The sequence below is a fragment of the Pseudoprevotella muciniphila genome, assembly GCF_003265305.2.
GTDB classification, from domain to species: Bacteria; Bacteroidota; Bacteroidia; order Bacteroidales; family Bacteroidaceae; genus Alloprevotella; species Alloprevotella muciniphila.
In genome coordinates, this window is the sequence record NZ_CP033459.1 from 2,190,659 (window position 1) to 2,248,329 (window position 57,671).

Below are 57,671 nucleotides of genomic sequence, written 5' to 3' on the forward strand. Positions count from 1 at the left end.
AATTTAGCACCTTGAATAAAAGTGCGGGTACAGTGATGACGACTCGAAAGTGATAATATCTTGGTTTTCAGTCGTTATTAAGTTTCCGATAACATATCAATTTTTATATGAAGAAGATTTTATTTTCCCTTTTGGTGATGTGCAGCATGCTCTGCAGCGCACAGAACACCATCCCCCAGCCCAAGCGCGACTTCCGCGGTGCTTGGATACAGTGTGTCAACGGACAGTTTCAGGGTATGTCCACATCAGCCATGCAAGCAGAGTTGACACGACATCTCGATGCCTTGCAGGCATGTAATTGTAACGTAGTGATATTCCAGGTGCGTCCTGAAGCAGATGCGCTCTACAATAGCCCATACGAGCCGTGGAGTCGTTTCCTGACGGGCAAACAGGGCACGCCGCCCAGCCCCTATTGGGACCCATTGGCATGGATGGTGAAGGAATGCCACAAGCGCGGCATGGAACTGCACGCATGGATTAACCCCTTCCGTGCCAAGACAAAAGGCACGAAGGAAATTTCTGTGATACATCCTTACCTCAAGAACAGGAACAACTTCTTCCGCTACGACGGACTGATACTCTTCGACCCCGGATTGCCTGAGAACCGTACGTACATCTGCAAGGTGGCAGGCGATATCGTGCGCCGCTATAATGTTGACGGTCTTCACATCGACGACTATTTCTACCCCTATCCCGTGGCAGGAGAAGAAATCCTCGACCACTATACCTATGAGAGTTTCAAGCGTGGCATCAACAACATTGCCGACTGGCGCCGCAACAACGTGAACCTCTTCATCAAGGAACTGCACGACACCCTGCGTGCCGTCAAGCCATGGGTGAAGTTCGGTGTGTCGCCCTTCGGCATCTACCATAATGATAAGGCGGGCTCCAACGTGCCAGGCAGCCAGACCGGTGGCTTGCAGAACTACGACGACCTCTATGCCGATGTGCTGAAATGGGTAGATGAAGGATGGGTGGACTACGTCGTACCGCAACTCTACTGGCAGATAGGGCACAAGACAGCCGACTACAAAACCCTCGTGGAATGGTGGGCACGCTATTGTGCGCAACGTCCGCTCATCATTGGTCAGGACATCGAACGCACGATGAACTTCCCGGATGTGGACAACCCCACACGCAACCAGATGCGCGCCAAATACACCCTGCAGCGCGAGACGTCGAACATATCAGGAAACTGCCTGTGGTATTCCAAGAACATAGCCGACAACTATAAAAACTACGCAACGGGGCTTGCGCGCAATTACCAGCGCTATCCCGCCCTTCAGCCAGAGATGAAGTTCATGGACGACAAGAACCCGGGCAAGGTGCGCCGGCTGAAAACCTTGAGTAAGGACGATGGACTGTACCTCTGCTGGGACGCACCAACAGCGCGCGACATCATGCAGGAAGCCGTAAAATACGTGGTTTATCGCTTCGACAGCAGAAAGGACATGAACCTCGATGACCCGTCGAAGATTGTTGCAATTACAACGGAGAAGACCCTGAAACTGCCCTACAGCAACGGCATGACACCCTACTACTATGTAGTTACTGCGCTTGACCGTGTTCAGAACGAGTCGCTACCTAAGGGAAAAGTCATCAAACTATAATTAAACTCAACTTTCTGAAGTTATCGCTACGCTCGAATCTATCGGAGTTAACGAAGTTAATGACGATACGTTAGACCGATAAATATCAAAAGAAGATAAAAGAAAGAAATCAGCATTGGTAGCATCGTTAACTTCGAGCGAAGCGATAACTTCAATAACTTCGCTAACTTCAAGCAAATAGAACTTGCGAAACTTGAATAAATAAAGATACACAAGGTTAACATACTTTTATTCAACAGATGAAAGTACTCAAATTTGGTGGCAGTTCAGTAGGTACTGCCGATAGCATACTAAATGTAAAGAAAATCATAGAATCCACACCGCGCCCCGTGATTGTTGTGGTTTCTGCCCTGCGTGGCATAACCGACCAACTCATCAAGACTTCAAACCTTGCAGCGGCAGGAAACGAGGCATATCGCCAGGAAGTGGAGGAGATGAAACAACGGCACTATCAATTCATTGCCGACGTCATCCCTGCCGAAAAGCAAGCACCTCTTAAGGAGAGAATAGCGCGTAAGTTCCAGGATCTGGAGAGCATACTTCAGGGCATTTTCCTCATTCAGGATTTTACGCAGAAGAGCGCAGATGCAGTGGTGTCGTATGGCGAGCGGTTCTCATCGATGATTTGTGAGGCACTCATTTCTGGCGCCAGACTCTATGATGCCAGAAAACTCATCAAGACAGAGCGAAACAACGAAAACCTTGTCAACTTCGAAGCGACAAACCAACTCATTCGCGAGGCTTTCAAAGAGATGCCGGAAGTAGCCGTCATGGGTGGATTCATAGCCAGCGACATCAGCAGCGGAGTAACGACAAACCTCGGACGCGGAGGGTCGGACTATACCGCTTCCATCCTTGCTGCAGCACTCGATGCAGAGGCGTTGGAAATATGGACAGACGTGGACGGTTTCATGACAGCCGACCCGCATGTCATACCTTCTGCCTACACCATAGACGAACTGAGTTACAAGGAGGCGACAGAACTGTGCAACTTTGGTGCAAAGGTGGTGTACCCGCCAACCATCTTCCCCGTCTGTGTGAAGAACATCCCTATCTACGTCAAAAACACCTTCCAGCCCGAAGGGAAAGGTAGTGTCATACGTGAAGACGCTGCACCTTCGCAAAATCCCATCCGTGGTATGTCGAGTGTGAACGAAACGAGCATGGTAACCGTTTCCGGTATGTCGATGGTGGGTGTCGTAGGTGTTAACCAGCGCATATTCACCACGATGACCAATGCCGGAGTCAGCGTGTTCATGGTGGCTCAGACGAGTTCCGAAACCAGCATTTCCCTCTGTGTCAGTCCGGAGGATGGTCCACGCGCCTGCGAGGCACTCGATGCCGAATTTGCCAGTGAGATAGCAGATGGTGCGATGAACCACACCACATTGAAGGAGGACCTCGCCACAGTGGCTGTTGTGGGCGAATACATGCGACACATACCCGGCATCATGGGAAAACTGTTTAGCACACTTGGTCGCAACGGTATCAATGTGTGTGCCTCTGCCTGCGGTGCGCTCGAACTGAACATATCGTTCGTCGTGGCACGCAAGCAGTTGAAAAAGGCGATGAACGTCATACACGACAGTTTTTTTCTCTCTGCCCACCAAGACCTTAACGTCTTCATCTGTGGAGTGGGCACTGTAGGAGGAAGCCTATTGCAGCAAATCACATCACAGCAGGAACGACTGTTGCAGGAGCGCGCATTGAGAATCAACGTTGTAGGAATCACTAACCGCCACGGCGCAGCATACGATGCCGAGGGAATAAGTCTCGAACACTACGAAGAACTGCTCAGTCCAGAGAATGGTACGGGCATAGAACCCATGGTGGAACATATCATAGAGATGAACCTCTATAACAGCGTGTTCGTGGACTGCACGGCAAGTGCAGATGTGGCGAAAAACTATCAGCATCTGCTCGAACACAACGTGTCGGTAGTGGCAGCCAACAAAGTGGCTGCATCAAGCAATTATGACAACTACCACCAGTTGAAACAGACAGCCATGGAGAGGGGAGTGAAGTTTCTCTTCGAAACGAACGTGGGAGCCGGACTGCCTGTCATCAATACCATCAACGACCTTATCAATAGCGGCGACAGCATTCTGTGTATCGAAGCCGTGCTTAGCGGCACACTGAACTATGTTTTTAATACCATTTCTGAAAACATCACGCTCAGTCAGGCTGTAAAGAAAGCGCAGGAAGAAGGCTACAGTGAGCCCGACCCACGTATAGACCTTAGCGGCACCGATGTTATCCGCAAGATTACCATTCTGGCGCGCGAAAGCGGTTATAGGGTGGAGACAGATGACATCAGGAAAGAACTGTTCCTGCCAACAGAACTCTTCGAGGGTGACCTCGACACATTCTGGAAACGCCTGCCCGAACTTGATGCCAAGTTTGAGAAAGAACGCCTGCGTCTTGAGCAGGAGCACAAACATTGGCGCTTTGTGGCTCGCTGGCAGGAGGGCAAAGGCAGTGTGGGGCTGGCAGAAATCAGTGCCAACCACCCGTTCTATAACATAGAAGGCTCAAACAACATCGTGCTGCTCACCACAGAGCGCTACCGCGAATACCCCATGCTCATACAGGGTTATGGCGCAGGAGCGGAAGTAACGGCGGCTGGTGTGTTTGCCGACATTATGCGTGTTGCCAATATCTAATTATAAATATATATATCATAAAAAAGACGTACTCGTGAAAGTTTTTCTAAAAAAGATGAAGAATTTCAAGAAATCAATAGTATTGGTCGTTCCCATGTTTCTTTTTGCGCTTGAGTTGTCTGCACAGGATGTGCCGCAACTATCACAACGTACCGATAGTCTGATTCGTTCGCACCTCACACCACGTCAAGACAGCATTTACAACAAGCGCAAAGAACAGATTCATCAGCAACACATCAAATTGGAAAAACACTATAGAGCACCCAACGTTGACACAACATACATACAGCGCCCAAAGGAGCGGCTTGTGCTTCGCGTCATTGACAATATGTCCGTTGCTGCCATCAGTGCAAGGATGACGACACAAGACGGGCTGAAAGGAAAGTTTGAGACAGAAGGCGACTTCCGAAATACCATCACCTTTGGTGCCAACTATCTCGGCATTGGTCTTGCCGTAGCCCTGAACCCGGCAAAGATTTTCGGTAAACGCACGAGTACAGAATTCAATATCAATAAATATGGAAACACCTTCGGGTTCGACGTCGTTTACCTGAACAACAAATCGTATAGCGGCGAGATGAAATATGGTGGAGAGAAGTACGACATCGAGCGCGGTATGCTGTCGAACAAATCGCTGACAGTTGACGGCTACTATGTGTTCAACGGCAAGAAGTTCTCCTTCCCCGCAGCATTTTCTCAGACCTACAAGCAGGTCAAGTCTGCCGGTAGCCTTATGCTGGGAGTTTCCTACAACAGGAGCAACCTGACGAACCATACCGTTTCAGACGATACAGAAGAAGAAATTCGCAAGATTTCTACACACCAGTTTGCCGTGGGTGTGGGCTATGGCTACAACTGGGTGCCCACCCGCCGCTGGCTCATACACGGCAGTGCCATGCCTTTCTTCGGAGTGTTCCGCCATAACCGCCTGTACATTCAGGACAGAAAGGAAAAGATGCCTTACCGCTTCCCCGAAATGCAGTGGGTGGGACGCGTTGCTGTGATTTATAACGTAAAAAGATACTTCTTTGGAGTTAATGCCGTGTTCAACTATTTCAATTCAGGAGACGAAAAACAGTTGTTGATTGAAAACTTTAAGTCGCGCACAAGACTGATTTTTGGCATCAGACTCTGATGTGCTTTTTCCTAAAAAAACTTAACAACAGAGCATTTTAAGAATTTTTAAATACATTTTTTCTGCAAATTGGTGCGCCATATCTACTTTTGGCGCACCAAATCAATATGCAATATCAGAAAAAATGAAAAAACGTACATCATTCATCATGCAGTCGGTGCTGTGGGTAGTCATGGCTGCATTCACTTTTGGAGTAACTTCTTGTGGCGGGGATAATGAAAAAAAGTCATCGGGAAAAGATGATGACCTGTCTTCAATGATTCCCGACGCGAAAGATGTGGAATCGGCTGTCAACGACATCTTCGAAGAAGCCAAACCGCTGGTGGATTCCGTGGCAAAAGGCTTTGGAGGTGCGGTCAGTGATGAAGACTACGAGAAAACAAAAGAAGCTGCAAAGGAAACTGCCGGGAAAATCAGTAAGGAAGCAATAGACAGTGCCGCCGGAAAGATAAACATCATCACGGAAGAGGCTGCGAAGAAACTTGATGAAGCGAAAGAACAGTTAGGGTTGTCGGACAAAGAAAAAGAGGACAATTCAGCCAAGGCCGATGCAGAAAAGGAAACAAAGACCGAGCCTGCAGAGCCTGAGCAGAAAGCAGAGAAGAAGGAAGAACCTAAGCCCGAAGCGCGTGCGCAAGAGCCGGAAAAACCTTCTACAGAGCGCACCACTGTGGCAAAAGTACCACCCGCACCAAAAACCTCTGCAAAACCCGAATATGAGCCACGGCAAGCACCGGTGCAGCGAACAGAGCCCCGGCCGCTCCCCGAAAGAAGAAACAGCGAAACCGCTCAGCAAGATGAAGAAATCGAAGGCGATGTGGTTCTCCAATCTCCTGAAGAGGGACCAACCGCAAGCCGCTGTCGCTGTCCGCGCAAGAATGGTGCAGATGAGAGCACCTGCAACTGTTCAGAGGCACAAAACGGCTGCACATGCGGCACAGGCTATTGCGAAGGCTGCGACTGCAACGGCACTATGGCAGGAAACGACAAAAATGCCGAATCAGAAGGTCCTTCAGCGTTGGCAATCATCGGCATCGTGCTCCTCGCACTGCTCCTCATTGCCGTCATCACGCTGATAGTAGTCCTCACCAGAAAGAACAAAACCGATGCGCAAAACACACCGCCATACGGTCCTAGTAACGGCTATAACCAACCTTACAACGGCTACACCCAGCCAGGAAATAACTACGGAAACCCCAACAACGGGTATCAACAGCCTTACAACGGTTACCAACAACCGGGCGCAGGGTATCAACAGCCCGGCAACGGCTACGGTCAGTCCAATAACTATTACGAAGACCGCGCAAATCCTTACGATAATCCACAGGGTAGTACAGACGAACAGCAACCACCCTCAACGCCCGAAGAGTAATTAGAATCAGAAAAAACGCGATGAGCAGCAACCTGCACATCGCGTTTTTTATATCTATGTGTTAACCATTACAAATTAGTCAGTTCTATGGCTTTGTCCACGGCGGCTTGGAGGCCGTTGATGTCCTTACCGCCCGCTGTGGCAAAGTGAGGCGCGCCACCGCCACCGCCCTTGATGAGTTTGGCTGCCTCGCGAACGATGTTGCCGGCATGCAAACCACGTTCTTCCACGAGGTTCTTGCTGATCATCATTGTCAAGAGCGGCTTGTCCTCGTTGTGCGTGCCTATAGCAATAATGACATTTTCGGGCAACTGGGCTGCAATCTGGAAAGCGAGGTCTTTGGCAACTCCGGGTTCAGTCATGCCTGGGATAACAGTTCTTACCACTTTGATACCATTGACTTCTACGGCATCCTTTATGAGACTGTCGCGCATACGCAAAATGTGTTCCTTCATAAAGTTTTCAACTTGTTTCTGCAGACCGCTATTCTCCTCAATAGTCTTCTGGATGGATGCCGTGAGGTCCTTGGAGTTGTTGAAGAGTCCTTGCAGGTTTTCGAGTAAATCGGTTTGCATATAGTAGTGTTCCTCTGCCACTTCTCCTGTGATGGCCTCGATGCGACGTACACCTGCTGCTATGCTCGCTTCACTGAGGATGCAGAAAAAGCCGATGTTACCTGTGCTTTTTACGTGGCAGCCACCGCAGAATTCCACACTCTTGTCAAACTTCACCACGCGCACCTTGTCGCCGTATTTCTCACCAAAGAGTGCAATGGCACCAAGTTTCTCTGCCTCTTCGATGGGTAGGTCGCGATATTCCTGCAAAGGTATGTTCTGACGGATTCGGCTGTTGACGATGCGCTCCACCTGACGCAGTTCTTCAGGAGTCGTCTTTTGGAAGTGTGAAAAGTCGAAACGCAGGTAGTTGGGTGTTACGAGCGAACCTTTCTGCTCCACGTGTGTGCCAAGCACCTCGCGAAGTGCCTGGTCGAGCAGGTGAGTGGCGCTATGATTTGCCTCGCATGCACGACGGGCTTTCTCGTTAACTATAGCCTCGAATTCTGCAGAGAGATCCGTAGGAAGCTTCTTTGTAAAATGAACGATGACGCCATTTTCCTGTTTTGTGTCAAAAATTTCTATGCTTTCATCGCCACAGCGCAGGATGCCCTGGTCGCCTACCTGACCACCCATTTCAGCATAGAATGGTGTGCGGTCGAGCACAATCTGATAGTACGACTTCTTTTTTTCTTCCACCTTGCGGTAGCGCAGGATGTGCGATGTCTCGCGCGTTACGTCCCAACCTTCGAAAGTGGTTTCTCCGCCTTCGCGAACAACCACCCAGTCGCCTGTCTCTACGCTGGCTGCATTGCGGGCGCGATCCTTCTGCTTCTGCATCTCCTCATTAAACTTCGCTTCGTCCACCTTCAGGCCATTCTCCTCGCAGATGAGTTGTGTAAGGTCGAGTGGGAAACCGAAAGTGTCGAACAGCGTGAAAGCCTTGCTGCCATCTACTGTATCAGAGCCGGCAGCCTTAGTCTCTGCCATCACGTTTTCGAGCAGCGATATACCTGTGGCGAGTGTGCGAAGGAAGGAATCTTCCTCTTCCTTCATTACCTTAGTGATGAGCACTTCCTGTGCTTTGAGTTCGGGATAGGCTCCTCCCATTTCATCGACGAGTGTTGGCACGAGTTTGTACATGAAGGCTTCTGTCTGTTCAAGGTAGGTATAGGCATAGCGCACGGCACGTCGCAGGATGCGGCGGATAACGTAGCCTGCCTTGGCATTGGAAGGCAACTGCCCGTCGGCTATGCTGAACGAGATGGCGCGCAGATGGTCGGCTATCACGCGCATAGCAATATCGGTGGGGTTCGTCAGGCTGTCTTCTTCCGTGGCATTGCCCACATTGTAGCGCTTACCGCTGAGTTCCTCTATCTTGCGAATGATGGGTTGGAACACGTCGGTGTCGTAGTTCGACTTCTTGCCTTGCAGGGTACGCACGAGGCGTTCGAAGCCCATGCCAGTGTCAATAACCTTTTTGGGAAGCGGTTCGAGAGAACCGTCAGCCTTGCGGTTATACTGCATGAAGACGAGGTTCCATATTTCGATGACTTGCGGGTCGTCCTTGTTCACGAGTTCTCTGCCGGGCACTTTGGCTTTCAGTTCTTCGGAACGGGAGTCGATATGAATTTCCGAACAGGGTCCGCAAGGTCCTGTGTCGCCCATTTCCCAGAAATTATCGTGCTTGTTGCCGTTGATGATATGGTCGGTTGGGAAGTATTTTTCCCAGTAGCCGGCAGCCTCGTCGTCGCGCTCAAGCCCTTCTTCCTCAGAACCTTCGAAAACTGTAACATACAGGTCTTTTGGATCTATTTTAAGTACATCAACGAGGAACTCGTAGGCATACTTGATGGCATCTTCCTTGAAATAGTCGCCAAAACTCCAGTTGCCGAGCATTTCGAACATCGTATGGTGGTAGGTGTCGCGTCCCACTTCCTCGAGGTCGTTGTGCTTTCCGCTCACACGGAGACACTTCTGAGAGTCGGTCTGACGTGGGCATTTGGGTTCGGCGTTTCCCAGAATGATGTCCTTGAACTGGTTCATACCGGCGTTGGTAAACATCAGGGTGGGGTCGTTCTTGATTACCATCGGTGCGCTGGGCACTACGAGATGGTCATGGTCTTCAAAATACTTCTTGAAGGCCTCGCGTATTTCATTGGCTGTCATCATTTAGTCTTGTTTTTTTATTTTCGGACGCAAAGTTACTGCAAACCGCCCACTTATAAAAAACTTACTTGTTGTTTTTAAGAAATAAAAGCGCAAAAATGGATTAAATGGATTAAATGGATTAAATGGATTAGAAAGGAATGATCTGTTATGTTCTTTTTTTTTTAATTTTGTTGCAGAAACAAACCAGATAAAAATAAATCATCATGAAAGTAAAAGAAGTTTTCAAAAGCAATCACATCATCCCTGCCTGCGTCATTGCATTGGGCATCTTCTGTATGGGATGGTTCATCTACGCCGGCATCTCCAAACTGGCAAACAAGGACCGCACGGTAAGTGTCCGCGGACTTGCCGAGCGTCAGGTCAAGGCAGACCGTGTAACATGGCCCCTCTCATTTAAGGTGTCGGGCAACGACTTACAAGCGCTTTACAGCGAAATCAATACCAAGAACAAGATCATTACCGACTATCTGAGGAAGAATGGTTTCACTGACGGCGAAATTTCAACCAGCGCACCAAGTGTAAGTGATACGGACACAGAAGAGTATAGCAGCGATAACAAGAAGGCAAGATATTTCATCGGTTCTTCGATTACTGTTATGACAAATAAAGTGGACCTCGTGAATGATTTGACCAATAAAACGGGTGAACTCATCGAACAGGGTGTAACGCTTGAGTCAAGTACCCCTTCTTTCGATTATACCGGACTGAACACCATCAAGCCCGCCATGATTGAAGAAGCCACGAAGAATGCACGCGAAGCGGCTGAGAAGTTTGCCAAAGACAGCGAAAGTTCGCTCGGCAAGATTATGACTGCAAGACAGGGTGTGTTCGAGATAGAAGACCTGGATGAATACACGCCTATCTATAAGACCGTGCGCGTAGTAACTGCCATCGATTACTTCCTCGACAACTAAGGAAACTACCTCGCAGATTTTCAGAAAAGCAGAGGGCACTCATTCACCCATAACGGGTAAGAGTGCCCTCTTGTTATATGTCTGCCCGCTCACCGCGTAACGACGATTTTTCGGCTTGTTTTCCCTTGTCGTCTGATATAAATGCCGGTAGCGGTCGGCGCAGCCACTTGTCTGCCCTCTATGGTGTACCACCTGACGGGCAAATCGCTTTCTGTCTCGCTGGAAACATCGTCTATCCCTTCCACAACGGGCATCGTGAACGTCGTTTCATAGATGACGGGCCAATTCTGGCGGATGCGTATGATGTAAGTCTGTCCCGGCACAAGATTATTGAACGTAACCTCTCCGTTTGTGGCGTCGCCGGCAGCCACATAAACGTCCTCATATTCGCTGCGTATGTCGCGTGACGGTGCGGCAGGGTCGGCAAGCGAGTAAATCATCATTTCTCCGAAACGGGCAGAGGTGGATTTGTTAGAAAACGATACGGAAAAAGTTGCGGAGAACGGGTCGGGGAAAGTAATGGTTGGGTTAACCACGGTAACTTCCGGTTGTTCCTGTTCTGCAACGTCTATGATGCACTCGTAGGGAATGTGTTCATCATCCGGACTCATGCGGAACATGCGCACACCACAGGTGTCGAATTTCACCTGAATGCTGATTTTGCCTGTTGCTTTAGGTGGCAGCGATATGCCTGAGAGTTTATAGTAGTGCGCCTGTTTGAAAAAAGCCGTATCTGCCAGTTCATTGGTAAAGAATTCGTATGGCGTTGTAAGGTAATTGTCTGTTGTATTTCTCAAATAGACAGTGATAGGCGTGAGAGCATTTGTTACAGGCGGTTGGCTAAATACTACCGAATCCACCACAATGTCCAAGGAATCGCGGGCAAGGGTGTCGGGTAGGGCAGTGTCTACCGAGTCGGGACAAAGCAGAATCGCTTGCTGATTGCAGAAATAGCCTTTTGAAATGGCAAGTTCCCCAACATCGTTTCCCTGAAACAGATAATTGAGTGCGTCGAGCCGGAAATAACCATCAAAGTTGCCGCCATAGCCCCAGTTTACATGGAAGAGCCCGTCGGCGTCAAGTCCGTCGATGACAAAAGCATGACCGTTGATGTCTGTGGTGTAACCGGCATAGAAAACGGGCCGTCCTGCCTTTAGTTCGGATTCAATGATGCGGTACCAGTCGCGTGTGTCGTACTGATAACTGTCCATGTAGTGAACGTATTTCATGCCGAAGGCACGCTTCAGTGGTTCTTCGAGCCGCCACACCGATGCTCCGCTTTCGGTCACGCCAAAATTCATACGCGCTGCCACAGCGCAGATATAGCCCAGTTGTGCCACGGGGTGAACGTCCTCGTCAGTATCGGCTGTGGTATAAATATCGCGTATGTTTTTCGTTCCCACGGTAGTGCCGGGCAGAATGTCGTCGATGGTATAGTGTCGTGTAGTCCAGCCGTGGAGGGTGTCCAGTAGTACCACATCGCGTCGATAATAAGTCAGGATCTGTTCCAATGCAGTAGCCACGCATCCCACACGACAACGCACTTCGCTCATCGTGCTGTCATCGTCCATGTAATAAGGGCAGTAGGCATTGTAAGGCTCGTTGTAACTGTGTTTGGTGGTAAGCATCGGACTAACAATGGCCGTGGTAAATGCTTTCGATGATGGAACAGTCTGTCGCATCATCGCCTTAATTACAGTCGGTACTTCTGTGGCAGAATTATCGCCATATCCAAGTACGGTCTTTCCATCGTTGCTCACCAGCACGAAGCGCCCTTCACTGTCATTGAAAAGCGTGGCATTTGTGCTCTTCATCCTGCAGTCCAGTCTGGGCAGGCTGTTGCCGCGTTTTTTCTGCATGAAACGCTGTGCCGAAGTCAGTGCAGGCTGCGCAGAACAAAAGGTGCAGAATATCAGAAACAAAGTGTATATGGTCAGTCTTTTCATTTTTTTAAGCGTTCCGGCGATTGGAAGTGTTCAGGTTGGTAAATAGTGTCAGAACAATGGTGAGAAGAGTCGCGTCAGCGATTCTTGTATCTTGCGACGCATCGGGCGCTTGTTCCATTCCTCCAACTCTATTTCTTTGCAACGCTTCATATCGTTCTCGAAAACTTCGCGCACTTTTTTTGCGCAGTCGTCATCATATATTAACGCGTTCGATTCGAAATTGTTGTTGAATGATCGAAAATCCATATTGGCAGATCCTACAGAACACCAATCGTCGTCAATGACCAATGCCTTTGTATGAAGGAATCCATCTGTCATCATATATACTTTCACACCTGCTCTGAGAAGGTCTTCTACATAACTATCGTTAGCCCATCTGAGCATGATGCCATCGGGCTTCATCGGAATCATCACTCTCACATCAATGCCTGCGAGGGCTGCAATTTGAAGTGCTTGCATTACGGGTTCCGTCGGCATGAAGTAGGGTGTCTGCACATAGACGTAGCGCGTGGCTTGACTAATGGCATGACATAGCGCAAACATAATTTCAGGATAGGCAGATACTGGGTAAGACGAAACGATTTGCATCAGCGCACTGTTCTGCGACACAAGTTGCGGACTGGCGAAAAGTTCCTCCATCGCTATTTCCTTTTCTTCTTCCCTTAAGAACTGCCAATCGACGAGGAAAATGCGTTGCAAGCGTCCTACAGCATTTCCGCGCACCAACAATTGCATGTCGCGCCATTCATTTATTCGCGTGCTGACATAGCGCAAGGCGAGATTCATGCCGCCTATGAAACCCACACTGCCATCGATGACAATAATTTTTCTGTGGTTACGATAGTTGATTTTGTGCGATAGCGAAGGGAAGCGCACAGGCATGAATGGCACCACTTCTATACCTGCATCTGTCATTGTGCGGAAAAAGCGGTCGGACACGTTCCAACACCCCACATCGTCGTAAATCAACCTAACACTAATGCCTTCTTTCGCTTTGTCGATAAGCGCATCGCGCACCAAACGTCCCACTGCGTCATCTTCAATAATGTAAGTCTCGATATGGATGTGGTGTTGAGCCCCATAGATGGATCGTAAGAGCGCTTGCAGAAAGTCTTTGCCGTTAGTGAGCAGTTCCACCTGATTGTTGTCGGCAAGGAAAGCCCATGAATCATTTTCGTTGAGTTCGATGAGTTGGGCATATTTCTTTGGCAGTTTCAGTTGTTTATTCCTGAGGTCGCGCTGGAGCATACTCGCATTGATTTGGATGTATCGGTGGCGGTTGATGTAGCGCGTTCGCTTTATGGTCTGCCCGAAGAAAATAAAGGCGATGGGGCCTGCCACTGGCAAGAGGACAATGGCTACTACCCATGCAATGGTCTTTTCGGGCTGCCTATTTTCGAGCAGAACGATGAATACCATACTCGCAACGAGTATGAAGTAAATGGAGGCTCCTATCCAAAAAAGTACTTGTGTCAGCATTCAGGTAGCATCTTTTCTTCGCAAAACTATAAATTATTTTCTGATTGCTGCGAATTATGTAGTCAGTTTCCAAAATTTGTTTGTAGGTTTGCAATGAAAACATAATTATAACACTACTATGAAGATAGGAGATACAGTTAGATTTTTGAATGAAATAGGCGGTGGTGTCATCGTCGGTTTTCAGGACAAGAATATCGTGCTCGTTAAGGGCGACGATGGTTTTGAAATACCCACACTCATAAGCGAAGTCGTGGTCATGGAGTCGAAAGACGAGGAAGGCGAACGCCCTGCCAAGAAACCGTCTGCCAATGCCGACAACCGTTTCCGTACGCGTCAGCCCGACACATACGTTCGTTCTTTCGATGATGACGAAGACGAAAAACCCGTTACTTTCAAACCGCGCCCGATGGAGCGCCGTGGGGCAGATGTGCTGCGTCTCTACCTCGCTTTCCTGCCTTTTGATGAAGATACGGAAGAACCCAAACTGGAAGTCTATCTCATCAACGACAGCAACTATTCCCTCGGCATAGCAATCATCCAGATAGAGAACGCTGCCGGCAAAGTGCGTCACGAAGGCACCTTCGAACCTAACACCAAGCAGTTCCTCGAAGAAATGACTTACAGGCAACTCGGCGAGTGGGAGCGAATCACTATTCAGGGTTATGCCGTAAAATACAACAAACCTTTCCGCATCAAGCCCGCCTTTAGCACAAAACTGCGCATCGACGGCAGTAAGTTCTACAAACCCGGTGCCTTTTCCGATACCGACTTCTTCGATGAGAAAGTGCGGCTTATAGAGGTGAAAATAGAAGGCCAATAAGTAGAAGGAATAACTCCTTGATACCTCTGGCATGGACAGAGAAACTTTTGAAAAGCAAAAGGAATATGGCGGCGAAAAGAAGCCTTCGATGACTCGCCGCATGGTGGAGCATGATTATACCGACCGCCGTATGTACATGCTGACTATGGTTACAGAAGGCAGAAGACCGTTGTTTGGCAAGGTCGTTGGCAAAAGCGATGCACTGCAGGATTCTCCCGATGCTCCACGTTGTGAATTGAGTGAACTCGGCAAAGCCGTAAGCAACGAATGGCAAGGTATCCCAAAGTATTATCCCGAGATAAAAGTCCTGGCACTACAGATGATGCCGGACCATCTGCACGGCATCCTGTTTGTCACCCGGAAAATGGAAGTCCATCTCGGACAGGTCATAAAGGGTTTCAAGACAGGCTGCAACCGCCATTACCGCCGGATGATATTAGGAGCACCTCCCGTTAAGTACGTTGTTCACCCTGTTAAGTACGTTGCGACTGAGTCGCAACATACAGAACAAACTGCACCGCGCCCCAAGCGCGACAGAAGCAAGGACAACCGCTACCACGGCTTGCTCTTTCAGCCCAACTACTGCGACAAAATCCTCCTGCGCAGAGGACAGTTAGACACTTGGCTTAATTATTTAAACGACAACCCCCGTCGTCTGTTGATGAAGCGCGAACACCCCGACTTGTTCCGCGTACAGCGCAATATCGTCATCGCAGGCATCTCGTTTTCAGCCATAGGCAACCTTTTTCTTGCACAGCGCCCCGTCCGCCTGCAAGTACAATGCTCGCGCAGTATGACAGACATAGACATCGAAACCTACAAGACAAAGATGCTTAGCGCTGCACGGAGGGGTGCCGTTCTCGTCTCACCAAGTATCTCAAAAGGCGAGAAAGCAGTTATGCGCGCCGCTTTCGAGGAACACCTGCCAATCATCCTGCTTCAGGAAAACGGCTTCGCAGACCTCGCCAAACCTGGCGGACAACGTATGGAGGCCTGTGCCAAAGGCGTGATCCTCATCCTCGCACCATGGGAGCATCACAACGAGCAAATCGCCATCAAACGCAAGCAATGCCTTGACCTAAATGATATGGCACAGCGGATTTGCAATGAGTTATAGATATTATTAGTCGTTCCAATCCGTTTCTCTTATCTGTTCCCTTTTGCCCTGTTGTGTGTCTTGCAAAGCATCTGGCAGTTGTCGGCGGTAGTAGCACCACCTTTGCTCCATGCAGCCACATGGTCGGCATCCATATCTGACATTTTCCAAATTTTTGTGCGGTTGGCTTCGTGGCCGAGTGCACAGAGCGGGCAATTGCTCTCGCCTTTCAGCTGCGCTTCTTCGGTTTGCAGACGATATACTTTGCGCTTTGTGGCTTCGTCGAACACACGGATGTCCAGCAAGCGTTTGTCCTTCCTGCCACCAAGCACATATTCGAAGATGCCTTTACGATTCTTCACGAAGGGATCGCCATAGAGTTCGCGCACCTGTTGCGCCACTTCTGTGGGGTTGTAAGGCTGCGTGTGGTATTCCTCATAAAGCCTACCCCATTCCAATCCACGCATTTCCGATTCTATGTCTGTAAACACAGAACCTATCCAGTCGATGACCGCCGTGAAATACGTTTTCAGTTCGTCGATGTTCGTGTCGTGTCTATGCTGGCTCATGTAGTCCCTCACTTCTTTCGACTTTCCACGACTCACCCACTGCAGGGCGCGTTCGAGATAGTCCTGACGGTTCACTGCACCGGAGATGAAGTGGCTCCACTTCTGTATGTTGGCATTCTGAGAATTGCTGAACTCCTGCTTGGCAAGTGTAACGAACTCGCCCGAATAGATAGCATTGAGGAGTTCTTGTTCGTTGAGTGGCACACCTGCTATGTTTACCGTCTCAAACCATTTCCTGATTTCGTCCTCTGTGCCTTCACATTCATAGACGAGGAGTTCTGTGCCAAGGATGCATTCCTGCAGTTCCTTTGACAGACTACTGAAATACTGCGGTATGTCGTCTGCGTTGAAGATGCCGAACTTGCCCGTAACGAACCGCCCGAGCGACGTGATGCGCTGCTGTCCGTCGAGCACCTCAAGGCGACCATCGTCTGTTTTGTTGAAATAAAGAACGCCTAAGGGGTAGCCATGTAGTGCCGACTGCACCACTGCCACGTCTTTCTTGCCATCAGCATAGATGTAATTGCGTTGATACTCTGGTTGAATGGTCAGGCGCCCAGAGAGACCATAAAGTCCCTTGCCTTCCAATTCGTTATAGACAAAACCATCGCAGATTTCGCCTACTGTATATTTCTTTAATGTGGTTTCCATTAGTTCTTCTTTTTGCGGATTAGGATTCGAGCGTATTTAGGTTTACCATTTATTGAGCCATCTTTGTCTTTTATTAAACCATGAGATTTAAACGGAACCTTTTCATTCTTTCTATAATCATTGGCACTTAATATCTCAAACTGCTCGGGGCAATACTTATCAAGGAAAGATATAGGTACTCCCATCACGCCGTCGTAGTCTGACGGTATGGCATCGGTATAGGGCACTTCTATGGCATCGTAGTTGTCATAATGGTCATAACCTGCCTTTCCTTTTATTTCTTTGTGCTTGCTGTACTTCAGGTTGTCTGCCATCGTCATCAACTGCAGGGGCTGATGGCGGCGACCGTGGTCGAGGTTGGTAAGCCAAATTGAGGGGATGTTTTTCATATTCACTCCATTGTCTACTCGGTCAACGTCATCTGCATTTTTTGTCTCAAACCACATTCCTCCAGCCCATTCTCTCTTACCTGACCAAATCTTGTTTTCTTTGAAAAAAGGAAAAACTTCTTTATATGTTACGCAATTCTTATTCGCAATCATCACAAAACCTTTGTTGCTATCTATCAACCAAGCAAAGAACTCGCGGAAGAGTGAGAAAGGCGGGTTGGTAACGATGATGTCTGCCTCGTCGCGCAGGCGCGTTACCTCCTTGCTCCGGAAGTCGCCGTCGCCTTCGAGGTATTGCCATTGCAGGTCCTCTATATCTACCCGTCCGTTGCCGTTGGTGTTGTGTGTGAGAACGAAGATTTTGCCGTGTGTCTGTGTTTTTCCGGCATCGAACTGTGGTGCGTCGGTCTCGAAGAGCGTCAGTTGGATAGGTCCCTTGTACTTCTTGCTCTCGTAGGCATAACTGGTAGAGATGAGTTTTTTGAGTCCGAGCCGTTCAAAGTTCTGGGCAAAATAGCGCGTAAAGTTGCTCCATTCGGGGTCGTCGCACGGCAGCAGCACCGTCTTGTCCCTGAACACATCAGGGTTGTACTCCAGATATGCCTCCACCTCGCGCTCGATGTCGTGGTACTGCGTGTAGAACTCATCGTTCTTTGCCACCTTTGCCTTTGATAAAGTTTCGTTTGCCATAAGCGATTGATAGTTTTTCGTTGCGCATCTACTATCAATCGCCAACGCATAAAAAGAGCGTGATGCCTCTTATGCGTTAAGCCGGGGCAGCGTAGGAACCGGAACCCCTCCCTCCAAATAAGAATGCACCACGCCGATTATGGCGGGGCATTGCTATTAAATGGAGGGACGAGGATACAGTAACCTATACCCCATCGTCTCTATTACTTCTGAGCGTTATTTATTCCAACTTGTTTCCTACGCATTTTGGCTTAACGCGAAATAATAGCGAATGCATAATGTTTTTCGGGATTTCTCCCCCGAAACGTCGGTAAAATTACAAAAAAAGCGGAAAATCTTGAATGACTTTCCACTTTTTTATGTTTATTGTTGAGTTTAAGCCTTTATTCTTCCGGTCGTTGTATGTAGGCGATGACATCGCCCTTGCTGACGTGTCCGCCTTGTTTTACGGCGATTTCCACGAGTTGGCCGCCGAGTGCAGCGGGCAGTTCGATGATTTGTCCGTGGTTGTTCTCGATGTAGCAGAAACGGTCGCCGTCGGTGTATTGCTTGCCGATGTAGGGATTGATGGCTGGTGTGGCTTCTCCGTCGCCGCAGATCTCGAAGAGTACGATACCGCTCTCGGGGGCTACGATGGCGTCTGCCTTGGCATGCTTGAAGGCTGTTGCCTCCTCGATGCTAATACCCGAGCCGCCGAGTGCCTTGTCCTTTGCTGCCTGTAGGTCAGCAAGGAAACGCTGTTTGGCGATGCCGCTCTTGTAGTCGCGGTACTGTGTCTCGTGCATCGCAAATTCGTAGAGTTCTTCGTCGTCTTCGCCGAGTTCCCATCCCTTTTCTTCCATTTCCTGGCGGAACTTGTCGAGATTGTCGGGATAGAGCGCCTGCGGGTCGTCGGTATAGAATTCATAGCCTTTCTCCTTCGCCAATGCCACGATTTCTGGATCCACTTCTCCTGGCAGTTTTCCACTCTTGCCGAGAATCATGCCCCAGATGCTGTCGTCCATCATAGAGTAGCGTGGTTTGTCCATCGACTCGCAGAGGAGGTTCATCAGGGCGATGTTCTTGACATATTGTGAGAATGGCGTTACGAGGGGTGGATAACCCACACGCGGCCACACATAACCCACCTCGTCGAAGAGGCGCACGAGCAGTTCGTCTTCGCTGTAAGCCGGTTCGCCCTTCTTTTCGCGGTTGGAATTGATGGCATTCATCACACCGCGCAGGTCAGCCATCATAGAACCCATCATACCACCAGGCAGTCCGCAGCCGAGAAGGAGTGAGGAGCAGATGTGGTTTTGCTTGTTGACGAAATAGCCAAGGAAGTCGTCGAGGAACTCCTGTGTGAGTTTTCGGGCCTCCATGTAGGCATTCATGTCAATCTCCGGCACGTCGTAGCCGGCGTTCTTCAGCATACTCTGTACGGAAATGATGTCGGCGTGGCCCTTGCCCCATGAGAGGGGTTCCATGGCTGTGTCGATAATGTCAACACCATTGCGTGCCAATTCCAGGATACTTGCCATCTGCAGTCCGGGACCGCTGTGCCCGTGGTATTCCACGATGATGTCGGGGTGGTTCTTCTTGATGAGTCCGCATAGTTTGCCGAGTAGCGCGGGTTGCCCTATGCCTGCCATGTCCTTTAGGCAGATTTCCGGTGCACCGGCTGCAATGAGTTGGTCGGCTATGTCGCTGTAGTATTCTGCAGTGTGGATAGGTGAGTTGGTGATGCAGAGTGTGGCTTGCGGTGTCATACCTGCTTCTAAAGCCCACTTGATGGATGGAATGATGTTTCTCACGTCGTTCAGACCGCAGAAGATGCGAGGAATGTCCACACCCTGTGCGTGCTTCACCTTGTACTGCAAACGTCTGAGGTCGGCTGCGCAAGGGAACATGCGGAGAGCGTTCAGACCGCGATCGAGCATGTGGGTTTTGATGCCTGCTTCGTGATAGATTTTCGTTACAGCACGCACAGCGTGGTTGGGGTTTTCGCCATAGAGCAAATTAACCTGCTCGAAGGCACCGCCATTGGTTTCTACTCGGGCAAAACAGCCCATTTTCACTATCACTGGTGCTATGCGCTCCAACTGGTCTTTGCGCGGCTGGAACTTGCCATAACTCTGGAACATGTCTCTATATACGAGACTAAATTGGATTTTTCTTCCCATATTTTCTGTTGAAATTCAGACTGACAGGGCTGAAATATGCCCTTTTTATCAATTTTCGGACGCAAAAATAACAAAAAAAGTAGCGTCAAAAAAGGTTTTTATAAAAATAGTTGCAAATGAACTATCTTGTCCGGCATTAGCAGTATGCTTTTGTCATATACAGATATTTATTGATGCAGTTCAAGTTTCGCAAGTTCCATTTTCTTGAAGTTAACGAAGTTATTGAAGTTATCGCTTCGCTCGAAGTTAACGACGTTACCTGATGCTGATTTTTTTCTTCTTTCTTCTTTTGTTATTTATCGTTCCAACGTATCGTCGATAACTTCGTTAACTCCGATAACTTCGAGCGTAGCGATAACTTCAGAAAGTTTATTGATGCAGTAAAAGCGTTAATCGATAATAAAAGGTAAATTTGCAGAAAAAATGACCTTATGACAAATATAGCCATTTGTTTGCTGATACCTTTTCTGGGCACCGTCCTTGGTTCGGCTTTCGTGTTCTTTATGAAAAGGGAAATGCCGTCGCTGCTCCAGAAGACGTTGCTGGGCTTTGCTTCGGGTGTGATGGTGGCTGCATCGGTGTGGTCGCTGCTTATTCCGAGCATGGAGATGAATGAAGGGAAGGGTAGTTGGGCTGTGCTGCCTGCCGCTGTAGGTTTCTTGCTCGGCATGGCATTCCTCTTGGCAATTGACTATCTCACACCTCACCTGCACATAGGTGACCAATCTCCGGAAGGTCCGAAGTCAAGATTGTCGCGCACGGCAATGATAAACCTCGCCGTAACGATTCACAATTTGCCGGAAGGTATGGCTGTGGGTGTCGTGATAGTTGGTGCGCTGAACTCCGGTTCGGGAATCAGCACTGCTGCAGCATTGGCTATGGCTGTTGGTATTGCCATACAGAACATTCCCGAGGGTGCTATCATCTCTATGCCTATGCGGTCAGAAGGCAACAGTAAATGGCGCTCATTCGCAATGGGTAGCCTGAGTGGTGCAGTCGAGCCATTGGGCGGTTTGGCAGTGGTGCTGTTCGCAGAGGCGCTTTCTGCTACACTCCCCGGCCTGCTGGCTTTTGCAGCAGGTGCCATGCTTTATGTGGTTGTGGAAGAACTCATACCGGAATCTTCGGAAGGCGAACATTCCAATCTCGGCACCATAGGTTTTGCCATAGGCTTTGTGCTGATGATGGTGCTCGATGTGGTACTCGGATAAACAAACTCCTGAATTCTAAATACATCATAGATTATGAAGAAAGTATTGATAGCCATTCTGGCACTTTTCGGGCTTAACTGCAATGTGGCTTGCTGCCAGAAAAAAGCATACGATGATGCTAACGTAAAGGCTTTTGCAAAGTTACTTACAAAGGGCAATGTCGTGCTGCTTGATGTACGGACGGCAGAGGAATTTGCTGAAGGACATTTGGAAGGTGCTCTGAATATAGACATCAATAATGATGATTTTGTCGAAGAGGCAAAAAAGCGGATAGCAAAGGAGAAGAAAGTGGCCGTCTATTGCCGCAGCGGACGGCGTTCCGCAAATGCCGCAGAGAAATTGACAGAATACGGATACAAGGTGGTTAATCTTATAGGTGGCATCATGGAATGGCAGAAACAGAAAATGCCCGTAACAGGAGATATGCACGAAGTAGATGTCTTTACAACCAAAAGCGGTAAGACGCTCCGTTTCTATGCCTTGATGCATGCCAGTATTCGCATCTGCTACGATGGTAAGGAAATAGAGATTGACCCGGTGAGTCAACTCGGACCGCGCACCACCGACTACACTACAATGCCCAAGGCAGACTATATCTTCATCACCCATGAGCATCCCGACCACTTCGACAAGGAAGCCATAAAACTGCTGTCGAAGGACGGCACAAAAATCATTACCAACAGTCGGTGCGCAGAAATGCTTGGTTATGGCGATGTAATGAAAAATGGCGAAAAGAAAGATCTTGAAAGTTTCAGCATTGAGGCTGTACCTGCTTATAACACAACCGACGGGCGTCAGCAATTCCATCCTAAAGGTCGCGACAATGGTTTTATCCTCACTGTCGATGGTTTGCGCATCTATATTGCAGGCGACACAGAAGATATACCCGAAATGGCTGATATCAAGGATATATATATCGCCTTCCTGCCATGCAACCAGCCGTACACGATGACAACTTCACAACTCGTCAGCGCAGCACGCACCATTAAGCCCAAAGTACTTTTCCCTTACCACTACGGGCAGACCGACATAAGCACTGTGCCCGAGCAACTGAAAGACGCTGGCATCGATGTCAGAATACGCCATTACGAATAAGGGTATAAAGTCCAAGCGGAAAAAGAATTATTGCTGTCCGGTAAACTTATTGTTGTCCGCTAAAACGGGCTGAAAGTCCGTAAAGCCCATAGCCCAGGGCAACGCCCTGGGGGATAAGGTCAATGGCAATGGCGCACTGTAAGTGCAAAAGCAGAAACGAGATTAGCATTTATTTAATAATATGGCTTTTGTCCTTTCAGGACGCAAATACTCATACGTCCATATACCCAAGGCGTTGCCTTGGGCTATGAGCAGTAAGGCTTTCAGCCTAATTCAGAGCACTAAAACGGACGCAACAAAGTCAAAGAGTAAGCCCCCATAGATTACACCACCCATAAAACACCCAAACAGAAAGGCTTATGACTATGTCCATAAAACTTTTACCGGACACCAATAAAAAGAATAAAGCATCCTGCCTACTTCCTGTTGAGGAAATAGGGCAGGATGTGTCTTAAGAAAGGTGTTCGTTCTTGAGAGAAATTGTTGTTGTTTCTGACGCTATAACTGATGCAGAGCCGCTTTTTAGCCCTTGATATAGCCACATAGAATTTCCGGGCATCTTCTTTGCGCTCTCTCATGGCTTTGTTCACTTCTTCAGGACTATGACTGTTCCTGTTCTGAAGAATTTTCTTCACCGTAAAGAAAGGATAACTGCCATCAACGGCATTGAGCAGGATGACATTTTCAAACTCCAGTCCCTTGCCCTTGTGTACGGTCATGACGAAGATGCGCTCCTTGACGAGACCTTCGGAGTTGATGAGATCGCCTTCGCTCAGCGATGCCGTCATGTCGTTGATGTGTGCTGATATCTGGTCGCCGAGCGTCTCGTTTTGAGAATTGGCTGTCCATTCGCTTTCTGCGTATTTCAGGAATATGCTGAACTTCCCTCCCATCGGTTCGATGAGTTTCATGCCGTTCATCAGGTCATAAACGCGCTTCAGTTCGTGCGCGATGTGCCTCCCCGTCTTCCAAAGCGGTACAGAAAGCAGAGCCTTTTCTTCTCCAAACAGTGTCTTGAGACGACCGAGGCTACCGGCTATGCGTTGCACTTCTTCGTGCTGAATAAATTTGCGCTGCTGTGCCACGATGTCCCTCGAAGCGTTGTAGCAATAGTCCACGAGATGCCTGGTGGCTTCCACATCCTCATTGGCAAGGTGGGAATTCTTGCCTTCGAGCCCAAGTTCGCTGATAAGGTATTCCAGTTTGTAGCATCTCAGGTTAGGACGGATACACCGGATGAGTTTCAGCGAGTCGTAAACGTCATAAACCACTTCTTTCCCCAATTCCCGCCTCACGTTGCTCTGAAGGATATGGTAGTCATAGAGTACATTGTGCCCCAGTAGCGGAGCGTAGCCGATGTAGTCGAGGAACATTTGCAGTCCTTCACGACGGTCGTAATGCTTGTTCGCCGCATATTCCTTTTCCAGTGGGTTGACGATGTTGCCGAGCATTTTCGGTATTTCTCGGCTGGTATGCAGAAGAATGTTGAAATCAGACCCCTCCACTTTTCTGCCATGCCTCACCTTGAATGCCGCAATCTGTACGATGTCGTCTTCAAGTACGTTCAGTCCGGTGGTTTCTGTGTCGAAGAACACCATTTCCTGTGTCTCATATATTTTATTGAAACGCTCCACATACGACTGCCCTTCAATAATGTCGAAAGGTGTCATCATCAGGCGTTGCAATGCCAAGACGAAGCGTCTGCCCAAGTTCTGGCTTTCTACGGCGCCAATGCCATAAAGCAGCCGTACCCATGCCATGCCGCAGAACTCGTTGTTCAGCACACTGAAGAAAGATGACAGTGTCTTGTAAGCCTTGGTCTTGAAGAGGTCGGTGCCGGATATCTTGAAATTGTCGTAGCCGTTTTCGGTGAGTTTGTTGCTTATGGCATCTGCCATGGCGTTTGTCGGAACAAGAATGGCAAGGCGCTCGTCCGGGAATTTGTTGTAGAACTTTACCATGCTCGTGATGCGCTCACGCTCCTGTTCCGATGTTTCGGACCGTGCCAGCAGCAGGTCGTATTTCCCTTTGGGTGTGTCGTTGTCGGTAGTGGGAAGCAGGACTGGATCCACTCCAAGTTCTTTTTCGGCGTAGGTGTTGAACACATCAAGCAAGTATTTCGGTGAGCGGTAGTTCCTTTCAAGATGGAGAATGTTTCCCTTGCAGCGCTCTTTGAGTTGCCGCAACAGACTCATTTTTGCACCGAGGAAAGAGAAGATGGCTTGCTGCTCATCACCGAGATACATGGCTGTGAAGTTTCCGGAAATCTCTGTCAGTTCATCGACGATAGCCATTTGCAGTGGGTTGAGATCCTGCACCTCATCCACTTGAAGCCAAGGGAAGCGCCGGAACTGCTCATGCGGGTCATTCCTCAAATGCTCGTAGGCAGTGATAAGGATATCGTCGAAATCGAGAATAAATCTCTCACGCTTATAATTGATGTATTGAAGCGCGTATTTCACTTTCGGGAAGGCTGTCGGCACTTTCCCGGCATCGAAGCCTATACCTTCAGTCATCTTGAAAAACTGCTCCATTTCTGTTTCAGCAAAGATGGCATGCTGCGGCTGTCCTAACCGGCGCTGCGCGATATAGGCACTCAGGTTGCATACTTCAGTGATAGCGTTTTTATCGGGGACTTTACCATCTTTTGAGAAATAATTATTGTCTAAGGTCATGAGAATGTCGGCCTGATCGGTCTCGTCGATGATGCTTGTGTTTTCCGGTATCAGCGCATTGCTGAAAAGAAAGTTTGAGCAGAAGCGATGCACGTTTCCAACGTATATCTGCGAGGCATCTTCGCCCAAACGCTGTGTGATGCGGTTTTTCATGCCGCGCGATGCCCTGTTGGTAAAAGTGAGGCACAGCATGTCTTCATACGCCACTCCGTCGCTGTGAGCGCGCACGATGCGTTCGGTAAGGATGTCGGTCTTCCCGCATCCGGGAGGTGCAAGCACCAGATAGTGGCCGTTGCTGGCATTGATGGCTGCCCGCTGCTTGTTGTCGTACAGTTTTCCCATAACGCGATAATAAGAGGTATGGCAAAGTTAAAGAAATATTTTTTAACCCCAAATCAGCAATCAGACTGATTTGGGGTTAAATACATTTGTTTCTCTATGCACAACGTGATTAGTTGTCCCTTTCGCAAATGGGGATGTATTCCTGATATTCATCCACAAAGCGATAAGCCGGACGGATGATGCGTTTGCCGAGGAAGCAAAGTTCTTCATTACGGTGTGCGCACCAACCTACGATGCGCGCCATGGCGAAAATGGGTGTGAATATCTCTGCAGGTATGGCGAGCAGTTCGTAAATAAATCCGCTATAGAAATCCACATTGGCGCATATCGTTTTGTTCGTGCCTTTCACTTCGTAGATACATTCCTTAGAAAGACGCTCGAGACGAAGCATGAATTCGTATTCTTTCAGACGGCCTTTCTCCTTTGCCAAATCACCTGCAAGTTCCTTGAGCAATTCAGCGCGAGGGTCGCTCTTTGTATAAACGGCGTGCCCTATGCCGTAGATGAGACCGCTCTTGTCGAATGCCTTTTTCTGAAGGACTTTCATGAGCATGGCGCGTATCTCGTCTTCGTTTTCCCAATCCTTTATCTCGTCTTTAAGATAATGAATCATCTTGTTCACCTTCAGGTTGGCACCACCATGAAGCGGTCCCTTGAGCGAACCGATACCTGCTGCAATGCTGGAATAAGTGTCGGTGCCTGCCGACGACGTTACACGCACGGTGAATGTGGAGTTGTTACCGCCACCGTGCTCCGCCTGGACAATGAGCAGAAGGTCGAGCATCTTGGCATCCAGCCGTGTGAATTTCTTGCCCTTGAGCATGTACAGGAAATTCTCGGCAATAGAGAGACGCGGCTGCGGATGGCGTATCGACAGCGACTTGTTGCGCTTGTGGTGGCGCATCATGTTGTAGGCGTATGCAATTATGGTGGGGAATTTAGACACGAGTTCTATGCTCTGTCGCATGAGGTTGTCGCGTGAAGTGTCGTCGGGATTTTCGTCAAAGGTGTAAAGTTCGAGTACACTTCTTGCCAGAATGTTCATGACATCATTACCTTCAAGTTCTATGATATGAAGCATTGTGCGATGATCAAGAGGCATGTTGTCGTGAATCAAGTCCGTGAAGACTTTTAGTTCTTCTGCATCGGGCAAGTTTCCGGACAGAAGGAGCGCCGCCACTTCCTCAAAAGCAAAACGGTCTTCCTTTTGAGCATTATGAACGAGATCTGCCACGTTGTAACCACGATAGAAGAGCCTACCTTCGATGGGAATAATTTTGCCATCAGAAGCCCTTTCGTATCCGTTTACGTCGCCGATGTTGGTCAATCCTACCAACACACCTGTTCCGTCTTCGTTGCGCAATCCCCGCTTTACATCGTATTTACTGAAAAGGTCAGCATCAAAATGGATGCTGTGCTTCATCTTGTCGGCGAGTTTGTATATGATATACTCTTTCTTTATTTCCATTGATTGATTTATTTTTTCTGTAAAAAAAATTCAAAGCAAAAACCCTAATGTAATTATTGCATGCGGCTGACGAGCGCTTCTGCAAAAAGGCTTGTTGAGAGTGCCTGTCCGTTAGGCATAAAACGTGCGAGGTCATTAGTGGCAATGCCTTCTGCGAAACAATCCTCCATGGCGCGTTCTATCCGGTCGGCTGCTTCTTTCCAGCCGATATAGTTCAGCATCATCACCGACGAGAGGATGATGGAGCATGGGTTCACGATGTCGTTCCCTGCTATGTCGGGCGCTGTGCCGTGTGTGGCTTCGAAGATGGCTGTACCTGTGCTGTAATTGATGTTTGCTCCCGGTGCTATGCCGATGCCGCCCACCATGGCAGCCAGCATGTCGCTGATATAGTCGCCGTTGAGGTTGAGTGTGGCAATGACGCGATAGTGTTCGGGTTTGAGGAGTGCGTTTTGCAGGAAAGCATCAGCAATGCAGTCGTCCACGACGAGTCGTCCGTCTGCCACGGCATCGGCATATTCTCTTTCTACGAGTTCGTAGCCCCAGCGTTTGAAACCGCCTTCGGTGAACTTCATGATGTTGCCTTTGTGGACGAACGTTACTCTCTTGAGATCGTGTTCGAGCGCGAAATCCAGCGCGGCACGGATTAGTCGTTCACTGCCTTCGCGCGAAACAGGCTTTACGCCAAAAGATGACGTTTCGGGGAAGCGTACTTTCTTAACACCCATCTCGTCGTGCAGGAATGTATGGAATTTGCGGGCTTCAGGGGTGCCGCAGTCCCATTCTATGCCGGCGTAGATGTCTTCCGTGTTTTCCCGGAAAATGGTCATATCGACCAATTCAGGGTTCTTCACGGGCGAGACCACACCTTTGTACCACCTGACGGGGCGTTGGCACACGAAGAGATCGAGTCCCTGTCGCAGTGCCACGTTGAGCGAACGTATCCCGCCGCCAACGGGTGTGGTAAGCGGACCTTTTATGCCTACCAGATAGTCCTTGAACGCGTCCATGGTAGCCGCAGGTAGCCATTCACCCGTATTGTCGTATGCCTTCTGACCTGCAAGCACTTCTTTCCACTCTATGCGGCGTTCGCCATTATACGCCTTTTTTACGGCTTCATCCACAACTTTGCGCATGGCAGATGTGATTTCTTTGCCCACGCCGTCGCCTTCTATGAAGGGGATGGTAGGCGTTGAGGGTACGTGGAGCGTATTTCCGGTTTTGGATATCTTAGTCATTTTCTATACTTTTTTACCTGATAATGAATTGAGGGCACTGCCCGCTTTCAGCCAACCTATCTGTTGCTGGTTGTAGGTGTGGCAAACGGAGAATGTCTCCGTCTGTCCGTCGCTGTGAAGAATTCTGACTTGAAGCGTCGTTTCGGGGGTGAAATCTTCTAATCCAACAACCGACAGGCGGTCATCCTGGCGGATACGGTCGTAGTCGGAGGAATTGGCAAAAGTGATTGCCAATATGCCCTGTTTCTTGAGGTTCGTTTCATGAATTCGGGCAAAACTCTTGGCGAGAACTGTCTTAACGTTCAGGAAACGCGGTTCCATTGCTGCATGTTCGCGACTTGAGCCTTCGCCATAATTGTCTTCAGCCACTACGATGCTCGAAATTTTCTGCTGCTTGTAATATGTTGCCACTTCTGAAACAGTGCCGATTTCGCCCGTCAGAACATTGACGACTTCGTTGGTCTTGTCGTTGAAAGTATTGACGGCACCCATCAGTAAGTTGCGGGAAATGTTTTCTAAATGTCCACGATAACGAAGCCAAGGTCCTGCCATGGAAATGTGATCTGTAGTGCATTTTCCCTTGACCTTGATGAGCAAAGTCATGTCGGAATAGTCTCCGATATGGAATTCGGGAAGGGCATGAGTCGCTGCAAGCGTTCGGAGCCCTCGCGGATGATGACTTCTCCTGCATTTGTAGTGGGGGGAGTGTAGCCGGTGGTGTCGTCCACAAAACCATTTACTGGCAGTTCTTCACCATGTGGTATGTCAAGTTTTACGTACTCTCCCTTTTCGTTGAGCAATGTGTCTGTTATAGGATTGAATGACAGTGAGCCGCTGATGAAATAGGCTGCTACCATTTCGGGTGATGCCACAAAAGCATGGGTGTTGGGATTTCCGTCAGCACGTTTGGCAAAGTTGCGGTTGAAACTGGTTACTATCGTGTTACGTCGCTGTGAATCATCGGTAATGCGTTTCCACTGCCCGATGCAAGGTCCGCAGGCATTCGTCATGACAACGGCGCCGCAGTCTTCGAAGAGTTGCATCAGCCCGTCGCGCTGCAGTGTGGCACTGATGCGCTGCGAACCGGGGTTGATAATGAGCGAAGCCTTGGGCTTGAGGTGCTTCTCGCGGATTTGTCTTAGCACTGATGCCACGCGCGCAAGGTCCTGATACGAAGAATTCGTACACGAACCTATCAGTGCCACCTCAACCGTATCGGGCAGGTCGTCCCGCTCCACCTTTTCAGCCATCTCTGCCACCGGACACGCGGCATCCGGTGTAAAGGGTCCGTTAATGTATGGCGAAAGTGTGTCGAGGTCGATTTCAATGACGCGGTCGTAGTATTTTTCTGGATTCTCAAGCACTTCTGCGTCAGCACAGAGAGAGACTGCATTTGCCATGTCTGCAACTTCTGCGCGTCCTGTGCGACGGAGATATTCTGCCATAGTCCTGTCGAAGGGGAAAAGCGATGTCGTGGCACCCACTTCGGCACCCATGTTGCAGATAGTAGCCTTGCCCGTGCACGAGAGGCTTGACACACCCTCGCCAAAGTATTCCAGAATGGCATTGGTTCCACCCTTTACTGTCAGCATTCCTGCAAGTTTCAAGATGACATCCTTGGCGCTTGCCCAACCGTGAAGTCTGCCTTTCAGGTGCACACCAATCACTTTCGGTACCTTCAATTCCCACTCCATGCCTGCCATTACGTCCACGGCATCTGCTCCGCCAACTCCAATGGCTACCATGCCCAAACCGCCGGCATTGGGTGTGTGACTGTCGGTACCTACCATCATACCACCGGGAAAGGCATAGTTTTCCAGTACCACCTGATGGATGATGCCGGCACCGGGTTGCCAGAAACCAATGCCGTATCTTGCTGCTACAGTACGAAGGAAATCATACACCTCGGCATTATATTCTTTTGCCACCGGAAGGTCGTTCGTTACACCTTTATGCGCCTGAATGAGATGGTCGCAGTGCACTGTAGAAGGCACAGCAACATTCTCTCGCCCTGCATTCATAAACTGCAACAGAGCCATCTGTGCCGTTGCGTCTTGCATCGCCACGCGGTCGGGACGGAACGTGGCATAATCCTCACCGCGCATGTATGCACGAACTTTGCCGGCATCGTAAAGGTGGACGTACAATATCTTTTCTGCAAAGGTGAGCGGACGCTGTAATTTCTCACGCACAGCAGAAAGCCGGTCGGAGAAATCAGCATAAAAGATGCGAAGCATGTCTATGTCATAAACCATAGTCTATTCGTTTTATATAAGTAAGAATGACGCATTATCTTGGTCACACAAGTTTTGCAGGCATAATGACAAATGTCCAACAAAAGAGTCTGTTTAATGACAAAATAATCGTCTTTTCATCTAATTTTTTGCAAAATTAAATAAAAATAATGAAAAAACCAACGTTTTGTGCCTCTTTTAAGAAGTATATTTGACAAATAAAAGTAAATTGAAGTAATTTGAAGAAAGGCGAGTTTCATGAAAATAAAAACGCTGGAAGCAAAAGGCTCGTTATGCAAAAAAGTTTAACTTTGTAGGTCTTACAATGAAGGGTAAGACTTCTGCAGTAAAACACTGGGTTATCAAAATGAACAACGAAGAACTGAAAATAGCTGAGCGAGTAGTAAAATACACCAATTCCAACCTGTTTCTTACCGGAAGGGCAGGGACGGGAAAAACCACCTTCCTGCGTCAGATGTGTACTGAATGCAAGAAGCGGAAAGTGGTGCTAGCCCCAACAGGCATAGCCGCCATCAACGCAGGCGGCTCCACCATCCACTCGTTCTTCCAACTGCCTTTTACCCCTTACGTTCCTGGTAGTGTGTTCAAAAAAGAGACATACAATCTGAGGAAACAAAAAATCAAATTGATTAGAAGTCTCGAACTGATTATCATCGACGAGATATCTATGGTTCGTGCAGACTTGCTTGATCACATTGATGCTACACTTCGCCGCATCCGCCATGCCTACGACAAACCTTTCGGCGGTGTGCAGATGCTTATGATTGGCGACTTGCAGCAACTCTCGCCCGTAGCCAAGGAGAGCGAATGGGCTATGCTGCGACCTTATTACGACACACCATATTTCTTCAGCAGTAAAGTCTTCAAGGCGTGTAAGTGTGCCACTATTGAACTAAGGCAGGTTTATCGTCAGAGCGACAGTATGTTTCTGGACCTCCTTGCCCGTGTGCGCGACAATACTGCCGATGTAGCAGTGTTGGCAGAACTCAACAAGCGATACATCCCTAATTTTCAGCCCAAAAAAGAGGATGGATATATCCGTCTCGTAACCCACAATGCAATAGCAGACAATATCAACCAGAAAGAACTCAATAACCTCACGGGAAAAGCCTATACTTACCAAGCAGAAATAGATGGAAAATTCCCGGAGTACTCATATCCTACAGCCGACATCCTCACACTGAAGGAGGGCGCACAGGTGATGTTCGTGAAGAACGACCCTGAACATGCCTACTATAACGGCAGCATAGGAACGGTAACGCGTCTTGACGGAGAGGGCTTTAATGTGCATCTGCAAAGCGGTGGAGATGTGTGTGTTGAGCCCATGGAATGGGAAAATACGAGGTATGTGCTGAATGAAGAGACAAAAGAAATTGAAGAAATCACAGATGGTATGTTCCGGCAATATCCCGTGAAACTGGCTTGGGCAATCACCATCCACAAGAGTCAGGGGCTGACTTTCGACCGCGCCATCATCGATGCCAGACGTGCTTTTTCACACGGACAGACCTACGTGGCGCTCAGCCGTCTGCGCACACTCGAAGGCCTTGTGCTGAGCACTCCTCTTCCTCAGTCTGCTATCATAACAGACTGGAATGTGGTGCAGTTCACACAGACATTGGGACAAAACAAACCTGCAGAGAACGAACTCTCAGACATGGAGCGTGACTATCAGATGGAGTTGCTCGATGACCTCTTCAGCATGGAATCGCTGAAAAAACACCTCAACACTTTTATCCGTCTGCTTGATGAGTTTCATCGACAAATGTACCCTGCAACGTATGCCAATTACAGGAATTGGACAAACGAGACGTTGCCGCAGTTGGAAACTGTTTCGGTGAATTTCCATAAACAGTATGACCGACTGCTCTCGGGAAACGAAACGATAGAACACAACACCCTGCTTCAGGAGCGGCTGCAGAAAGGGGCAGACTACTTCATCGAACCGCTCGCTGCACTTGCAAAAGAACTGTCGGAAACTACACTGAAAACCAACAATAAAGAAGGGCAAAAACGCACGGACGAGACTTACAAAGCATTTACGGAATGGCTCTCCCAACGGCTGAAAATGCTGGCATACGTCAGCAGAGAAGGATTGAAACCGGAGAGTTTTCTGCGCTACAGAGCACTCGTGTTTGCAGGGCTCGATGGCGATGATGATATCGAAAAAACAAGGCAGATGGCGCGTCAAAGGAAAGAACGTATCAAAAAATCCACAAAGAAAATTGCTGATGCATCTGATGACCTGAAATATCCCCAACTATATGAGCAACTGCGTGTATGGCGGTTGGATGAAGCCCGGAAACAGGATGTGCCTGCGTTCGTGATATTTAACAATGCAGAACTTAAGAACATTGCCAAACTTCTTCCTGAAACAAAGGAACAATTAGGAATGATATCAGGAGTGGGGGAGAAAAAACTGGAAATGTATGGCAATACCGTGCTCGAAATCGTCAACAATTTTGTAAAAAACCATAAGATAGACCGCAACTGGGGCGGATAGGCGCTGAACAGGCGTATTTTTATTCTGTAAAACAAGACAAATATAACGCATATTATCAAAATAATTGTAACTTTGCGACAACTAACCAAAACTAAAAAACAATAAAAATCAATGAAACCAACACTTTTCTTGCTCGCAGCAGGTATGGGCAGCCGTTATGGTGGCCTGAAACAACTCGATGGTCTCGGCCCTCACGGTGAAACCATTATGGACTATAGCATCTACGATGCCATAAATGCCGGCTTCGGCAAACTCGTTTTCGTTATCCGCAAGGACTTTGAAGACGACTTCCGCAGAATCGTACTCTCAAAGTATGAGGATCACATCCCTTGCGAAGTGGTGTTTCAGGCACTCGATGCGCTCCCCGAAGGTTTTACCTGTCCTGAAGGACGTACAAAGCCCTGGGGTACGAACCATGCCGTAATGATGGGTCAGACAGCCATCAAAGAGCCGTTTGCCGTGCTCAACTGCGACGACTTCTACGATCGCGATGCTTTCCGCGTAATGGGTAAATTCCTCAGCGAACTCCCCGAAGGCAGCAAAGGAAAATATGCCATGGTGGGCTTCCGTGTGGATAACACGCTCAGCGACAGTGGTACCGTTTCGCGCGGCATCTGCGAAAACGATGAGAACCACTATCTTACCTCTGTTGTGGAGCGCACAAAGATCCAGCGTTTCGATGGCAAGGTGAAATACCTTGACGACGATGGCGAGACATGGGTGGAAATACCCGACACAACACCCGTTTCAATGAACTTTTGGGGTTTCACACCCGACTATTTCGAGTATTCAAACGAATACTTCAAGAAGTTCCTCAGCGACCCGAAGAATATGGAGAACCTCAAGAGCGAATTCTTTATTCCGCTTATGGTGGACGACCTTATCAAGAGAGGTGTTGCCACATGCGAAGTACTCGACACTACATCAAAGTGGTTCGGCGTAACCTATCCGGAAGACCGCCCCGAAGTAGTCGAAAAATTCAAGAAACTACACGAAGAAGGCGTATATCCCGAAAAGATGTTCTAAATAGACAGCATCTTCATCAATAAACAATCAGTCTGCACTTTTTAGTTACGTGCAGACTGATTGTTTTTCTCTACTTGTCCGGTCAGTGTTACAATTCCACCGTCCTGCTACCATCAGCATTCTCCACGATGGAAACACGCACAGCGTCATCGGGCAATAGCGGTTCAATCAGTTCGGGCCATTCTATCAGGCAGATGCTGCCACTATAGAAGTATTCTTCGATGCCCATGTCGTACACTTCCTTCAATGTTTTGATGCGGTAGAAATCGAAATGGAACACCGCTTCGCCATTGTCAGCCCTGCAGTACTCGTTCACTATCGAGAATGTGGGCGAATTAACAGTGTCTTCGATGTGCAACGCAGCACAAATTGCCTTAATCAACGTTGTCTTGCCTGCACCCATCTTGCCATAAAAAGCAAAGACGCAACGTTGGCCCATCGCGCCAACAAACTCTTCCGCAGCGCGCGGCAAAGCCGATATGTCAGGTATTTCTATCTTCATTTCTCAAAAGTCTTTGTTACACTATTTTTTTTGCAAAAGTACATTTTATTTTCGCAATAGTTGGTTTCTATATTATGTTATAGGCGTTTTGCTATCTCTAAAATTACAAAAATAATATAAAATTGTTAATATATGTTAATATGTAGCGAAAAATAGTGCATATTGTTGCATTAGTATTTTGTAAAAACTATATTTGCATCGTGTTTTTCATAGTATTAGATTTAAGGTTAACAGATGGGTTACGGCGGTAACCCAATTTTTTTGTCCAAACTTTTCACCTCCACTATCTCAACTCTCAACTGTCCACTCTCAACTATTCCGGTTCGGTTCTGAATAAAGTTCGAGTGCTCTTTTTATTTTCCTTTTCATCTCGCGTACCACGCCCTTGGGCGACAGTATGCGTATGCCAGGACCGAAACTGAGCATTCTGGAGAAGAATTCCCAATTAGGCTCCACTTTCATGGTGAAAATCATGCTGCCGTCTTCCCTGATTCTTTCTACGACTTTTTGTGAGGGATGGATAGGTTTGGTGGCGATGTATTTGGACTGCTCATTGCTTGCCCAGAAGGTAACCTCGACCGGGTCGCCCCAACGGGTTACGCCGATGATGTCGGCAAAATAGACCTCCGGGTCAAAGTCCGGGTTGTTTTTGTAGGGGATGTCCTCTGCCACTTCTATGGAAATAATCCTGTCGAGGGCGAAATTGAAAAGTTGCCCTTTGTAAGTGGTGCAGAAGAGGAACCACCGGTTGTTGAATTCTTTCAGCAGGTGGGGGTAAACGGTGTATGAGCGCGCCGTGCGTGCTGTGAACGACTGGTATTTCACTATGATGGTATGCTCCTGGGCAATGTGGTTATAGATGGGGTTCAGAAACCTCAGCCCTTTCAGGTCGCTGTTGCGCTCAAAATCTACTATCTTTTTCTTTCCGCGTGCCATTGCCAGATTGTCCTGTAGTCGGCTCACCACGTCCGACATCTCGCTGAAATGGTCGAAGTCCTCAAACTGCCGAAGCAGGTTCACTGCCTCTGTCATTGTCTCGATGTCGTTGTGCGAGAGTGGCAGGTTCATTATGGAATAGTCGCGGTCAGAATATCTGTAATACTTGTGATCATAAACCTCGATGGGTGCATTGTAACCGAGTTTTTCGCTACGCATCATCTGCAAGTCGCCTTGTACCGTGCGCAGGGAGACACCTCGCCTGATGCCTTCAAATTCATACAGGGCATCGGAGCAGGCATCTACCAGGTCTTCTATAGTCCAGCGGCGGTAGGGGTTGCGCAGACAGTTGTCTATCGTCTTATAACGGATGAGGGCATTTTTGTTTACCGGCATAACATCTTTTTTTTTATTTTAAACTGCAATTTTCACGGTTTTCACCTTCAAATTTAGGCATTTCTCCGCAGCCTATTTGCGCAGAGTAAAAATTTTTGCATTTTTTTTGATATTTTTTTGTTTACGCAAATAAGTTGCGGAGTGGCTCTCTTATTTTGCACCCATAAACGACAAAGGTGTTCTTTGAAAGAATGAATAAAGGTGGTGATTGCCGTAGCGAGAGGTTACTTCGTCCATAACGAGCCTTGAGTAAACATTTAATGTTTTAGCTCGTGCTCTTTTATAGAGTGTCGGTTTTTAAGTCCTCTTGCGCATGTTGCATCACTCCTTATATTATAATAAAAGCAAGTGCCGTAGAAAAGAAATACTTCAGTTTGGGGTCGCAGGTTCAAATCCTGTCATAATTCAAGTTATGTAGTTCAGTTAGGTAGAGCAAAAACATCGTCTTTTCTCAAATAGCCTTGCTTTCATAGCGGAGTAGAGCAATTGGTCAGCTTGCAAGTTTCATAAGCTTGAGGTCGTAGGTTCGAATCCTGCCTCCGCAACAATATGCAGAATGCCGTAGGGAAACGGATACTTCGCACCTATAAGGGAGGGTTTTTACTGGTTTTTCTCAAAAATCTTGGCGATACTCCCGACCGTCGCCCGACAGTAGCTTCTGCAAAAAGAAAACGATTGCCGTAGTGCAGGGATACTTCGATGATAATAACAGACTCTTCACGACTGTCGCACCGTTTTCAAAAATATACTAAATGTTTAACAATTAAAATGTAACGAAGATGAAGTACAATTCAATTTTGAATGGACAGGGGGTTGTAAAGAACCATGAGGGTGCCAATGCATACGTCATGACCCCTGAGTTGGAACTCTATTCTGCTGTGGTTACCGCATCGCTCAGCGATACATTCTATGAGAAGCAGGACGAGCGGATGGAACGCATCGAACAGCTTGTACGTCAGGTGTCGCCGGAGTTCGTGGCACGACTCGCGGTATATACACGCACAGAAATGCATCTTCGCAGCATACCACTCTTCTTGCTTGTGGAACTGGCGAAAGTGCACAATGGAGACGACCTCGTGGCAAGGGCAGTGGAGAAGACAGTGCTCCGTGCCGATGAAATTATGGAATTGCTGATGTGCTACCAATGGCGTAATGCCCCTAAGGGTTCCGTCAAGAAACTTGGAAAGTTGTCGCGTCAGATCCAGAACGGTCTCAAGCGAGCGTTCAACCGCTTCGACGAATACCAGTTTGCCAAGTACAACCGCGACAACATCGAGGTAACACTCCGCGACGCCTTGTTCCTCGTTCACCCCAAGGCAAAGGACGAAGAGCAGCAGGCATGGTTCGACAAGATTGTGAATGGCACTCTGAAGACTCCCTACACATGGGAGACCGAACTCTCTGCCCTCGGACAGTCAGGGTTCGAGTCAGAGGAAGAGAAGACAAAGGCTTTCCGCCTGAAGTGGGAAGAACTGATAAACAGCGGTAAGTTGGGCTATATGGCACTGATGCGCAACCTGCGCAATATGCTTCAGTCAGACGTGTCGTTGCTCGAAATGCAGAAGGTGGCAAGCCGTCTTGCTGATGCTGAGCAAGTGGCAAAGTCGAAGCAGTTGCCTTTCCGCTATCTCTCTGCCTATCGCGAGATAAAGGCTGAGAACTCACTTTACACCAGTATGCTGATGGATGCATTGGAAAAGGCTGTGAAGTATTCTGCTAAGAATATCGAAGGTTTCAACGAAAACACAAAGGTGTTGGTGGCTTCCGATGTAAGTGGCTCGATGTATCAGCCTGTCAGCCCACGAAGCACCATCCTATACTATGATATCGGCATCTTGCTCTCCATGCTGATGAAGAGCCGTTGCAAGCAAGTTGTTGCAGGTATCTTCGGTGATGAATGGAAGGTGGTGAACATGCCTGGTGACAGCATCCTGATGGCAACAGGCCAGATGACAAGCATTGCCAACACCGTGGGCTACAGCACCAATGGTTATAAGGTAATTGACTGGCTTATCGAGAAGGGTATCGTCATGGACAAGGTGATGATGTTCACTGATATGCAGATGTGGGACACTCGTGGTAGCAATGAAGCTTTTGAGCAGTCCTGGAAGCAGTACAAGAAGATGGCGCCCAAGGCGCGTCTCTACCTATTCGACCTCGTGGGTTATGGTCAGGCACCTTTACGCGTTGCAAAGCCTGATGTTTACCTCATCGCAGGATGGAGCGACCGTATTTTCAATGTACTTTCTGCCATCGAAGTCGGCGAAGATGCAGTAGCGCTCATCAACAAGGTAGAGGTTTAGACAATCATAGGAAAAATACCATACTATGAATACGCTATAAAAATCGGGAGGGAACGGTGTAATAACCTTTTCCTCCCGATTTCTTTTTATTCTGTTGTGTCGTTATTTATTCGTCTGTTGTGGAGCAGTGGCTGTGAAGTTTGCTGTATTCACGCTTGCATCTACGTTAGGTCCGTGACGGTGATAACGATGTGGGTGTGGGTGAGGACGTGGACCAGGACGATGATAGTAAGGACCATCGTCATACCAAAAGTCCCAACAAGATGTGAGTGCTGTTGCCATACCACCTACAAAGAGCAAGGTGAGTATTCTTGTAGTCCATTTCTTCTTCATGATAGTGATTTTTTAGGTTTGATATTCTGTTTGACTTCTTTATAATGATAAAACTATCTCTACGTAACCCAGTTCTTACGCTGCAACTCTACGTCTTTTGAGTAATTACGTTTTTTTGATATGCAAAAACTGTATAGGTTTAAACACCATGTATTTTTTGCAAAGATATGAAATCTTTTGAAACGGACAAATTTATTGCTCAAACCTAAAACGTTACACCGACACCAAACAAAATGGAGTGGCGTACGTCAGTATGGTCATCACCACCATACATATCCTCATTATTGAAAGTTTTCAGATTGTAGCCTAACTGAAAGTTTAATCCGAAATGCTTGGCAAACATCTTTGTATAGCCTATACCCAGACTGCCTGAAAAGCCAGAGTCGAGTTTACTGCCAAGTGTACTGGACGAATACCCCACGTTTGTAAAAACATAAGTCTCTGGCAGTTGCTTCAAAGCCTTGTATCTCACTGTGGCATAAATGGGTGCTGTTCTGTGGTTGCGGTTGAATTCGCGAGAGAGGGCAATACCTGCACCTGCCGACCAACGCTCAGAAACATCATAGCGCAAAGTCAATCCATAGGAATAGCCGTGTGGATGCCCGCTGTCTTTATAATACGAACTGTGCTCATGCAGTCCTAAATTAAAAGCACCGTCTATATCGACATGAAAACGGCTCTGGCCGTAAATGCTGTTACCAAAGCATAGTGCTACACATAGTAATAAAAATGACCTTTTCATAATTCGTTTTTTTTAAGTTTGTAATTTGAAGTGCAAAGATAAACAATTCTTGCATATAAAGCATCACATCTCAGCCAAACGCATGTCGCCCTTTTCGGCGTATGCCTTGTGGAAGTTGAAACAGGTGTCGAGGTTAATAGGTGTATGTCCTTTTGCTCCTGAACGTAGGTATTTGTGGAGCAAGGGTTTGTAGTCTGGATGTGCGCAATTTTCGATGATTTCTTCAGCACGCTGTATAGGCGATTTGCCTCTCAGGTCGGCTATGCCATATTCTGTGGCAATGACGTTCACGCTGTGTTCGCTATGGTCGAGGTGCGAAACCATTGGCACGATGCTGCTGATGAGTTCGCCCTTGGCTGTGGATGGTGTGGTGAAGATGGAGATGTAAGCATTGCGTGTAAAGTCGCCTGATCCCCCGATACCATTCATTATTCGACTACCCAAAACATGGCTACTGTTCACGTTGCCAAAAATGTCCGCTTCGAGTGCTGTGTTGATGCTGATAATGCCTATTCGCCTGATGATTTCAGGACTGTTGCTGATTTCTGTAGGGCGGAGCACTATGCGTTTCTTGAAGAAGTCTAATGCTGCGAGTATCTCATCGATTTTTTGTGGTGAACAGGTCAACGAACTGCCGCTCGCCATCTTGATACGTCCCCATTTGATGAGGTCCACCACTGCGTCCTGAATTACCTCGGTGTACATCTCGAAGGGCGGGATATAGTCGCTGTTTCCCACGTCCTTGAGTATGGCATTTGCCACATTCCCCACACCCGACTGTATCGGCAGGAAACTCTCGGGTATGCGTCCTGCCTTCATCTCGTTTTCGAGGAAATGCGCCACGTTGGCTGCAATGGCACTGGTCACTTCATCGGTCTCGTTAAATTGGTTTACCTCCGTGTTGTGTTCAGTGATGACTACTGCAACAATCTTCTTCGGGTCCACCTTGATGCAGTCGCGCCCGATGCGGTCGCCAGCATGGTAGAGAGGGATTTCACGGCGATAGGGTGGGTCAGAGAGTTCCACAATGTCGTGAATGCCCCTGAAGGCAGGAGGCACAGCCACGTTGAGTTCGACAATGATTTTCTTTGCCATACGGCAGATGGTAGGAAGTATCCCTACACCGAAAGTAGGCACTATCTCGCCATTGTCGGTGAGTTGACACGCTTCTACTATCGCCACATTAGGTTCGGGCAGAAAACCATAGCGAATATCCTGGGAAGTGGTGGAGAGATGGGTATCAGTATAGTAGGTTTTGTGTGCATTGATATTGGCACGCATATCCTTCACATTTTGATAAGGCATGCGGAATGAAATGGCATTCGCTCTTGCCAAGGCGCCATCCATCTTGTCGCCGGAAGAAGCACCTGAATATACTGCAATTTGGAACGGCTGGCCGGAAGCATGCAACTCTTCAGCACGACGCGCCAAAGCCGAAGGCACTTCCTTCGGGCATCCAGCGGCTGTGAAACCGCTGAAACCTACTGTGTCGCCATGCTGAATTAACAGAGCAGCCTCGTCGGCCGTTACAACGTTATAATTCATTATTTATGCCTCCTTATAACTTTTATCTACTTACAATAACCATCAATCTATCTCAAAAACTGCGCAAAGTTAACACAAATTTCCTTAAAGACGTGATTTTTATGCCTTGCTAAATGATTGTGTGAATTATTTATGAGACTCAAAATGAAAGAAAACTCGCAACCACAAAGTAGTGATTGCGAGTTATTGTTCTGTAAGGAAGAAGTTCTTATTTAGCGAACGAGAACCTTCTTGCCATTTTGAATATACACACCATTGGTAGTTGGTGCTTTGTGCAGGCGGCGACCGCTAAGGTCGTACCAAATGCTTTCGCCTGCTTTGTTTGTTCCGAGTGCGTTGATAGATGTGGTGTTGTCATACGCCAGAACTGCAGAGTATGCAGGAAGTGTTGCCGGTGCGGCAATTAAGTTGGCATTTGCATCAAGCGTGTAAAGGCCTTCACTTTCGTTGCTGCTGCGCACAGCCACACCAGTAAGCAAGTTGCCTTCTGGCGCAGAATTTTGAGTCGTGGTCTCTGTGAGGGTGTATGAACCGCTCGTAGAGGAGATAAGTACACAAGGCGTATTAGCAGGAACAACGTTACTCTCGAATGATGTGAATTCCACACCGCCGTCATCCTTCGCCGTAACAGCCATAGCCGTTATACCATCGGGAAGTTCCACTGAGAATGGTAGGAAAAGTGTGGTTGCTGCATTGCCGCCATTGCTTGCTTCTGTTGTTACGGTGAAGGTGCGTGCCGGCTCAATAAACCATTTTGCAGATTCTGTGCTTGCAGTAGCACCAATCACTGTGCCATTGTTGAGCGATACATAATTGGTAACGGAGGATCCTAAATCGCGCAATCTCCATTGGTCAATAGAGTTGGGAGCGTTCGCGATGTCATAGTAATGTGTTGAAGGATTCTCTTCCAATGTAGTTGTAGCAGAACTCTTTGTCTGTCCCATGAACCGTCCGTTTTCAGGATTAAGCAGATAGTATGAGCCCGTATTGCCAATGGGCAGAACTTGCCAAAGTTGTGTGCGTGCACTTTCGTTACGTCCGTCTTGAGAAACTGTCGTGGCATCAATGTCTGCCTTCAACGTAGCAACTGTTGCTGTTGTCTTAACGTTGATAATGCGATAAAGCATATCTTCGCGTAGTTCCACACGTGAAGCGTTGAGTGCAAAATTGTTATACGCCTGTTGAAGTGTATTGAATGCAGTATTGCTGAGTGTGTAGTTTTCAGATGCCGCTACAAGTTCATTTACTTCTGCACCATCATATTGTCCTACGCGGTTGCCGAGGTTAGCGGCTGCAACTTCTGCGAAAGACTGCATTTCAGAGGCCGCTTCATCGATATTGATGTTCGAGGCACCTCTGTAAACGCTCAACTTACCTTGCCCGTCGTTGGTTAGATAAACAGCAACGTCTGTACCCACAGGCGATAAATACCAAGTGCCGGATGTGCCGCCATTACTGATGCTCCAACCGTTGTATGGCCCGTCGCAAATGAAAGGAAGGTCGGAATTGACTGGCTCGGTTTCAAATGCCAATGGGAGTGCTGCACCGGCGGCACGGTTGTAGATGCGATAGCCAGTGATGTTGTTGCCAACGAAGCACCACAAGTCGGAGTCGTCCATGGTGGGACGTTCTGTGTTGAATATGTAATAATGACCAGGGGCATCAGCCGTCCATTGCATGTACTTCCCACCCACGCGAATACGATACCAATGGGTGGTGTCCGCAAACTCACCATTGACGATGGTTGTCGGTATAACTGGAACGCTTTGGAGTTGGCGAGTATAAATACATACCGCTACGGCGGGTCCGGTCATTACTGTAGATGGAAATCTCTCGCCGTTGCCTTGTACCAGAGATGTGCGTTTATAACCGTCAAATGCAGGAGGAGAAAGGCGGTTGTTGGTTTTTGCGTAGGTTTGAATGTCCATTAAGCGCATATTTTCGCCATCGCTCTCATAACATAAATAGGTTACAGGGTAATATTTGTCAGAATTAGTAAGCGTTACAGGTATGATTTGGTAACGTGAGTTTCCTTCGCTGTCACCCCAGCCTACTGGTTTCTCTGCCGTGGCATTAAGATACTGTGATGAGTTTGCATTATATAGGTTGAAACTTCCTGTAGTAGCGCTCTCTGTTACCGTAAAAGTTATGCCTTCTTTGCCCGTTGATACACCGCCTGAAAAACCGGAGATGTATTTACCTTCCATGGTAGAGAATTTCCATTCATCGCCAATCTTATGAGCAACAAAAACGTATGCCATCTTAGTAATGTCGTTCAAAGCAGGTCTGTTGCTATCGAAAGTCAGCGCTTCTCCTGCATCGTAGGCATATTTAGACTTACCGGTACTATAGAACAAGAAAGTAAGTCCGTCGGTCAGTTGGTCAAGACTCGTGATAGCCGTTCCTATAGAAGAAATAACAGGTACTTCAGTGCGATTTGTATCGTAGATTTTAGCCTTTGCCGTAATTTCTTTCTCGGCTTCAGGGCTAAGATTGCCTGCTTCTTCAAATGAAAGAAAATCGGGTGTCTTTCCGTTGTCGCCTAAAAAGAGAATCTGTGAGGACGCGGAAGGGTTGTTTAGTGCGATGACTTGTCCTTCGGCAAAACCAATCCAACAACCTTGCTGGTCAGTGGATAGAAGTTGAATCATTGTCGGACTGCTCTGGAGCGGACATGCACCATTCGCAGCAGAAAGGAATGCGTTGGCTTCAATGTTATAGATAAACACTTGTCCCGTAGCGGACGATTTTGTTATGGCCCACCGGTGGGCGTCATCGGCAGTAGGAGAGGAGAGACCGTCGTACTTCGCCATCTCAGTGTTGGCATAGAGATAGCCACCTTCTTTTGTATGTATGTAGTAGGTTTTGCTCGAACTTAAATCATCAAGCGACAATATGTTCGCAGCATCGATCTGCAAAGCAGTCGTCAAAACCATTAAAGCGATAATAAGTCGTTTCATAATATTTTATGTATGGAGTTTAGGGTGATTATTTAGGTTCGTAGCATTTAACTCGTGTACCGTCACATCCCACAGCCATGATGTATGCGGGTTCTTCGGTTTGGTTTTTAGTTTTCCAAATGACATGTGTGTAGCGGTCGGAACTCTGGCTGTCCCCAAGTCCGTAAATCGAGCAATGGAGTAGTTTGCCGTCAGCCGTGTAGGTCTCGTAACCCACTGCGCCTTGCCATGCGTAATTATCCACTTTGACCACTTGGTGCCCGTTCAGTTCTGTAGGTGTGCAGGCTGTACCGACAGGAAGTAAATCGCGCAGTTTGATATCATCACGGAAAATATGAACGTTGTAGCCGTTTATGTAAATGATCTCGGCAGGTGCTTTCGGGAATTTCCTGCGTTCTATGTTGGTGCGTAATGTCTTGTATTGCGCTTCAGTAATGGTATAGTAGTCGCCACTATAGTCAGCGAGATAAAGGTTGTTCATTGGTATAAGCATTCCTGCTTTTTCATAGAAGGGCAGGAAATCCAACTTCGCGCTTGCGCTGAAATATCGTAGGAAATTCAATCTACGTGTAGAGTTGTTGCTCTCATCTCTGATGGTAGCAGTCTTGCGAATGAGTTCGTACCAATCAGGATAAGCATCAGTTGCTTTTTCTGCAACTCGCGTATAAAGAAGCAACTGCCATAGCGGAACGAGGATTTTGAAGGGATCGCTACCTGTCTGCCAAATTTCGCGATTGACCACGTTGTCGGTAAGGAAGCGTTGCATACGACCACCACGCACACTTCCTATGATGCAGTCCATGTTTTCGTCTTCAAGACGCAACCAGTTACCTGACAGGGTATATTGTACCCATGCCGACTTAATGTTGTTTGTAACCTCGGTCATACCTACCCATCGGAAAGCGGGAACTTGGTTGTTGTGACCTAACTCATGAGCCAATCCCCACGTTTCAAGTCCTACGGGAGTTACCCAGCCTCCAAATGATCCCCAACCACAGAATGAACCTTCCGTACTGGCAAAGAGACCTGATTGGGCAGGACGTACGAACTGATGATTCTTCGGGGCGCGACCATGCTTGAAATATCCCAGGATTTCCCATTCACGCCAGATTACGCTATCCAACTTCTGTGCTAATTCAAGGCCTCGGGCAGGGCATTGTGCTTTAAGTGCATAGAGAGGTGCTACCATGTGGATACGTGGGGTGAGGATGTCAAGCACTTCTGTCTTGGCATTTGCAAGAAGGTCTTTCCAAACAGTGTTATCGTCTGTGTCGAGGTTGAAATAACCGTTTTCCTGTCCATAAATAAAGTGGAGGTTAACGTTGGGCGCTGTCTTGTAATCGTTGGCATAATAAAGCACGTAACTTGTGCCGCGATTGAGAGCAGTGAAAACATTCAGACCATCTTGCAGCGCATAAGTTGAAGAAGCACCCATACCATCAAGGGCAAGGTTGTATATCTGAAGTTGAATGTCGCGGTCACCGATGCCGTTTGCCATGATTGCGACCTGCTCACCAGCATCAAAATAAATGCCGGTTGGGTTCTCGTGCTGGTCGTAAGGATGGGCATTGCACAGTTCGCCCCTTAAATCCCAATAAGGCCTATATGCTTGGTATGTCCCTACGCGATATTTTGTGCTGTAAGTGCCGTCAAACAAATCCTGTGCAAGTTTCTTAAGCAATGGGTTTCTTATGGTGTCTATATTTGCTTGAGTAACTCCGGGTTTGAGTTTTGAGTACAGGTCATCCAGAAAGAGACTGCTATACATTGGTCCCGTTTCTGAATCGTCGAAAAATTGGATTTCCGCAGCGGAAATATAAGCGTTATAACCACTGTTTACCACAATTCGTACGGCTTTAACATTGTCCACTCCATCGCCTGAAAAGTTGAACGTCTTCATCTTATCGTTGTTGTCGAACGTTGCAGAGCCGGCTGAAGTATAGCCATTGCCATTGTTTATTGAAATCGTAACATCCCTAAATACACCAGTGCCGTTGCCACGAGGAATATAGACGATACGATCCAAATGTTGGGCCTCATCAAATATGAATGTGAGAGTTACAGGAAACGATGTGCTACCATCACTCCAAACACTGTGGTAGAATGTGGAACCATTGCCGTCTGTCGCATTAGTGATGGGCGTATTCTCTTTAGCGCTTTCTTCTGAAGTGGCAGTGGCTTTGCTAACTGCAATAGGATCGCCAATTACTGACAAGATAGGGTTAGCCTGTTGTGTCAATGCTATCTTCTTATAATCATTTCTAGAAGAAATGGTGAGTTGTGCTGTGCGCTCTTTGTCGCTGTTCTTACTAATGTTAAGTAGTACACCGTCGCTCTCCTTAGTTGCAGTAAGCCATGAGGCATCTACCTCAACATTGTAGTCGAGTCCGCCAACCCCGATTTTAACTTTCTGTTCTTCAAAACCAAAGGTGCGCGAAGTGTTACTCGCAACAAAAACAGAGGCAGTTGCTGATGGTACTAAGTCTTGCGCTAAAGCAGACAAGGAGACACCCAGCGAAATCATAGTGATAAAAACTCGAAGTACATTACGAGATTTTTGCCTAAAGCATACCGCTAAGCGGCTTGTAGTCTTTAGTGCTAAAAAAGGTAAAGAACTGTGCATTCTCATCTTGTTTTTAATGGTACTTATATTTTAAAATTCTCTAAAATCTATAATAAGACGCTACAAATTTACACAAAATTTCTCATAATCAGTAAGATTGAATAAAATTATGCGCCGTTTTCGCCATTTTTTAAGTTTAAATAAGAAATGCAAGCCCGATTTGGGCTTATAAAACACCCCTTTATTTTTTGAGTTCTTCTTTGAGGAATGGGGCTGTAAAACCCTTTCGTTTTCGGCTGACTTCTTCGGGAGTGCCTGTCGCCACGATGGTGCCACCACCTCTGCCCCCTTCGGGACCCATGTCGATGATGTAGTCTGCGCTTTTGATAATGTCGAGGTTGTGCTCAATGACGATGACTGTATTCCCCTTATCAACGAGGCGATTGAGTACACCGAGGAGTACCCGAATATCTTCAAAGTGTAGGCCTGTAGTGGGCTCATCAAGAATGTAAACAGTCTTTCCTGTGTCTCGCTTGGAGAGTTCTGTAGCGAGTTTCACGCGCTGGCTCTCACCACCACTGAGGGTGGTGCTGCTCTGCCCGAGCTTGATGTAGCCGAGGCCTACGTCCTGCAACACCTTGATTTTGTTGAGAATGTGCGGAACGTTTTCGAAGAACTCTACGGCGCGGTTGATGGTCATGTCGAGCACATCGGCTATTGACTTACCCTTGTAGCGCACTTCGAGTGTTTCGCGGTTGTAGCGTTTGCCGTGGCACGACTCGCAAGGTACATAGACGTCAGGCAGGAAGTTCATCTCGATGGTCTTATAACCATTACCCTTGCATGTCTCGCAGCGTCCGCCTTTTACGTTGAATGAGAAACGTCCCGGCTTGTAGGCACGTATCTTCGATTCAGGTAGTTCCACAAATAGATTCCGAATGTCGCTGAACACACCGGTATATGTGGCAGGATTCGACCGTGGTGTCTTGCCTATGGGCGACTGGTCTACACTGACCACTTTGTCTACATGCTCAATGCCTTCTGTTTGTTCGTAGGGCAAGGGGTCTGTCAGAGAGCGATAGAATTTCTGCGAGAGGATGGGTTGAAGCGTGCCGTTGATGAGTGTTGATTTGCCACTGCCGCTGACACCTGTAACGCAGATAAACGTCCCGAGAGGAAATTCTGCCGTGATGTGCTTCAGGTTGTTGCCGCTGGCACCTGTAAGGCGAAGAATGTTGCCGTTGCCTTTGCGTCGGGATGCAGGTATTTCTATCTGTCTGTTGCCATTGAGATAATCGGCAGTAAGGGTGTGCGCTTCGAGCATCTCCTCCGGTTTGCCCTGAAAGACCACTTCTCCTCCGAGACGCCCTGCTTTTGGCCCCATATCGACTATGTAGTCCGCTGCGAGCATCATGTCTTTGTCATGTTCCACCACGATGACTGTGTTTCCTGTGTCTCGCAGTTGTTTGAGCGAGTTGATAAGGCGGATATTGTCGCGTTGATGCAGACCTATGCTCGGCTCGTCGAGGATATAAAGCACGTTGACGAGTTGTGAACCTATCTGTGTGGCGAGTCGGATACGCTGGCTCTCTCCACCGCTGAGTGTCATTGTGGCGCGGTTGAGGTTGAGGTAGTCAAGACCTACGTCGAGGAGGAATTTCAGGCGCGAATGGAGTTCCTTCAGGATTTCGTGGGCTATGACGGCCTGATGGCCGTGGAGGTCAGTCTCTACATTGTTGAGCCAATCGTAGAGTTCGCTGATGTCCATTGCTGCAAGTTCTGCAATGTTTTTGCCGGCAAATCTGTAGGACAGTGCTTCCTTGTTGAGGCGGGTGCCGTGGCAATGCGGACAAACAGTAGTCTTGGCAAAACTATCTGCCCACTTCTGTGCTGCTACAGTCATCTCCGCGTCTGCCATCTGCTGGATGTACTTCACCAGTCCGCTGTATTCCACGTAGTAGTCATTGGTGGTTCCTGCCACTTTTGCAGGGATGCGTAGCCGGTCTGCCGAACCGTTGAGGATTTCATCGATGGCTTCCTCCGGGATATCGCGAATGGGGGTCTTGAGGTCGCTGTCGTATTTCTGAAGCACTGCTTCAAGTTCCTGAAAGATGAACGTCTTGCGGTATTTACCGAGAGGAGCCAACCCACCATCATAGATGCTGACAGCATCATTGGGTACCACCTTTTCACGGTCAATCACGCTGATGTAGCCCAGACCTTTACATTTCGGGCAGGCACCGCTGACGCTGTTGAACGAGAAATTGTGTGGGGCAGGCTCGCGGTAGGAGATGCCGCTGATGGGGTCCATGAGGCGCTTGCTGTAATAGCGAGCCTCGTTGGTCTCTGCATCAAGAAGCACCATCAAACCATTGCCTTGCTGAATGGTCTGTGCCACGCTCTTCTGCAACCGCTCGCGGTCTTTTGCCTTAACGGCAAGGCGGTCAACAACCACCTCTATGTCATGGTTTTTGTATCGGTCCACCTTCATGCCGCGCGTAACTTCCTTCACTTCGCCATCCACTCTTACATGCAGAAAACCTTTCTTCCTGACGCTCTCGAAGAGTTCACGGTAGTGCCCTTTGCGATTGCGTACGAGAGGAGCAAGCAGATACACTTTCCGACTCTCATAGTCAGATAGAATGAGGTCAACAATCTGTTCTTCCGTGTAGCGCACCATCTTCTCACCGCTTACATACGAATAGGCGTCTGCGGCTCGGGCATAGAGCAGGCGGAGAAAGTCGTAAATCTCAGTAACGGTGCCAACAGTGGAGCGCGGATTCTTGTTGGTCGTTTTCTGTTCGATGCTGATAACGGGACTCAGACCGCTAATCTTGTCAACGTCGGGTCGCTCGAGGTTGTCGAGGAAGTTGCGGGCGTAGGCGGAGAATGTCTCGATATATCTGCGTTGGCCCTCGGCATAGAGTGTGTCGAACGCAAGCGAACTCTTTCCGCTTCCGCTCAGACCTGTGATGACACTGAGGCTGTTGCGAGGTATCTCTACGTCCACATTCTTCAGATTATGGACTCTGGCACCGAGTACTTCTATCTTTGAATCCATCGTCGGGTGATATCAGTTTCTTTAATCTTTCTGATAGGAGAAATCTATTCTTCCCATGTGAGCCATGCGGAAATGAGCCAATGGTTTTGGTTATTGTCTGACATGGGCTGGGCTTTCGGGATGGCAATGTTCAGGGAATGATTACCTTTGACAAGCGTGCCCAAAGAGATATTCACGGGCGGTACATCGCTGCCAGGACACCAACCGGAACGGCTTAGGTCAGACGATGCAATAGGTTCTTCTATGATTTTGTGCTCACCCCTTGCATGACCGATGTATTGAACATCACGCTGTTTTAGCCAAACGCCGGTAGAAGGATTGAAGCGGCGGAAAGAAGCGCAGTCGTTGCGCCAAGGTGTGAAACGCTTTACTTCGTTGCCGTCAAGACTGATGACATTCTCGCAGGGTGAGAACTCATCACCTCCTTCTTGTCCGCCGTGTCCAGTAGTAACGTAGTGAAGTGTCACATTCTTGGCTGTAGAAGGCAAAGCGAAGGGAACTTCAAGATGGCGACGTGCAAAAATATCGCAGTATTCTTGTCCGAAGTATTGTATCGTGTTGAGCAAGGGAAGCACTCGCCGTTTTGGTGCTTTGTCCGCTTTGAGCGTGCTTTCCGTGACAGTAAGGGTTACCGTGGCTTTGTAGCCGGCTTTCAGCCAACTGTCTATGGCGAGACCGATGTAAACACTGTCTTGCAACAATGGTAAACGGTCTGTGATGTCCTGTTCCCATTCTACGTAAGGCGCGAAGCCATCAATATAAACAGGTGTGCGGCGCTCTCTGCTGATGCTGTCGGTGGGATTAAGGCCACCTACACCGAAGGGGGTAATGAATCGGATGAGTTCTACTGTGGGTTGGTAGCCTTCGCTGGAAATGATGCCACGTAGGCGTTCGTATCGCGTGCTGTCCAATATCGGATATTTCTGACGCTCTTGTGCTACCCCAATCATGCTGATTTCAGATGTAGCGGGAATGACAAAAATGCTGCCGGTCTTGTCCCAAGGGTCGCCATTCGACGTGAGACGCACTGTGATGCTCACTCGTGTGTCGCGGGCATAACGCGGCAGGCAGATTTTTTTAAGTACAATGCGTCCGTTACCTACGACAAGATGCGACCCCATGTCTGTGAAACCATTGGGATAGACATCAGGGTCGAAATTGACAATCTGATTCTGAAAAATAACGCGATTATATACGGTGTCGTATCTGGCTGCGCTCAAAGTGGTTGCTAACAGCGCAAAGATAATAGCGATAGTGTGTTTTAGTTTCATGAGTTTTCTTGAAAGTTGACCAAAGTGCAAAGATAACGATTTTCTGCGGAATAGGGTAGTAAACCTGTAGTCAATGCATAAAAAATCCCCGCACAAATAACGGATGTGCGGGGACGATATGGTGTTGTACTGTCTTTAGCAGACTTTCTCGAGTCGTTTCATCATAGCAAACATGAAGATTGCTGCTACAAGGCAGACACCGAGGAATACACTCCAGCACACCCACAAGGGAACGGCACCCCAAAGCAGACCACCTACAACAACGAGTTGGTTACCAATGGCTGTAGCAACAAACCAACCGCCCATCATCATACCCTTATACTTAGGAGGTGCAACCTTTGAAACAAAGGAGATTCCCATTGGTGATAGCAGTAATTCACCAAAAGTTAGTACGAGGTACACCGCGATAAGCAGATTGGGTGTAACGTCAGCTACATGAACTGCTACGGGATTACCATCGGGTCCCATCTCGGTTTGAGGCATTGGTAGTCCAAATGATGCAAATGCCATCAGAGCATAAGCTATGGCAGCCACTATCATACCATAGGCTATCTTACGAGGTGCAGAAGGTTCCTTGCCTTTTGCTGCTAATGAAGCAAAAATCGCCATTGATACTGGAGTTAGGGCTACCACATAGAATGGGTTGAATTGTTGGAATATTGGTGCAGAGATGGATATGCTTCCATCAGGGTCGTGTTGTAAGAAGAGGACGCATGCTGCAGCTGCAATAACAGCCACCGAAATTAAACGCCCCTTAGTTGTCTTCGATTGGAATAGCGAGAATAGCGCATAAACAATGAAGATTATAGCAACGAGATTCCACACGTCAAAGCACATTGCTTGAATACCATTAGCCGATTGCGCTGTAAACTCATCTGCAAAATAAGTTAGCGACAAACCATTCTGATGGAATGCCATCCAGAAGAAGATAACCACAGCGAAAACAAGGCAAAGTGCAATGATGCGCTGTTTTGTTTCATCTTTTGATAATTCCTCTACAGGTGCAGTTTCGGCAACTTTGGCATCCTTCTTTGCGCCTCCTTCCGTATGGCGGAAGGTGTTACGGAATATATAATAGATTGCAATAGAAACAACAAGCGATGCACAAGCCACAGCAAACGAGAAGTGATAAGCATCGTTCGAACTATAACCTAATGATGTCTCAGCGTATTCTTTAATCTTTATGGCTGCAGTAGGAGCAAATAAGGCACCGATGTTGATTGCCATGTAGAAAATGGAAAAACCAGAGTCCCGCTTGTCTTTATATCGTGGATCATTATACAAGTCACCAACCATCACCTGTAGATTCCCCTTAAACAAACCCGTACCGAACCCGATAAGCAGCAATGCTCCTAACATAACAATCAATGCCAGGCTATCACCACCTAAAGGTACGGACAATAGCAAATAACCAACAAACATGATGATAATACCTGTAGTTACCATGCGGCCAAAGCCGAATTTGTCAGCCATCATGCCACCGATGAGGGGGAAAAAGTAAACAAACATGAGAAACGCACTATAGATGGTGCCAGCCATACCTGCTGATAATCCATAGTTAGCTCTCAAAAATAATGCAAAGACGGCGAGCATCGTATAGTAACCGAAACGTTCGCCCGTGTTGGCTAATGCCAACGCAAATAGGCCTTTTGGTTGTCCTTCAAACATAATTAGAAATTATTTTATTGTTATTGATTTCTGACAAGTCGGATGCAAAGATACTTTTTTATGGCCGTAAAATGACAGAAAAGGACACAAAAAAACCGGAAGTAATAACCTCCGGTTGATTTTTTTGCCAAATTCAGGCTTTATGCCAGACTGTTCACGTGCTTGGCAATACCCGACTTGAGGTTGGCTGCCTTGTTCTTATGGATGATGTTGGTCTTTGCCAACTTGTCAAGCATTTTCTGAACTTTGGGCAGGAGTTCTGTAGCCTCAGCCTTGTCTGTGGTAGCGCGAAGTTTGCGAACTGCATTACGCATAGTCTTTGCATAATAGCGGTTATGCAGTCTGCGAGCAGCCGTCTGACGAATTCTCTTTACAGAAGATTTGTGGTTTGCCATTGTAATTTTGTTTTTTATTGTAGCCCGTAGGAGAGTCGAACTCCTCTTTAGAGAATGAAAATCTCTCGTCCTAGCCGATAGACGAACGGGCCGCCTTCAAGCACTTCAACATGCGTTTTGCTGAATTGCGACTGCAAAAGTACACCGAGTTTTTTAAACAGACAAACTTTTTTCCGAATTTTTATTTAAAAAGATTACTTTTTGTCGTTGACGTGTTTTTGCAAGGTTATTTTTGTTTAACTTAGCACTCCGCTAAAATATTTTTAGATATGCTGGTAAAGAGCCGTGGCATAGTGCTGAATACATTTAAATATACGGAGGACAAGATGATATCCGTGGCATATACGGAGGCAGAAGGCTTCCGCACATTCCTCGTGCGCCGCTCTAAGTCGCCTCGTTCTGCCGTCCGGCACAACCTTTTTCAACCTTTGGCAATGCTGGAACTGGAATGGAACGACATGGCAGGTAAACAGATGTTTTACCCTAAGTCGGCAAGAGTTTATTATGCTTTCAACTCTTTGCCATACGAGGATGGAAAACGCGCCATCGGGCAGTTTGTGGCAGAATTCTTAAATTATGCCTTACGTGGAGAACCTTCGTCAAAACTTCTTTTCAATTATATAGAGCAATCGTTAGAATGGCTTGATGAATGTTCTGGCGATTATGCCAACTTTCATTTGGTCTTTCTAATGCGTCTGGCTGAAATTTTGGGTTTCGCGCCAAATGTAGAAGAATATAGCGAGGGCTGTTTTTTTGATATGGAGAGCAGTACATTCTGTCTGTCGCAGCCCTCACATCCCAAATTCCTGATACCAGAAGATGCCAAAAACTTACCCTTGCTTCTTCGAATGAGTTATTCGAATATGAAGGCTTTTAAATTCTCTGGAGCGGAGCGGAGTCGTTTGCTCACTTTTATGAACGATTATTTCAAGTTGCATCTGCCTGAATTCCCTGAGTTGAAATCGCTGAAAGTGATGCGCGAGATATTTCGGTAGATGCTTGCTGACTCAAATCAATTATTTTGACGCTTTGATGATGCTGTCTATGACTTTGGGGAAATGCTCCATTTCTAAGACGTGTACTTTCGCTGCAATGTCATCGGGTGTGTCTTTAGGACTGATCGTTGTCTTTGCTTGAAAGATGATTTCTCCACCATCGCAAACATTGTTCACATAATGGATGGTAATGCCTGTTTCTTGTTCGCCTGCGGCCTTGACTGCTTCGTGCACATGCATACCGTACATGCCTTTGCCACCATATTTTGGTAGTAGGGCTGGATGGATGTTGATGATGCGATTGGGGTAGGCAGCGGTGAGGTAGGGGGGTACCATAAGGAGAAAACCTGCGAGGATGATATAGTCCGCACCTTCGATGAGGCTAAGAATTTTCTCAGCGTCATTCCATTCGCTGCGCGTAACAACTGCTGTTTTCACATTCAGACGTTCAGCACGCACAAGAGCAAAGGCATCAGCGCGATTGCTGATGACGATATTGATATTTACTTCTGAATCATCTTGAAAATACTTGATGATGTTTTCGCAGTTTGTTCCACTGCCAGAAACGAAGATGGCAAGATTTGTCATAGGGCATTATTGTTTTTATTTTGCTTAGCGTCATAATTATATATTCTCTTTAGATCATCCGTCCTTTGTGCTGCAGAGTTTTATGACGCTTCGCGAAAGATGCCGCAAAGTTAGTAAAAAAGAACCGCTCATAGCATATCGCTACAAGCGGTTGTTCTTTTTTTGATTGTAATATTAACGTGTTATAACGTTAGAACTCTTTAACTTTATTCTCTTGTTCTCTTGTTATTTCCTCTGCTGAGAACTTCAACTTCCACGTTTGTAACACCTGCAGAGAGCATACCGATTTGCTTTGCAGCACGCTTTGAGAGGTCAACGATGCGACCTTTTGCGTATGGACCTCTGTCGGTTACCTTTACCACAACTTCTTTGTTGTTGTTGTTGGTATTGCGTACGCGCAATATAGTACCAAATGGGAGTGTCTTGTGAGCGCAAGTTAGGCTGTCTTGATGAAAGCGTGTGCCACTGCTTGTGCGGCGTCCTTGAAATTGATCACCATAATAAGAAGCCTTTCCGTGAAGTGTCTGAGCCGTTGCTCCGAGTCCTAAAAATGTGAATGCACACGTAACGATTACTAATACTTTCTTTAATTGCATAAAATTTTGTTTGCCACAAAAAAGGTCTGACAAATGTCCGACGCTGAATCGTCATACGTCTATGGTTAAAACTTATGAAGACGTCTAAAATTGACGATCTTTTTGTGATGTTTTGACGGTGCAAAAGTACGGCTTTCTGTCGGTCTGGCAAAGCGTTTTCTCCTAATAATCAGGATTTTAACATTTCAGAAAGGACGGATTTTCTTCGTTTTTTAGAAGAGTTTTAAAGATGTACACGTCTAAGTTTTAGGTAAGGTAATTATGGTGAACTTACTGTAATTCAGAAGTTAATGATTTGGAAAAAAAGAAGGCTTTTTTTGCTCATACCTGTCTGATTTTCGCTTCGGGTTTTGTGTTCACTTTCTTTCATTTTAACATTTAAAAACACTAAAAGTAAACCACGCTAAGCAATTTTGCTTTACAAATGAAAGTGCTTTTGCAAATTGGAGTTTACAAAGCAGACGGTTTTTTCGTCCGAAAATGGGCGTCAAATTGTTTCAAATGAAGGAACAAGTACAAAAACTAAAATGAAATTATCGCTGTCCTGCGTAGAACGGCAATAATTTCATACATATTTGTTAAGATAAATTGGAATTTACTTATTATCTTCTGCTCGAATTATTTTCCTGAACAAAAACATCTCATCGTTTACGCTCCAATTATCTGATTCTTCTTCGGGAACAGTTGGGCCATGATGATACTTGTTCCAGAACTCCACAATCTGGAAACCGCATTTGTTGACATAGAAATGAATATTTCGTTTCTCGAAATAGGGCGTAATGGTTTCCCATACTTCTATTTCAGGGTGCATTGCTTCAACGGCAAACCATGCGGCCTGACCAATTCCTTTGCTGTGTGCTTCGGGGGAAACGAAAAGCAACTCCAGTTCGCCTTTGGCTTCTTCGGGATTTAGTCTCAGCACAAGCCCGCCTACATGTTTACCGTCCAAGTCAATGCGGTATGCCTCTGCACCGTCGCCATCAATGCTTTGCTCAATTGTCTTTCGGGAAATAACCTCCTCGCCTTCCTCTGTCCGTTCATCACGCATACCGAACTCAACCTGTGCACCATACCTGAAAGCCCATTGGTTGTCAAGAATGAACTGCTCATAATCATCCTGGCGTAAGGGAGAAAGATTTATTTCTATTCTATTTTCACTCATATAAATTCCGATTTATCTTAATATGTTAACATTGCAAAAATATAGAAAGATTATGTGTTGAAACTACTTTATGATTATCAGATTTGTTAAGATAAATTGGAATTTAAAGCACTCGCTTCAGGAAATCCTTTATCAAGTGGGCTATCTCCGTGTGGTGACTCTCTAAGGCGAAGTGGCCGCTGGAAAACTTCCTGCATCTCCTTCTTGAATGCGACGGTCTCTTCTTTCCTGAGAGGCAAAAGCTGTATATTCATATGCTCTTATTCCATTGATGAAGGGATATACTCTTCCAGAAACTCTGCTGCATCGGCTACACAGTCAGGGCATCCTCTGAGTACCACCTTTGTACCCACGCCCTTTAGCAATTTACATCGAGTGGCTCCGTTCCTCTCCTGGAACTTGGTCATCATCTCTCGCATCTGCTTCATGGATTTGGCTTTGTCCTTGTTGACCATGCCAAGAACCATACCGGCACCCACAAGTGCTCCACAGGTTCCTTCCATATTGCCCATTCCTGCACCGAAGGAGTTGGCAATGTTCATGGCCAGTTCTTCATCAATTCCTGCTATATCAGCGTATGTGTGAAGGATGGCCTGGGCGCAGTTGTGACTTCCGCACCTCTTTTTCTCGGCAGCTATATGTTTCCTTGTATTCATGTCAATTTACTTTTTGAATGACGGTATAACATACACTGGCTTCTCTTCGTGGTTGTTGCAGTCATGGTGGTCACACGATTCCTGAGAGTCATTCAGTTTTCCATCCAAATAAGCCTGGAGTACATCTTCTACCGTTCCGTGACATCCCCTGATGACTGAGATACCATGAGCAGAAAGCTTGTTGTAGGCCCCCATGCCCATATTGCCAGCCAGCATCAGGGTTATTCCCATCTCCTGCATGACAGAAGCAATATTCGACTTGCAACCACACCCCTCAGGCGAGTCCAGACGTTCCTGGTAAATAACCTGATTCTGTTCATCGAGCGTAAAAACTGTATAATAGGCACAGTGACCGAAGTGGTCATCAATCATACCTTCACGTGTTGGAATTGCTATTTTCTTCGCCATTATTATAATTATTTTTATTTCTGATTCTTTGATTCGTTAAATTGGAATTTATGAACACCCGTCCCCTCTGTAACTTTGTGTCGGTATGATAAATCTACCTTGTGTGGTTGTACGGTCAAGACTGCCACAGGAACCGAACATAATGAACTTTGATGCTCCAGTTAGCCAGCTTACAAGATGACATTGAGAGGATGCTACTGCTGAACCTATTCCTGACAGGTAGAAAGTTATCGTAACTCCTTTATAAGTTGTTTTATAGATATGCGTGTCGCCATTGCAAGCCGACATAGTTGCAATAATTTCAGATTCGTAGGAATCAAGTAAATGCCGATGAATTTCCTTCGTGAATATTATCAGGCATATATCTGCAAAATCTCCACGTCTGCCGTAGAAATCAAACAGATTGATCATTGGTTCAGTTTCAATATCATAACTATCAGTAATCATAGCATATTGAATCAGATGTGAGTTTTATATTGCTCCGGTATCTCAAGATTGAAAGTTCTGCATAACAACAGAACATCGTGGACATCATTTTCATCGTATTCATATCCAA

At 47.4% G+C, this 57,671-nt stretch carries 40 protein-coding genes, 2 tRNA genes and 1 pseudogene (1 of these 43 cut by a window edge); 14 read left to right on the plus strand and 29 right to left on the minus strand.

Features of this window, described 5'->3' with window-relative positions; all coding sequences use genetic code 11:
* Positions 1-107 precede the first annotated feature (107 nt).
* The 4 genes from C7Y71_RS08840 (at position 108) to C7Y71_RS08855 (ending at position 6,780) form a co-directional block, all read left to right on the plus strand.
* Positions 108-1,610, plus strand: a complete 1,503-nt coding sequence (locus C7Y71_RS08840) for a glycoside hydrolase family 10 protein (protein WP_111898200.1) — start codon at positions 108-110, stop codon at positions 1,608-1,610.
* Positions 1,611-1,849: 239 nt separating this feature from the next.
* Positions 1,850-4,273: a bifunctional aspartate kinase/homoserine dehydrogenase I gene (gene thrA, locus C7Y71_RS08845; protein ID WP_111898199.1), complete on the plus strand. Its 2,424-nt coding sequence runs from the start codon at positions 1,850-1,852 to the stop codon at positions 4,271-4,273.
* Positions 4,274-4,328: 55 nt separating this feature from the next.
* Positions 4,329-5,408: a DUF4421 family protein gene (locus C7Y71_RS08850; protein ID WP_111898198.1), complete on the plus strand. Its 1,080-nt coding sequence runs from the start codon at positions 4,329-4,331 to the stop codon at positions 5,406-5,408.
* Between the two features lie 124 nt (positions 5,409-5,532).
* The gene (locus tag C7Y71_RS08855; RefSeq protein WP_111898197.1) at positions 5,533-6,780 is read left to right on the plus strand and encodes a hypothetical protein; all 1,248 of its coding nucleotides are present in this window, start codon (positions 5,533-5,535) and stop codon (positions 6,778-6,780) included.
* 68 nt (positions 6,781-6,848) lie between these two features.
* Here C7Y71_RS08855 and alaS read toward each other — a convergent pair whose 3' ends face one another.
* On the minus strand, positions 6,849-9,506 hold the full coding sequence (gene alaS / locus C7Y71_RS08860) for an alanine--tRNA ligase (RefSeq protein ID WP_111898196.1): 2,658 nt from the start codon (positions 9,504-9,506) through the stop codon (positions 6,849-6,851).
* 203 nt (positions 9,507-9,709) lie between these two features.
* Between alaS and C7Y71_RS08865 the strand changes: the two genes are divergently transcribed.
* Positions 9,710-10,420: an SIMPL domain-containing protein gene (locus C7Y71_RS08865; RefSeq protein WP_111898195.1), complete on the plus strand. Its 711-nt coding sequence runs from the start codon at positions 9,710-9,712 to the stop codon at positions 10,418-10,420.
* Between the two features lie 89 nt (positions 10,421-10,509).
* Here the strand turns inward: C7Y71_RS08865 and C7Y71_RS08870 are convergent, their stop codons facing one another.
* Both C7Y71_RS08870 and cls read right to left on the minus strand, forming a co-directional pair.
* On the minus strand, positions 10,510-12,366 hold the full coding sequence (locus tag C7Y71_RS08870; protein ID WP_111898194.1) for a C10 family peptidase: 1,857 nt from the start codon (positions 12,364-12,366) through the stop codon (positions 10,510-10,512).
* Between the two features lie 48 nt (positions 12,367-12,414).
* Positions 12,415-13,845, minus strand: coding sequence for a cardiolipin synthase (cls, locus tag C7Y71_RS08875; RefSeq protein WP_111898193.1), 1,431 nt, complete (start codon positions 13,843-13,845; stop codon positions 12,415-12,417).
* Between the two features lie 118 nt (positions 13,846-13,963).
* Here cls and C7Y71_RS08880 point away from each other — a divergent pair, with 118 nt between their 5' ends.
* Positions 13,964-14,665 (plus strand): DUF2027 domain-containing protein, encoded by a 702-nt coding sequence (locus tag C7Y71_RS08880; RefSeq protein ID WP_111898192.1) that lies wholly within the window; start codon positions 13,964-13,966, stop codon positions 14,663-14,665.
* Positions 14,666-14,696: 31 nt separating this feature from the next.
* Complete coding sequence (locus C7Y71_RS08885; protein WP_111898191.1) at positions 14,697-15,782, plus strand: transposase; 1,086 nt, start codon at positions 14,697-14,699, stop codon at positions 15,780-15,782.
* Between the two features lie 29 nt (positions 15,783-15,811).
* On the opposite strand, the gene C7Y71_RS08890 is transcribed toward C7Y71_RS08885, so the two are convergent.
* The 3 genes from C7Y71_RS08890 to C7Y71_RS08900 all read right to left on the minus strand — a co-directional run bounded on the left by C7Y71_RS08890 (position 15,812) and on the right by C7Y71_RS08900 (position 20,222).
* Positions 15,812-16,981, minus strand: coding sequence for an HNH endonuclease family protein (locus C7Y71_RS08890; protein WP_111898190.1), 1,170 nt, complete (start codon positions 16,979-16,981; stop codon positions 15,812-15,814).
* Positions 16,981-18,060, minus strand: coding sequence for an adenine-specific methyltransferase EcoRI family protein (locus C7Y71_RS08895; RefSeq protein ID WP_111898189.1), 1,080 nt, complete (start codon positions 18,058-18,060; stop codon positions 16,981-16,983). Before C7Y71_RS08895 ends, C7Y71_RS08890 begins: the two co-directional genes overlap by 1 nt.
* A gap of 383 nt (positions 18,061-18,443) precedes the next feature.
* Entirely contained in the window at positions 18,444-20,222 is a 1,779-nt protein-coding gene (locus C7Y71_RS08900) for a biotin/lipoyl-binding protein (protein WP_111898188.1), read from the minus strand.
* A gap of 431 nt (positions 20,223-20,653) precedes the next feature.
* Between C7Y71_RS08900 and C7Y71_RS08905 the strand changes: the two genes are divergently transcribed.
* Entirely contained in the window at positions 20,654-21,433 is a 780-nt protein-coding gene (locus C7Y71_RS08905; protein WP_111898187.1) for a ZIP family metal transporter, read from the plus strand.
* Positions 21,434-21,466: 33 nt separating this feature from the next.
* The gene (locus C7Y71_RS08910; protein WP_151908904.1) at positions 21,467-22,528 is read left to right on the plus strand and encodes a rhodanese-like domain-containing protein; all 1,062 of its coding nucleotides are present in this window, start codon (positions 21,467-21,469) and stop codon (positions 22,526-22,528) included.
* 416 nt (positions 22,529-22,944) lie between these two features.
* Here C7Y71_RS08910 and C7Y71_RS08915 read toward each other — a convergent pair whose 3' ends face one another.
* The 4 genes and pseudogenes from C7Y71_RS08915 to C7Y71_RS08930 form a co-directional block, all read right to left on the minus strand.
* Positions 22,945-25,545, minus strand: coding sequence for a 3'-5' exonuclease (locus C7Y71_RS08915; RefSeq protein WP_111898186.1), 2,601 nt, complete (start codon positions 25,543-25,545; stop codon positions 22,945-22,947).
* 109 nt (positions 25,546-25,654) lie between these two features.
* Positions 25,655-27,007, minus strand: a complete 1,353-nt coding sequence (locus C7Y71_RS08920) for a citrate/2-methylcitrate synthase (RefSeq protein WP_111898238.1) — start codon at positions 27,005-27,007, stop codon at positions 25,655-25,657.
* A gap of 59 nt (positions 27,008-27,066) precedes the next feature.
* Complete coding sequence (gene icd, locus C7Y71_RS08925; RefSeq protein WP_111898185.1) at positions 27,067-28,251, minus strand: NADP-dependent isocitrate dehydrogenase; 1,185 nt, start codon at positions 28,249-28,251, stop codon at positions 27,067-27,069.
* Positions 28,252-28,254: 3 nt separating this feature from the next.
* Positions 28,255-30,506, minus strand: a pseudogene (locus C7Y71_RS08930) (aconitate hydratase).
* Positions 30,507-30,852: 346 nt separating this feature from the next.
* Here C7Y71_RS08930 and C7Y71_RS08935 point away from each other — a divergent pair.
* Positions 30,853-33,009 (plus strand): HRDC domain-containing protein, encoded by a 2,157-nt coding sequence (locus C7Y71_RS08935; RefSeq protein WP_193215892.1) that lies wholly within the window; start codon positions 30,853-30,855, stop codon positions 33,007-33,009.
* A 111-nt stretch (positions 33,010-33,120) separates the two neighbouring features.
* Positions 33,121-34,035, plus strand: a complete 915-nt coding sequence (locus C7Y71_RS08940) for a glycosyltransferase family protein (protein WP_111898182.1) — start codon at positions 33,121-33,123, stop codon at positions 34,033-34,035.
* 88 nt (positions 34,036-34,123) lie between these two features.
* On the opposite strand, the gene tsaE is transcribed toward C7Y71_RS08940, so the two are convergent.
* Together tsaE and C7Y71_RS08950 are read right to left on the minus strand one after the other, a co-directional pair.
* A complete protein-coding gene (gene tsaE, locus C7Y71_RS08945) occupies positions 34,124-34,537 on the minus strand; it encodes a tRNA (adenosine(37)-N6)-threonylcarbamoyltransferase complex ATPase subunit type 1 TsaE (protein WP_111898181.1) in 414 nt (137 codons plus the stop codon).
* Between the two features lie 309 nt (positions 34,538-34,846).
* Positions 34,847-35,869, minus strand: coding sequence for a helix-turn-helix transcriptional regulator (locus tag C7Y71_RS08950; RefSeq protein ID WP_111898180.1), 1,023 nt, complete (start codon positions 35,867-35,869; stop codon positions 34,847-34,849).
* A 471-nt stretch (positions 35,870-36,340) separates the two neighbouring features.
* Here C7Y71_RS08950 and C7Y71_RS08955 point away from each other — a divergent pair.
* Positions 36,341-36,414 (plus strand) — tRNA-Met (locus C7Y71_RS08955).
* A gap of 234 nt (positions 36,415-36,648) precedes the next feature.
* Positions 36,649-38,172, plus strand: a complete 1,524-nt coding sequence (locus C7Y71_RS08960; RefSeq protein ID WP_111898179.1) for a TROVE domain-containing protein — start codon at positions 36,649-36,651, stop codon at positions 38,170-38,172.
* Between the two features lie 102 nt (positions 38,173-38,274).
* Here the strand turns inward: C7Y71_RS08960 and C7Y71_RS08965 are convergent, their stop codons facing one another.
* The 10 genes from C7Y71_RS08965 to C7Y71_RS09010 form a co-directional block, all read right to left on the minus strand.
* The gene (locus C7Y71_RS08965) at positions 38,275-38,505 is read right to left on the minus strand and encodes a hypothetical protein (RefSeq protein ID WP_146739394.1); all 231 of its coding nucleotides are present in this window, start codon (positions 38,503-38,505) and stop codon (positions 38,275-38,277) included.
* A 205-nt stretch (positions 38,506-38,710) separates the two neighbouring features.
* A complete protein-coding gene (locus C7Y71_RS08970) occupies positions 38,711-39,247 on the minus strand; it encodes an outer membrane beta-barrel protein (RefSeq protein ID WP_111898178.1) in 537 nt (178 codons plus the stop codon).
* Between the two features lie 63 nt (positions 39,248-39,310).
* Positions 39,311-40,792, minus strand: coding sequence for a succinate CoA transferase (locus tag C7Y71_RS08975; protein WP_111898177.1), 1,482 nt, complete (start codon positions 40,790-40,792; stop codon positions 39,311-39,313).
* A gap of 212 nt (positions 40,793-41,004) precedes the next feature.
* The gene (locus tag C7Y71_RS08980; RefSeq protein ID WP_146739393.1) at positions 41,005-43,752 is read right to left on the minus strand and encodes an RICIN domain-containing protein; all 2,748 of its coding nucleotides are present in this window, start codon (positions 43,750-43,752) and stop codon (positions 41,005-41,007) included.
* Between the two features lie 28 nt (positions 43,753-43,780).
* Positions 43,781-46,276 (minus strand): M60 family metallopeptidase, encoded by a 2,496-nt coding sequence (locus C7Y71_RS08985; RefSeq protein WP_193215893.1) that lies wholly within the window; start codon positions 46,274-46,276, stop codon positions 43,781-43,783.
* A gap of 280 nt (positions 46,277-46,556) precedes the next feature.
* Positions 46,557-49,376 (minus strand): excinuclease ABC subunit UvrA, encoded by a 2,820-nt coding sequence (gene uvrA / locus C7Y71_RS08990; protein WP_111898174.1) that lies wholly within the window; start codon positions 49,374-49,376, stop codon positions 46,557-46,559.
* Positions 49,377-49,420: 44 nt separating this feature from the next.
* On the minus strand, positions 49,421-50,647 hold the full coding sequence (locus C7Y71_RS08995; RefSeq protein ID WP_111898173.1) for a peptide-N-glycosidase F-related protein: 1,227 nt from the start codon (positions 50,645-50,647) through the stop codon (positions 49,421-49,423).
* Positions 50,648-50,782: 135 nt separating this feature from the next.
* Entirely contained in the window at positions 50,783-52,315 is a 1,533-nt protein-coding gene (locus tag C7Y71_RS09000) for a peptide MFS transporter (RefSeq protein WP_111898172.1), read from the minus strand.
* Positions 52,316-52,455: 140 nt separating this feature from the next.
* Positions 52,456-52,710: a 30S ribosomal protein S20 gene (gene rpsT, locus C7Y71_RS09005; RefSeq protein ID WP_111898171.1), complete on the minus strand. Its 255-nt coding sequence runs from the start codon at positions 52,708-52,710 to the stop codon at positions 52,456-52,458.
* 20 nt (positions 52,711-52,730) lie between these two features.
* Positions 52,731-52,802: transfer RNA gene (locus C7Y71_RS09010), tRNA-Glu, on the minus strand.
* A gap of 177 nt (positions 52,803-52,979) precedes the next feature.
* Here C7Y71_RS09010 and recO point away from each other — a divergent pair.
* The gene (gene recO, locus C7Y71_RS09015; RefSeq protein ID WP_111898170.1) at positions 52,980-53,705 is read left to right on the plus strand and encodes a DNA repair protein RecO; all 726 of its coding nucleotides are present in this window, start codon (positions 52,980-52,982) and stop codon (positions 53,703-53,705) included.
* Between the two features lie 21 nt (positions 53,706-53,726).
* On the opposite strand, the gene purN is transcribed toward recO, so the two are convergent.
* The 7 genes from purN to C7Y71_RS09050 all read right to left on the minus strand — a co-directional run.
* Entirely contained in the window at positions 53,727-54,293 is a 567-nt protein-coding gene (gene purN / locus C7Y71_RS09020; protein WP_111898169.1) for a phosphoribosylglycinamide formyltransferase, read from the minus strand.
* Positions 54,294-54,499: 206 nt separating this feature from the next.
* Entirely contained in the window at positions 54,500-54,889 is a 390-nt protein-coding gene (locus C7Y71_RS09025) for a septal ring lytic transglycosylase RlpA family protein (protein ID WP_111898168.1), read from the minus strand.
* 595 nt (positions 54,890-55,484) lie between these two features.
* On the minus strand, positions 55,485-56,051 hold the full coding sequence (locus tag C7Y71_RS09030) for a GNAT family N-acetyltransferase (RefSeq protein WP_111898167.1): 567 nt from the start codon (positions 56,049-56,051) through the stop codon (positions 55,485-55,487).
* Between the two features lie 260 nt (positions 56,052-56,311).
* Positions 56,312-56,707 carry a C-GCAxxG-C-C family protein gene (locus C7Y71_RS09035; RefSeq protein WP_111898166.1) on the minus strand — a complete coding sequence of 132 codons (396 nt, stop codon included), beginning with the start codon at positions 56,705-56,707 and terminating at the stop codon, positions 56,312-56,314.
* A gap of 6 nt (positions 56,708-56,713) precedes the next feature.
* Entirely contained in the window at positions 56,714-57,115 is a 402-nt protein-coding gene (locus tag C7Y71_RS09040) for a NifB/NifX family molybdenum-iron cluster-binding protein (RefSeq protein ID WP_111898165.1), read from the minus strand.
* Between the two features lie 48 nt (positions 57,116-57,163).
* Entirely contained in the window at positions 57,164-57,526 is a 363-nt protein-coding gene (locus tag C7Y71_RS09045) for a phosphorylase family protein (RefSeq protein ID WP_226943436.1), read from the minus strand.
* Positions 57,527-57,573: 47 nt separating this feature from the next.
* A protein-coding gene (locus C7Y71_RS09050; RefSeq protein ID WP_028912861.1) for a nucleotidyltransferase domain-containing protein crosses the window boundary here: on the minus strand, positions 57,574-57,671 show its 3' end. It continues 403 nt past the right edge of the window; only the last 98 of its 501 coding nucleotides appear in the window; its start codon lies off the right edge, out of view — the gene reads right to left on this strand; it ends in the stop codon at positions 57,574-57,576.

What these genes read in the sequence shown, in the direction of transcription:
- C7Y71_RS08905 (WP_111898187.1), top strand. Translation starts at nt 20,654, where the DNA reads ATGACAAATATAGCCATTTGTTTGCTGATACCTTTTCTGGGCACCGTC.
- C7Y71_RS08915 (WP_111898186.1), bottom strand. Translation starts at nt 25,545, where the DNA reads ATGGGAAAACTGTACGACAACAAGCAGCGGGCAGCCATCAATGCCAGC.
- C7Y71_RS09030 (WP_111898167.1), bottom strand. Translation starts at nt 56,051, where the DNA reads ATGAGTGAAAATAGAATAGAAATAAATCTTTCTCCCTTACGCCAGGAT.
- alaS (WP_111898196.1), bottom strand. Translation starts at nt 9,506, where the DNA reads ATGATGACAGCCAATGAAATACGCGAGGCCTTCAAGAAGTATTTTGAA.
- thrA (WP_111898199.1), top strand. Translation starts at nt 1,850, where the DNA reads ATGAAAGTACTCAAATTTGGTGGCAGTTCAGTAGGTACTGCCGATAGC.
- C7Y71_RS08940 (WP_111898182.1), top strand. Translation starts at nt 33,121, where the DNA reads ATGAAACCAACACTTTTCTTGCTCGCAGCAGGTATGGGCAGCCGTTAT.
- C7Y71_RS08965 (WP_146739394.1), bottom strand. Translation starts at nt 38,505, where the DNA reads ATGAAGAAGAAATGGACTACAAGAATACTCACCTTGCTCTTTGTAGGT.
- cls (WP_111898193.1), bottom strand. Translation starts at nt 13,845, where the DNA reads ATGCTGACACAAGTACTTTTTTGGATAGGAGCCTCCATTTACTTCATA.
- C7Y71_RS08880 (WP_111898192.1), top strand. Translation starts at nt 13,964, where the DNA reads ATGAAGATAGGAGATACAGTTAGATTTTTGAATGAAATAGGCGGTGGT.
- C7Y71_RS09025 (WP_111898168.1), bottom strand. Translation starts at nt 54,889, where the DNA reads ATGCAATTAAAGAAAGTATTAGTAATCGTTACGTGTGCATTCACATTT.
- C7Y71_RS08900 (WP_111898188.1), bottom strand. Translation starts at nt 20,222, where the DNA reads ATGGGAAGAAAAATCCAATTTAGTCTCGTATATAGAGACATGTTCCAG.
- C7Y71_RS08995 (WP_111898173.1), bottom strand. Translation starts at nt 50,647, where the DNA reads ATGAAACTAAAACACACTATCGCTATTATCTTTGCGCTGTTAGCAACC.
- C7Y71_RS08885 (WP_111898191.1), top strand. Translation starts at nt 14,697, where the DNA reads ATGGACAGAGAAACTTTTGAAAAGCAAAAGGAATATGGCGGCGAAAAG.
- rpsT (WP_111898171.1), bottom strand. Translation starts at nt 52,710, where the DNA reads ATGGCAAACCACAAATCTTCTGTAAAGAGAATTCGTCAGACGGCTGCT.
- C7Y71_RS08870 (WP_111898194.1), bottom strand. Translation starts at nt 12,366, where the DNA reads ATGAAAAGACTGACCATATACACTTTGTTTCTGATATTCTGCACCTTT.
- recO (WP_111898170.1), top strand. Translation starts at nt 52,980, where the DNA reads ATGCTGGTAAAGAGCCGTGGCATAGTGCTGAATACATTTAAATATACG.
- C7Y71_RS08975 (WP_111898177.1), bottom strand. Translation starts at nt 40,792, where the DNA reads ATGAATTATAACGTTGTAACGGCCGACGAGGCTGCTCTGTTAATTCAG.
- C7Y71_RS08960 (WP_111898179.1), top strand. Translation starts at nt 36,649, where the DNA reads ATGAAGTACAATTCAATTTTGAATGGACAGGGGGTTGTAAAGAACCAT.
- C7Y71_RS08970 (WP_111898178.1), bottom strand. Translation starts at nt 39,247, where the DNA reads ATGAAAAGGTCATTTTTATTACTATGTGTAGCACTATGCTTTGGTAAC.
- C7Y71_RS08855 (WP_111898197.1), top strand. Translation starts at nt 5,533, where the DNA reads ATGAAAAAACGTACATCATTCATCATGCAGTCGGTGCTGTGGGTAGTC.
- C7Y71_RS09035 (WP_111898166.1), bottom strand. Translation starts at nt 56,707, where the DNA reads ATGAATACAAGGAAACATATAGCTGCCGAGAAAAAGAGGTGCGGAAGT.
- C7Y71_RS08865 (WP_111898195.1), top strand. Translation starts at nt 9,710, where the DNA reads ATGAAAGTAAAAGAAGTTTTCAAAAGCAATCACATCATCCCTGCCTGC.
- C7Y71_RS09045 (WP_226943436.1), bottom strand. Translation starts at nt 57,526, where the DNA reads ATGATCAATCTGTTTGATTTCTACGGCAGACGTGGAGATTTTGCAGAT.
- icd (WP_111898185.1), bottom strand. Translation starts at nt 28,251, where the DNA reads ATGACTAAGATATCCAAAACCGGAAATACGCTCCACGTACCCTCAACG.
- uvrA (WP_111898174.1), bottom strand. Translation starts at nt 49,376, where the DNA reads ATGGATTCAAAGATAGAAGTACTCGGTGCCAGAGTCCATAATCTGAAG.
- C7Y71_RS08895 (WP_111898189.1), bottom strand. Translation starts at nt 18,060, where the DNA reads ATGGCAAACGAAACTTTATCAAAGGCAAAGGTGGCAAAGAACGATGAG.
- C7Y71_RS08980 (WP_146739393.1), bottom strand. Translation starts at nt 43,752, where the DNA reads ATGAAACGACTTATTATCGCTTTAATGGTTTTGACGACTGCTTTGCAG.
- C7Y71_RS08890 (WP_111898190.1), bottom strand. Translation starts at nt 16,981, where the DNA reads ATGGAAACCACATTAAAGAAATATACAGTAGGCGAAATCTGCGATGGT.
- purN (WP_111898169.1), bottom strand. Translation starts at nt 54,293, where the DNA reads ATGACAAATCTTGCCATCTTCGTTTCTGGCAGTGGAACAAACTGCGAA.
- C7Y71_RS08910 (WP_151908904.1), top strand. Translation starts at nt 21,467, where the DNA reads ATGAAGAAAGTATTGATAGCCATTCTGGCACTTTTCGGGCTTAACTGC.
- C7Y71_RS09000 (WP_111898172.1), bottom strand. Translation starts at nt 52,315, where the DNA reads ATGTTTGAAGGACAACCAAAAGGCCTATTTGCGTTGGCATTAGCCAAC.
- C7Y71_RS08840 (WP_111898200.1), top strand. Translation starts at nt 108, where the DNA reads ATGAAGAAGATTTTATTTTCCCTTTTGGTGATGTGCAGCATGCTCTGC.
- C7Y71_RS09040 (WP_111898165.1), bottom strand. Translation starts at nt 57,115, where the DNA reads ATGGCGAAGAAAATAGCAATTCCAACACGTGAAGGTATGATTGATGAC.
- tsaE (WP_111898181.1), bottom strand. Translation starts at nt 34,537, where the DNA reads ATGAAGATAGAAATACCTGACATATCGGCTTTGCCGCGCGCTGCGGAA.
- C7Y71_RS08850 (WP_111898198.1), top strand. Translation starts at nt 4,329, where the DNA reads ATGAAGAATTTCAAGAAATCAATAGTATTGGTCGTTCCCATGTTTCTT.
- C7Y71_RS08985 (WP_193215893.1), bottom strand. Translation starts at nt 46,276, where the DNA reads ATGATTTCGCTGGGTGTCTCCTTGTCTGCTTTAGCGCAAGACTTAGTA.
- C7Y71_RS08935 (WP_193215892.1), top strand. Translation starts at nt 30,853, where the DNA reads ATGAACAACGAAGAACTGAAAATAGCTGAGCGAGTAGTAAAATACACC.
- C7Y71_RS08950 (WP_111898180.1), bottom strand. Translation starts at nt 35,869, where the DNA reads ATGCCGGTAAACAAAAATGCCCTCATCCGTTATAAGACGATAGACAAC.